The sequence below is a fragment of the Candidatus Dependentiae bacterium genome, assembly GCA_040878395.1.
Lineage (GTDB): Bacteria > Babelota > Babeliae > Babelales > Vermiphilaceae > JAKBEL01.
In genome coordinates, this window is record JBBDMI010000003.1 from 1 (window position 1) to 56,816 (window position 56,816).

Here is a 56,816-nt window from a genome sequence, read left to right on the forward strand (position 1 = left end):
TTAAAATAATTATTTAAAGCATTACAAAAGATGTGGGTAATGCATAGGCATTCGCGAGATACAATATTCAGCAGGGTGATAAGAGCAACTGTATGTTTCATTATTTTTTCCACCATCTATAAAGTGTAATTCCGGCTGCAATAGACGTTGCCGATACAGCCAATGATTTCCATTTGTTACGTTTGATTTTTTTCCACCAGCGTTGATACCATGGTTTTACTTTTTTTAATATTGGGTAATTTGGGCCATTTGTGATTAAACTGTTTTGAGCCTCTTTGAGTACCAATGAGTCATTGTGTGCAATGTTTGATATATCTACAATGTGTACATTGTTTTTACTTGTAGACATGGCAATTTTAGAACTGTTTTTATTTACTGCAACGTGGATAAACCATTCGTCCGGAACATGTTGACCATTTTGGGGTATCCTTGAAAATGAAGTTGTTCCATCGAGTCCACATATAGAAATTTTTTGTGGAGAAATAATTATCACCTGTTTTTGATCAGGAGTAAAAAAAGCATCTTTAATTTTACTGCCGTGCGTGATGAATGTTGTAATATTATTCATTTTGTTACGAATATATAATGTGTTTGCAAATACTGTCAATACGTAGGCATTAGTTTCTATACAACCTTCATCGGTTTCTTCATGATTAAAGGTAGAACTTGTTTCTGTGTTTTGTCTCTCAACATCGTACGTATATACTATTGAATCAGTTTTAACTGATAATGTGCTATTATCTTGAAAATATATACTTTTAATTTGTTGGTTGCATTTCAAAGTACGGGGGGAATCAGCTGGTTGGTCTGTGATCATCATGCTGTTAGATATAAATGGTATACATCCTATGGCAATGATGAAAGTTTTTAAAGTTCGATAAAACATAGTCTAACCTCTGTATGTCTAAAAAATAAATACATCAAAATTGAGTATGATTTTTGGCGTGAAATAATCTCTTATATGGTTGCGCCATTTATATAAGCATCCTGCAATTGCACATGTTGTTGCTCCAAATAGTTTCCATTTATTATTTGTTATTCTTTGCCACAACGAAGGAGATTTTTGTGATTTTAGTGTCTCTTTTTTAGGTTGTACAGATTTATCTAAAGGTTCGTTGTTGTAAGTTTTGTTTTGATCTAATATACTTTCTCTTGCTAAAGGTGTGTTATATAAATAAATGTGATTATCTGAGCTACTGATGGCTAAAAATTTATTGTCAGGACTTATTGCAATATCTTTTCCTTTATAGTTGATAGGCTTTGCAATGACCACTTTTTTTGTGTTTATGCAGTGGATTGAGAGTGCTTTTTTTGATAAAATGAGTGCATATTTTTGATCAGATGTAATACACAATTTTAAGATGTCCTGTCTTTGCTTAAGGGTGTTATATTCATTTTCGTTTATACCGAAACAGTGTTTATTTCTTTTTTGCAAATTCTGGAGGGTTGAGTTTGTAGATACTTTTTTTGATTTCATATCTATAGTATAGTCAACCTCTTCTTCATTTTTGTGTGTTGCTTTTACCATCAGAGTTTTATTGTCTATAAACCTGATATCTGCTATGGGATTTACTGATTGGTATTCTTTTTCTAAAGTTAACTTCTGTTCAGCTGCGTATGACAGTTGAGGAGCACTCACTGTAAAAACAGCTAAAATAGCTAAAAATTTATGAAACATTATAACCTCCTAAACGTATTCATTTTTTCTATTATACATTATATAATATATTATTGTACTGTTTTGTCAAGCTATTAAGTAAAATAATATTTCTATATGAAAAGCTGTCTTTTTATTATTTACTGAAATAATGCACCGAGTTGATCTTGTAATGACCGGTGATTTTGAGGATTTAATCGGTGTGTGCATGCGTTTTTAATATCACTTACACTGCCTTGTTTACATGCATCTATTAATTGTTGTCGATGTTTTTTTATTTGTTCTTTTTGTTCAGAGGTTAAATGTTTTAAATCTTCGCCATATAAAAAATCAGATAAGCGTTCAAGTTGCCATTCTAATTTATTGAATTCTGAAACATCTTTTAGTTTCTTAATTTTATGAGCTCTTATTTTTTCATTAAGTTCAGTTGGGATCCAGCCATCTTCAACAAATGCTGCATGTTCTTGAATTTCTTTAAACATGGTATGTAATTGATCAATTGTTTGTGTAAAGCATGTATTTGCTGTTTCATAATGATTGTATGAAACCTTGCCTAAGCTATTTACTTTTAATGTGCCATTTAAAAATGCTTCGATAAAGGAGATTTTTTGCGCATCGGATATTGGTTGATTACAAGCGATGTTATTTGTAATTATAAAAATGGTCAGTAGGAATATCGGTTTTATTTTATACATATTTTCTTTTGAGTAGTTAAAAGTGTTATCGTTGTAATAAGTATACAATTAAAAAAGCTTTTAAAAAATAGGGATATGAAATGAAGAGTTTTTTGTTTTTACTTTTATCTTTTTTTTGTTGTCCATTACGTGCAATGTTTCTAAATTGTGCAGCGCCGAGCCGTTTTTTTTCGGTTTTATGCAAATCAAGACGTTCATTGCCTCCATGTTCTTCCGATATGATTCAACGTTCATTTTCATTTGACTCTGTCATGCCTGAAAAACAAATAGCGATTGCAAAACATATGCGTGAGTTAGATCAAGCCAAACATGATCGTGCAAGCAATGGGGCAGCAGCTGTGATGGTTGGTGTTATTGATAGTGGAGGATATGTTTTTGATATGCCAATAGAGGTTGTGGGTCTTGTTGGGACAATAGCGATGCTTTTTAGTATGCAATCTTTGAAGCATCACATACAAGTGTGTGCAAAAAAAGATATTTTAGATATGTTGCACAAGACAAATTAAAAAAGTTCCTGAGAAAATTCTTCAATTTGTTCAGGTGTAATTGTGTCGCCCATTGCACGATAAAAAGCTTCATCATATTCACGTGTTTGAATAACCACCGGCATTGCTAAAGCATGTCCCATTAATAGTGCTTGTTTTTTGCTATCAAGTGATGCCAAAATAGTGCGTAAGTTTTGTGCACCATTGACGCCGGTCAAGACACCTTGAATATCTTTTTCATCATTTAATTGCGCAACAATTTTTGTGCCGATTTGAGATAACACTTCTTGATCAATGCCGGAAGGGCGTTGATCAACCACCAAAAGTGAAACATAATATTTGCGCATTTCACGTGCAATAGTACCAAAAATAGTCTGTTTTGCCGCTTGTGGATTGAGGAATTTATGCGCTTCCTCAATGGTGATCATCAGTTTTTTTGGTTCGTCCTCTTTTTTTTGTGATCCTAAAAATTTTTCTGTTTTTTCAATAAATGCATCATGAATGCGACGAGAAATTATATTGGCAACTAAAAGATAACAAAACATTGAGGTGTAATTACCAAATTCAAGAATAACATTTATGCCACGATCAATATATTCCATCATTTGATCAATAACATTATCTTCTTTATAAGCACCGGCACTTTGCGGTTGAAAAAAGGGCAACCGTTCAATTTTTTTCAGTTTTCTATACAGTGCTGCAACCGATTCAGGATGTGCACCAATTGATTCGGCAAATTCCTTGAGGTTGTCACCTTGTGAAAGCAAAACAGCTAACCAGTTTTGTTTATGTTTTGCTGCAATAAGGTATGCGGCTTCTGTTGCAGTGTTATGTAAATTTAATTCTTGCTGCAGTGATAACAGATCTTCAACGCGAATTGCATGATAGGGAATAATAACTTCAACATCCGGATTGCCACCACGTCTGCGTGTTGATTGTGGGTCTAATGAAAATATGACAACTTTGTCAGGAAATAATGTTTTGAGTCCTTTAACAAATGAATGACCTTTACCTTCTTTGCGTGCTTGCAGGCCATATTCACTGTGCATATCAAAAATAACATTTACTGCTTTATCGTTTTTAATTAAACCTGCCAACACTAAACGGGTTAAAAAAGTTTTACCGGTTCCGGTTTTACCAAAAATACCATTACTGCGTTCAGTTAAACGGTCAAGGTCAAGGCATACCGGGGTTGTCATATCAAGTGGTGAGCCAATATTAAAGTATCGTTTGCTTGGATCATTTTCATCACCAAAGATTAATGCAACATCATCTTTGTTTGCTTCATAAACAGTTGCAAAATGTGGTGGAATAGTTTTTACCGGTTTAGGGCGTTGCTCACTGTCCAACATAAGCATAGGTTTTAGTTGTGCAGTGGCATACATGCCTTTTTGTTTCAATACTTCATTGAGTAATGTTTCTGTTTCCGTGGGCGGATAGAGTAGGATGTCCGGATTGGTAACTTGTAAGCTCAAATCGGTAATGAGTGAAAAAAATCTATTTGCTTTGCCGACAATGGAAACAAATTTTCCTGTTTTTATTTCCTCAAGTTGCGCATCTGGATGTATGCGCATAACAAATCCATCAGTGAGGGACCCGCTGGTGATATGGCCGATTTTTTGTTTTACCGTTTTCATTGTAATCTTCGGGCTTTATTTTTGAGTTCATCTTTATATTCTAACAGTTGCGCTGTTTCTTAGTATATCTTTCCTTATTTTTATTTAAAGCGGTTGTAGGTGAGTTGTGAGTTTGGGAGTAACTTCAAAAAAATATTATTTTTTACTCACCTTACGCAAATTTATTTATTTTTTCACTTAGATTATTATCACATACTATTTGAAAACTGTGTGATAATAATTTTAAAAAAAGTTTCTTCGAAAATAAGTTATTAAATCTGTGAGTGCGTAAGTTGAATAAAATATTTTACTGTCCAAATGCATTTTCAATATACATGAGTTCCATCTGTTCGTTTTGATCTATCTGTACAAGTGCTGCATCAAAGCGGCAAACTTTATCAATAATTCTATTTTTTGCTATATATTCACGAGCAACAAGGATTATTTTTTTTTGTTTAGTGCGTGAAATACTTGCTTGAATGGGGACGGGGCTTGAACGGCGCAATTTCACTTCCACAAATGCAAAGATATCATCTTTTTGTGCAATGATATCAATTTCTCCATATAACTTTTGATAATTGCGTTCAACAATAGCAAAGCCTTGATATTTTAGATGCTGAGCGACAAATGCTTCTGCTTTGTTGCCAAAGGTTCGTTTATTCATTATGTTTTGTTTGTGATTTGAATGTAAAGTAATATTAAAAATGTAGCAAATTGAAATAGATTTGTCTAAAATTGTTGAACAGAAGGCGATATTGTTTTTTATACAAAGGGAAAACATATGAGATTTTATGGATTAGTTTTTTTGTCGTTGATGAGAGTCTTTCAACTTTCAGCATTAATTGTTGAAAGCGATCAACTTGCAGATGTGCGCAAGTATCTTACCCCGGGTTGTTTATTGATGTTTGACATTGACAATACCTTAGCTCATCCGATCGGTTTAATTGGTAGTGATGAATGGTTTGTGCATATGATTGAGCAACAAAAAGGGCAGGGGAAAGATTTTATACAGGCATTGAATAATGTTTTGCCCATTTATTATGAGGTGCAACTAAAAGTGCCATTGCAATTGATTGAACAGTCAACACCACAATTATTAATTGAATTGCAAAAAGAGGGTGTAGATGTTATTGCATTAACTGCACGTTCCTTGCCTCTTGTTAACCGCACTATCGAACAATTGTCAGCAATAGATATTGATTTTTCTCATAATCATATTGGTCCTGTTTTTGTATTGCGGAATGCTCCACATCTTTATATGTATAAACGAGGGATTCTTTTCTCCGGAGATAATAATAAAGGTGAGGCATTGATGGATTTCTTAGCTTATTGTGATATGAAGCCGGAAAAAATTATTTTTGTCGATGATAAGTTGCATAACCTGCACAAGGTCGAGGCTGTTGTTGAGCAACAGGATATTCCTTTTGTAGGAATTCGTTATTGTAGGTTGGACGAGCATGTGCAAAATTTTGATGAACAATTGGCTGATAATGAGCTGCATGCATTTCATCATATATAAAAAGATATGATGAAAATGCCCTTGATGTAAAATCGGGAATCTGATTCCTGATTTTACATCAATACTTGTAATTGGCGATTGAATCAATGTGTTGTTATAAATGTGTAAATATAGGATTCCAATTCCTTATTGTGGAAAAAAATGATTTATAGGGATATAACAATTGCATTACAAAAAGCAGCAAAGCATTTTAGGGCGGTTGCCGTTTTAGGGCCAAGGCAGTCTGGTAAAAAAACTTTAGTGCAACAGGTATTTGCGCATCATAGGTATATTTCATTTGAAGATTTGGATATACGGGAGCGAGCGATTCGTGACCCACGTCTTTTTTTAAAGGAGTATCCGAGTGGGCATGGTATTATTTTAGATGAGATTCAGCATGTGCCGGACTTATTGTCCTATATTCAAACTATTGCAGATCGTGAAAAAAAGAATGGTTTTTTTATAATCACCGGTTCTCAAAATTTTTTAGTAAATGAAGCAGTTTCACAAACATTGGCCGGTAGGCTTGCATTATTAACTCTATATCCTTTGTCTATTGAAGAGCTTGAGGGTGCAAAATTATTGCCAAAGACGATTGAAGAGGCTGTTTTTAATGGTTGTTATCCGGCAGTGTATGCAGAAGATGCGCCTCCGGTAAATACGTATGCTAACTATATTCGCACCTATGTCGAGCGAGATGTAAGACAAATACAAAATGTAACAAATTTAAATCTGTTTCAGCGGTTCCTTCAGTTATGCGCTGGTCGGATTGGGCAGCTGTTAAATCTTAATTCTCTTGCAAATGATTGCGGTATTGATGCAAAAACTGCCCGTGCTTGGCTGTCGATATTAGAGGCAAGTTATGTTGTTTTTTTATTGTATCCATACTATAAAAATTTTGGTAAACGCCTTATCAAGTCTCCTAAGCTTTATTTTGTAGATACGGGAATTGCATGTTCATTGTTGAATATTAGAGATCATAAGCAGATGTATGAGCATTATATGCGTGGAAGCCTTATTGAGTCATATGTTATATCTGATTTATATAAGCAGTATTATAATTTAGACCTTAAGCCTTCTATTTATTTTTGGCGTGATTATCAGGGAAATGAGATTGATTGTCTGTTAGAAGAGGCGCTTTATTTGTCTCCAATCGAAATTAAAGCAGGAAGAACTGTGTCTCAAGGTTATTTTAAACAGTTTGTTTATTGGAAGGAGTTGAAGACTTCAGTGCCTTCTCAAAATTTTGTTATTTATAGTGGAGATGAGGATCAGACTTGGCCGGAAGCACGTGTGTTAAGTTGGAAAACGTCAGGTTCTTTAGTTAAAAAATTAACCATGCCTATAGAAGATTGAGTTTAAAAAATATGCATGTGTCAAAAAGCGCTGTTCTCTTGATTGCCAGCTAGAGTCATATTGGATGCCTTAATACATCACAAATTCAGATCATACTCTTGGCAATGAGGTTTGAACTAATGTTCCTAACACATGCAGTTTGCCTAATATTATTTAAATAATAACATTAAGCGCCAAACTTTTTCGATAATTTGAATGTAACTGCAAAAAAAAGAAAAGTAATTTTTTGGTTGCGGGGGCTGGATTCGAACCAGCGACCTTTGGGTTATGAGCCCAACGAGCTACCAGGCTGCTCTACCCCGCGATACTTTCAATAAGAAAAAGAGCGAAATAAGATATTTCATTATCCATATTAAAGGTTTTTTCCTCTTTGTCAACTATATTGTCATACTTGCCTGTATATACCTGGATGCAATCTCTTACAGGTATAATTTACCATCAGGAGCTATCGTGATATTTGCCTGTAAAAGATCTTTAAAGCTATCAGCAGGGGCGGTCAGAATTGGCCTCCAGGAGATGTTTTTGTTTATTGGATCATCAACTTTGCGATATAAACGAACGACCGTGTCATTAGCTTTAATTTTTTTGTCTTCGCTTAGTAATTGATGCATCTGTTTGCCCAATGGCTCTGCGCGTACGAGTAATTCTACCATTTTTTTATCTGTTTCTTTTGTTTTCTCTTCTGTAGCTGTAGCTATATATTTGAGGTGCTGCATGCCATTAGAATAAATGTGAGCTTGTACAGGAAGCTTTTTAGGTTCATTTCTAACGGTAATTACCTGTTGTGGGGTATAGGATGCGTTGATGTACTGTGGCTTGTAATTTTTAAGTTTCATAAATGTGCTGTTTTCTGATTTGATCAGTTCGTCATGAGTAAAAAAAATAGGTGAACATTGTGCTAATGCGCTTATACATAAGGCAAATAGTGTGTAATTTGTTTTCATTATATTCTCCCCCTTTTTAAGAAAATATTTTTTGTATCGGGGTTATATGGAAAATAGCCCCGATACAAATTAATAGTTATTTTGCTTTTGATTGAGCAACTACTTTATGGCAATTGAATTTGCATAAAGGAGTAGATTTCCCGTTGTTTTGCATGCCAACTTTAACCAGTCCGTTTTTGTTAACATTAATGCTTAAAGAACCGTTTTGAGCTTCAGAATTTAAGATGGCTTTTTGAGCAGCTAGGTGCATTTTTCCTCGTTCAGCTGTTGCATCATTTTGTCCTGTAAAAACTTCAACAACTGTTTGCCCTTTGCCTGCTTGCCAGTCTAAGCCATTTTGGCCCGCTTTTTTTTGCGTTAATTTTTGTGTGCTGATTAATACTTGATTGGTTTCGCCATTGGGACTGCTGAACTGCACATATTGTGCGTTTTTACGCCCAGGCTTAGGAATAGCAACATCATTGAGAGCTTTTTCGCTTGAAACCGGCCCTAAATCTTCGACTAAATTTTCCTGTGAAAGGGCGATGTTATAAGAAGTTATGCCGGCTCTTTGAGGAGCGCCGACATCAGGTTTAACTCTTGCTTCCGTTTGCATAATTAATGTTGCGCAACCGAGTGCAACAGCAACTATTGTTATTTTTTTCATAAGACATCCTTTTTTATTAAATGAAAAAATTAAAACTATCATATTTAAAATTACAGTTTTATAATTCAGCTTGTCAATTCTTTTTATGAAATCCACAAAAATGAAGGAGTAAGATAGCTTGTGTATATTTATTATGCGCCTTTATTTAAAAAATTTTTTAATGTGTATTTATTGATTTATTATTTTCTAATAGGCTATAATGGTTTTTATAGGAAAGATGAGATATTATTTTAGGAGAGAATAGATGAATTATAGATTTTTTGTTTTGAATGTGCTGTTTTTGGGGATACCGTTAGGCGTGCAAGGTTCTGCTTGGGAGCAAAAATCTTCAACAGTTAAAATTACTGGTTTTCCTGCTATTGGCATGGGAAGCATTGCTGAAGATATTTCAAGAGGCGCACCTGCAAGAGTTCAGACAACAGTATCAGATAAATTTGGAAATGTGCATAGCTTAGTTCTTCAATCAGATTTGATTGAAGTTGCTAGAGAGTCTAAAACATATAGTAGTGGATCATTTAATGAGATTAATGTTGAAGCCATAAGTGGCAATGTTGTTATTTCACCATCTGAAGATGAAGCAGTATCTATTGATGCAATTACACGTGCTCATTCTAAGGATCAAGCGAAAGATCTACAGGCAGATTTTTTAGTACAGGATAACAAGTTAATTATTCAAACAAAGCTGCTCAAAGATGTAGTGCAGGCTGTTATTGATTATCATATAAAAATGCCTGTGATGCCATTAAAAGTGTCAACAGTGAACGGCTCTATAATTATTGAAAATGCTCAGAATAGTGTAGATGTTTCTACAAAAACTGGAAACATCGATGTTAAATTTGGCCCTATAGCGCCAGATGCAGCAATTTCTTTAAACAGTAAAACAGGAAATATAGTTATAACGCTAAGTGAAGATAGTAATGTGGAAATTGATGCCAGAACAAAGATGGGTAAAATGGCTACTGAGATGAGTCAATTGCCTGTTCAAAGTTCAATTATAGGGGCAAAACTACAGGGCACATTAGGTAAATCGGATAAGGGCGCAACTATTTCAGTTGAAAGTGATACAGGGAACATTGATATCAAAAATAGATGAATATGATGTTTTTTAGTTCGGATTGTTTACTTTCATTTGGCAGAATGGTTATAATTTATAATAGAAATAAAAATATGAATTCTTAAAAAGAAGAGTAAGAAATATGAAAAGATTAGTGTTGGCTCTTGTAGCTATAAACTTATATATAAGTGCAGGAAATAAAAATTCATTTAGCCGTGAATATGGCTGTGAAGGTGAAGGGGTGGAGTGTATTTTCTTGTTTGGGCGAACTTCAGATGATGATAAGTTTACGCCTCGAGAGTTACCTCAAGTTTTTCCTATAGTTACTACTGCTATATCAAAAGCTCTTGATTTTCCCTCAATTGGGCAGGAGGAGGTTATAGGATTTACTCCATCGCAAGGGCAGTTAAAAGGACAAAAAATCGGGATTGCATTCAGATCAAGAAAAGCAACCTCTGAAGAAGAAAATAAAGTAAATATGAAAGATTTGAATGTCGTAGACATTTTTTATCAAATTCCTGAAATTGGTGTAGGAACGCAAACTTGGCCAAGAAAAGGTGGAAGCAAACTTGTCTATGGAGATCTTCCAGAAAATATAAAAGGGACGTATACAATTACCTCTGATGGGATGTTTGAGATTCATTATGACGAGATCGAAGTAGATAGAACGCCAAAATATTATTTTGGCAGGATTGGATAAAGGATTTATTAATTAATAGTCCAATAATAGTCCAAGAGAAGGAATGTTGTTATGAAATATAATTTTACGTCGGTTTTGATGTCAGTGGCAGTACTGTTATGTGGTTGTGGTGCTCATGTTTTAAAATCAAAGTCTGACCATTCAGATTTTTACGCAGCAATGGGTAAGTATGTGCGCGATAAGAAAATGGTATATAACGTAAAAAACAATACGGGAATGAAGTTGGTTGTTTGGGGGATTCCTTCTAATGATCCTCCTTATACTTTGGCTGTTATTAATCCTGGAGCGACTGCAACGATAACTGCTCCTAGTACTTTGTCAAAACTATATGTAGTTGAAGATTCAGTTATGATGCAAGGCGGTGGTGAGAGTGCAAAAAAAAGTTTAAAAGCTTTTGAAAGTTTTATTAAAAAATTCCCAAAAAAACAATGGGCTATATTACCATATGAGCTTGGTTTTAGGGGCTTTGGTCCATCTCAAACAGTTACAGACAACTTTACATTGATAGTTGAAAGTAATGAATTAAAAATTACCGAAGGAGGAGGATTTAAAATGGTTAGCCCTCTGGCTATTATGAAGTTTTAATGATTTTAACGTTGATAAATAAAAGGACAATATATGAAGAAGATGTTAATGATTTTTTCATTTGCTTTATTAGCCCCGACAGTGAGTGCTAAGGGCATTGATGTTAAGAAGGTGTATGATCAAGCTTTTAAGGAATGTTTGCCAAAACTTCGTAAATTAGAAGATAAGCTTAAAAGCAATGGTGAAACGTTAAAAGATTACGGTTGGACAAAAAAAGAGTTTATGGGTGAAGGTTGCATGATTCAGCGTGTATCCAAGGATATTTGTAAACAAAAAGGATTGCAGGAAGATACAAATGAATTTTTTGAATGTACTTCAGGTGAGGAAAAGAGACATTTGCCGGCAATTAATAAATTTTTAGACACAAAGAACTATTAAAAAAGGAGCAATAATAATGAATTGTAACTATAAGGGATTATCGATTTTTGCTTTAACGTTGTTAGTATCAGCATGCAGTGATATGCAAGCGGGACTTATTAACGTTACAAAAGTTAAGCAAGAAACAACTATAAATTGTCATACGGGCGATACGTTCGTTTTGCAGCGTGGAGAAGGTCACGTAGGACAAGCAATCCGAGGTGATTGTGTTTTTATTGCCGGTAGAACTGGCGACATGCATTCTTTTGATCTTTCAACTGCGATTGATTTGGGTAGAATTACAGATCTTATGGGCAAGATATATACTTTTAGTGGCAAAGAGATGGTGTTTAGAATTGTTCCATCTCAAGGCCCGCTAGAAGGGAAAGAGATCTTTGTTGGTCTAACGAATCAACCGATAGATGAAGTTGGATCAGAAATAAAAGATCGTTATCAAAAGGATGACATTGAAGCAGCGTTTCAATTGTGGCGATATGTTAACTATTCTAACAACCAACAGTTAAATGAAAAAGTTGAAAAAAACTTTGATTGGATGTTAGCGCTTCCCGCAGATGCATCAGCGCAAGCACAATTTTATTTAGCTGTACAGCCAAATGGAAACATTTCAATACAAAATGTTGAAAATGGCCAGGTAGATAATCGGATGAGTGTTGAGGCAAAAACAGGAAACCCTGTAATGTTTTAACAGAATTTAAATAATTTCAGATATATAATTAATCTATTGATTTATTATATATAAATGAATTATAGTGTTTATAGGATAGTATTTTTTATAAAAACCTTTTTAAAAGGAGCGTTTAACATGAAAATGATTAAACAAGTATTAGTTTTGAGTTGCCTGTTTTTGATGAGTAATGCAGAAGCGGGGCAACTTGCAGGTCGTGGAGCAAGACAAGCGGGTTCCACAGGTGGTCTTGATATTCCAAGTGCAGACTCAATAAAACGTGAGCTTCTTGGTGGTGATACTTCTGCCGGTGATGTAGGTGCCGGTGGTGGTGTTGGCGCAAGTTCAGGTGCTGGCGGTATTTCAGTTGCTGTTCGTTTGGATATTAAAACCAATATAAATAACTGTCATGGTGGTGATAGTACTGCTTTGACTAACGGTGATGGCAACACGGTTCAGCAGACTCGTGGTGACTGTACTTCAACTCAAGGTAGAACGGGTGAGAGTCGCAATTATACATTTGATGGTGATTATGTTTCTGTACCTTCAAATGGTCAATTTCAAACAGTTTCAGCGGCATCATGGGCATCAGGAAATCCTGTAGGCTTAGCATTTGATTTTAACGGTCGCCAAGCGCATGTTTTAGTTTTTGCTGAAGACTTAACGGAAGAATTAGCTGCTCAAGAAGGTAAGGATTATCAAGCGGATAAATCATTATTCCGTATTTATTCTCATTTAGGTTGGGCTGGTCAACGTCCAAATGTTTGGACGGAGCGATTTAGTGGTGTATTGAGCGGTGCTGCATCTGATATGGATGATGCTTCTTTCACTGTTCGTGCAAATGCTGATGGAACCGTGAGTGTCTTTACTGGTATTGATGCTCAAGGATCAAATGTGCCTTCAGAGGCTGAAGCTTATAAATTTGAAATGAATTTGTTGGATGCGACAGCAGTATAAGCTTATTGAAATAAGTAATTTTACTGAGTAGTTGTGTGCATGCATGCAACTACTCAGTTTTGCATTAAAAGGAAAAGTATGTTTAACAATAAAAAAAGAATATTTCTTGTTGCAGCATTAATACCATCATCTGTTTTTGCAGGAATTAATGTAAGTGTGATGGTTACTAAAAATGTTAATAAATGTCATACGGGCGACAGTGTTGCGCTGATCAAAGGTGATAGTAATGTTGCCCAAATACAGCGTGGAAATTGTTCTAACCAACAAGGAAGAACAGGTGATCAAAGGGATTTCATGCTTTGGCAGTTACCGGATTTTCAATCGTTTAGTCTTTCAAGTGGTGATCAAAGTGTGAAGGTTCCGACACTAAATAAAACAACCGGCTTTACTGTAGCAGGAGATGCTGGTACGACTTATATTTTATTAAGTTTAGACGAAGTTGATGAGCAAAATGCACATTTAAATGTTTATACAAAAATGCCATGGGCGGGTCAACAAAAATGGACTGAACGTTTTAGTGTGCCGGTACAGTACAATGAACAGGACCTTAGCCAAAACATTCCTGTTGGTATTGCATCGAATGGTAAAGTTCAATTGGTTTTTGGTCCGGAATTTGGGCAAATTGGCGAAGGTGAAAATAACAAAATGTTATTAAGTTTAGATGCATTTGATCCAACTGCTCAATAGAAAACAAGAAAGGATAAAAAATGAAAAAATATATAGTAGGTTTATTATTTTTTGCTTCTGCAGCTATGATGCAAGCGGGTTCTTTTGGGCCGGATGATCTGTTCATCAGAAATAATAGTAATAAACAATTAGGTATTTTTTGGTTGTTAGGTAATCAACACAATGAAAAAGGTATCGGTAATCCAGCTGGGCCTGCAGTTCTTGCAGCAAAAGGGCAGTCAGTGCCTGGTGCACATCGTTATTTTGCAAATACTGATACTAAAGAACTTAAAAAAGATAGCTTGAAGCTTACCATGAGTACGCCAAAGTCAGTGACAGGTTTTTTAGTTTATGATCAAGCTGATCCTGATAATAATCAAATAATTGTTAATTTAGCTCAGTTTAAAACCGGAACAGTTAAGCGTGAGGGAATTAATCACGATGTGCAAAAAATCACTATTACAGCTCCGGGTGGAAAATTAAGAGCATCTAAAGGCTTTTAATTTTGACTGTTAAGGTAAATCAAGGTCATATACATTGATCAATTGGCGTTCATTGGCAACTGTTTCAACTTGAACGCCAATTGCACCATCTTGAGCCGCTTTTTGAAAATCCACGGTTTGGTTTGGATCGATTGGGTATTGAGATTGTTCAAAACGTTCAATTGTCCTTGCTCCGAGGGTTGAATCATCAGTGTAATCAAGGTGCGCCTTTGATTGATTGATAACCGCATTGGCCTCTTTTGATGCTTGTACAAAATATGGCTTTGTTTCTAAAAAGTCGCATACGCTGTCTAAGTTTGATGTTTGTAGATTAAAATTTTCTGTTAGATCTTTATTCTTCAGTTCTGTGGATGATAGTATTTGTCGTTTGAATGTATTTGTATAAAAGGTGGTTGAGCCTACCGGTTGACTAATAAATGTGTCTACTGCATTAGGATTAAAATTTATAAAATTACGAATGCCACCGGCAATTGCAAATGGTGTATCAGGAATATTATTGGCTTCGTTAAATTCAGTAGGGTGCATAAAGCGCACCGCACGAGAAAAATTAGGAGGTGCATTTCCGGAATTGCTTTGTTGCAAGCAGATAAAGTTTCCGCCTCCTAAAATAGTTCCTGTTATTGGATTGACAAGGAATTCATATTGATCGCTTTGCCCATAGGCGAAAACTGATGCATTGCTTTCATCACCTGATGCAATTTGTATATGTTTAAAAGTGCCTTGTTCAATAATGACAGAACTTGTTTTTACATTAGAGAGAGATGAAACTCCCCAAAAATTAGCAATTTCAGGACTTAATGGAATATCTGTTACTGTTTTTCCTAATACACCAATGCCGATACCGAAATACCCTTGATTACCAATTTCAAAGACAGTATTCGGGCCATCAAGAATAATTGCATTGTGTACTTCATGAAAAGCAAGAGGTGAGGGAGGCCCATCATTAGATTCTTCCAGCAATGCCTTGCCAAAAGGGTCACCAATTTGAAAAGCTCCGCCCGGAGTTGTGTCATTTCCAATTTCAACTTTAGCATTATCTTCTAATTTTAAAGTAACATTTGTATGGGTGACGGGTAACACTCTTGATGTCTGCACTTGTAAGGTAGTTCCGGAAGGAATAGAAAGTTCAGCATCATTTTGTAGTACTATATGTAAGTTTCCCATTAGTTTTACAGAAACATCAGTTGGGCAATAACCGGCTTCGGCAAATTTTGCAGAAAATGTTTTTGCGATAGTTGTTAGTCTCGCACATGGAGGTGCGGTCAAACAGGTTTCATGGTTTCCTTGATACAGGATATATTCATGATCAATTTTGCTTTCAATAAGAGCATCAGACATTAAACGTGAACCATAATTGTTTAATGGTTCAGTTATACCGCCATCATAATAGATTGCTTGTTTTTCGAGTGTGTCTAGATATGAAGGAAAGAAGAAAAAATAATCTTTTTCTCGCCAAATATCCAATACTGATTCATCAAGGACAAGTGATTTATCAACAACTGTTTGTTGCCCATTAAGAAAATCAACAATACTAAAAGTGCCATCAATAAGCGAAGCTTTACCAAAATCATCAACAACAATAGGCATGCTCACCGATTGTTTTTGTATAAATGGCGTACTACCGGTTAAATTTGGTGTCAATGCTCCTGCCATAGACATGACAAAGAATGTATTAAATCCTGTGGGGTCGACAAAGCCGCCGTTATCGAGTGTTTCGATAAGCATATCACTATTAATTACAAATTCAGGGCATCCGGGTCTCGCAAGATCGGTACTGATCAAAAAAATAGGTGTCGGACTTTCGCAAGCGAATCCGGCAAATGTTTCAGGATGTTTGATTCCTAAGAATGATGCTCCATATCCTCCCATAGAATGGCCAAAGACTCCTCTAAAGTTTCGATCGGCAATTGTTCTATAGTTATTATCAATAAATGGAACCAGTTCATCTATTATGTAAGATTCAAAATCACCATTAAGCTCAGAATTGACATACCAACTGTTTCCATAAAAGAATGGGCTTCCAACCGGTTTATCAATTTCAGTGTTGCTGTCTATTAAGCTTGCGTCCGGTGCAACGAGTATCATGGGAATAATTTGCCCCAGCTCAATCAGTTGATCAAGAATGAATTGATTAGCAGTGCTTCGTGTTTCATTAAAGCCGCCAAACCCTGGCAACCAATAAACAACCGGATAGTTTTTGTTTACATTTGCCGGATCGTTGTAGCCATCTGGAAGATATATAGTGAATAATCTTCTGCCTAAAGGTTCGACGGTGCGATTTGCGCGTTCAGGTGATGGGGGAACTAAATTACTTACAAATCCGGTAGTAATCAGTTCACTTTGTGCAGTCAGATTAGATTGGCTCAGTATGCAAAAAAATATAATAGTGAAAAAATGTAACATCGTTTTCCTTTTTTTCGATCTTTTTATTTAGAACATTAATGAGAGGCCAATGTGGAAGCCACGATCTTTGGGAACATTTGTCCCGCCGACCACTAAACTGTAACCGCCAAAGAGACCAAGTTCTACTGTTTCAAATCTGTCTAAGCTGTCGATTACTAATTCAGTTCTAATTTTGTGCATAACAACATGGGTAAGATTTTCGAGCAATCGAGCATTGAGTGACTCACGATTACCTAAACAATCAACAGCAGTTTGTTTGCAAAGTTTTATGGTATCGGTTCCTTTTGCATAAACAACATAGCCGACATCAAGGCCTATAAATGGTTTTTCACAAAATGAAAACAGTGCATCATAATGACTCAAAAAATAGTTCCAGCGCACTTTTGCAGGTACACATAAGCCTAAATTCTTAACCGTAGCATCTGCAAATGGTGTTGCGACCAGTTCAGTTTTATTAAGAACCAGATTAAAATAATAGTCAGTATTTATAATAAGTCGTTCCCATGGTTTGAATGAGACTCTGCCACCCCATTTGAGTTCATAATGTCCATTGTTTCCCAGTGGCTGTAGAAATGGTGTTTGAGCGTTGTCGACTTTTTTGCCTGTAGGGAAGCGAACACCAAAACATCCTTGCATGTATACACGATCCGATGGTTGATATTGTATAATTAGATTTGTATCAAGATCGCCGATACCATTCAATTTTTGTGGCGCCAAGCAAATATCACACTCTTCGAAAAACTGTTCAGTACATCCGGGGATGCAAGGCAAAAGTGCATTAATGTTATCTTGTATAACTTGTGCAGGCGATACCAGTTGTGCGTCATCCACTGTTGGCACAACCCATAAGGTTTCTTGCGTGCTCTGGTCGATTCCTAAAGGTGTGTAATCAGTACCTTGTACAAATCGTGATCGTTCATTGTTGCTTTGTCCATTTGCGGGTAATGCAGGCAAACTTTGTGCGATAGCTATAGGTAATGCGAGTTGGCCTATTGGCTGACTTCCATTAGTTTTGATTGTAGTGACAGGATTACGGCTGCCAGCTTCTAAGTTTTGATTATCAGTTACATCCTGATTAGACATAGTGATGGGAAAGGTGTTATTAAATGATGCATCGCGATAGTTAACTACAGGGAATTGATTGGCCGGCGTTAATGTGCAATAACGAGGAAGCATAGATAAAAAATCTAATCGATAAGCAAAGCTATTTATAGAATTTCCATCAATATTTTCAGTCTTTTCGATCAGTACTGTATTGAGATTATCGCCACCTAGGCAACTTTTATTAGGGTCACATGGTGGTGTTATGTCAACTGCAAAGCTGCGAATCGGCAATGTAATACGCGTACCGATGCGCAAACATTCATTTATGTGATGCCATGCATACATGCCAAGCATAGCGCCTTGATCTTTAAATTCTATATTGGGACACAATGAAGAGTTATCAAGAAAAAGATTAGTTTTTAGTCTTCTATTGGTTCCGTCACCATTAAAAACAGGATCGCTTTGTTCGTTTTGTTCAATTGATGCCGGACTGAAAGCTTCTGAACCTAAAAAAGGTGTTTTACCAAAAATTAATTTACTTAAAGGGCAATTTTTTGAAGAGCAATCGCTTGGATTGCAAGATTTTTTACAATAAGCTTCATTTGCTTTTCGTCTGAATGCAGTTGCCCATAGTTGAATTTTGCGATGTTCAGCTTCACTTTTTCGATAAGGAAAGAGTTTATAAAATGGCCCATAGCGTGTTGGCAATGGAGTGCGAATTTCACGGGTTAAACTTGTACAAAAAGATGATATTAATATAATACAATATATTTTTACTCTATGCTTCATTACAGAATCTTTAAGTTATAGGTTGAAGAAGAACTTTTGATGTGCCGTTAAATACCATGGTAACGGTACCGGCCAAAAAAGTTGCTCCCGGATTTAATAAAATTTGTATGTTTTCAAAGATTATTTGTTGATCAAATGAACTAAATGATCGCAAATCCCAAATGCCCGGATCAATAACTTGAGCAGGTGCGGTTGTAGTTGGTGGAATCACGGTGCTTTTGAGTTCTATAATATTCGATTGAGTGGGCATGAAAGTAACGGTGTCAGTTGGTCCAAATCCCACACCTGCTTTTATTAACTCACATAATCCAGGGCCGGTAATTTCCAGTGGGACATCAAGTTCAATAATGGCCGATTCATTGATTTCTGTTGGAGTTGAACAATTCAGACTAGACGCTTGTATAGTAACGATTGCATTGCAAGAAATCGTATAGCAAGCAATGAGTATATATAGTAATGGATGCATTTATAATTCCTTTTTTTTTAATTATTTTTAAGTTATGCAGATATATATAATAAGTCAATAAATCGTTTATAACCACCTACTTTTTATTTTCAGATTGAATAATCTATATTTTTTTAAATGTTCTATGTTATACTTTTCAATAGAGTAGAATATTTGTTTTTATTATTAATTTGGAGAGAATATGAAGAAGCAATTTTTTATTATATGTGCATTGAGTTCAAGTCTGTCTCTTTTTGCGATTAGATATAAATTTGATAATCGCACTCATCGTAGTTTGGAGCCAGATAAGTTCGCCTTTTGGGCTATTCCTAAGAGTGCGCCTCCATATCTACTTGTTGTCGTTGATCCGAGTGAGCATGCTTCAGGTCAATTGCCTGGAGATAAAGTTCGTGTGGTGTATGTTATCAGAGATTCTTTTATGCAAAAAGTTGGTAATTATGCAAAACAGGGTGCTCAAGCTTTTGAGAAAGCTATTGCAAAACTTGGGCGCAAAGGGAGAGATTGGGAGAAGCTTGGGACAGATAAGATATTAGGGAGTTTTGAAGATCTAAATGTATATATTTATGGTCCTCAGCGTAACAATGAAAAGGGGACATTTACATTGGGTCATAAACGAAACATTATTATGACCAAACCCTAAACTTGCCTCGAACACATCACAATATGATCAGCAACTTGTTAAACATGTATTAGAGCTTAAAATTCCAAGCAACTGAGGTTTCCAATATTACCATTGCAGTTGCGATTTTAATAGTGTGTGCAAGCGAAAGATGTACATTAGGGGCTTTGATGTTTTCAGGAAGCAACGCCGGCTAATTAATGTTTTATTTAGAGGTTTTATTTTTGATTGCGATGTTTCTCCCGGTTAATTGTCTTGAAGTAAATCTTGATCTATTAGATAGTTGACGTTATTCCAAGGAACAACAAAGCCCTTTGAACGCTTTTGTAACTGGTTGCCTCCATAAATGACTATTGGTTTTTGATGAGATTTTATTTTTTCATTAAACCAAATAGTTGTATCAAAAAAACGATTATCCATGGTTTGAGATGCTTTAATTTCTACAGGAGTGATCTTGCCATAATGTTCAACAATGAGATCGACTTCTTTTTGATTGCTATCTCTAAAATAGGATACAACAGGATGGACATTAGTTGCATTATAGTTTTTTATCAGATCAACAATGACCATGTTTTCAAAAAGTGCGCCATATACATCGCGTTTTTTTATGATGATGTCTTGGTTTAAGCCCATTAATGTTGCTGCAAGGCCAACATCATAGAAATATAGCTTTGGTGACTTCGTTACTCTTTTGCCTAAATTGCTATGATAACTTGGTAATCTAAAAATAATAAAACTTGTCTCTAAGAGTGCCAACCAACTTTTTGCTGTGGCAGAGCCGATACCGCAATGCATAGCTAGATCGGTTATATTAAGGGGAGCGCCTACGCGTACAGCACATAATTGTATAAATTTTTTGAAGATAAGAATGTCGTCAATGTTACGTATGCTGCGAATGTCTCGTTCAATATAGGTGACCATGTAGTTTTGATAATATTCATGAGCGTTAATTTGTGGTTGATAAACGCGTGGATAAAAACCTTTCATTATTTGATGATCGACATTTTCTAAGAGCAGATCAGCACTTTTTAGCTCTTTGATTGAAAAAGGCAATAATGTATAGAAGTATACTCTACCCGCTAATGATTCGCTTATTTTTTCATATGATAAAAAATTTTGAGATCCGGACAAAACATAATAGCCGGATTGGGGATTTTTATCTGCTTCGACTTTTATCTGAGCAAATAGTTTTGGCGCATATTGTGCTTCATCTATAATGATGCCATGTTCATTTTTATATGTTTCAAGAAAACCCTTTGGATCGTTGTTGGCAAAAGTAAATATTTCATTGTCTTGCATGTCAATATATGTGTGCTTTTTGAAAATATGTTTTGCCAGGGTGCTTTTACCCGATTGACGAGGACCAACGATGGCAACAACAGGTACTTGTTTTGCTCCTGCCAAAATTGCATTGCTGATGTCTCTTTTTATATACATAACATCCCTTTTATGTTTATGAAAAGTATAGCATTTGCATTATGAATTTCATAGGGTTTGTATATGTATTTTCATAGATTTAGCTGTTTTTTGCTTTTTTATTGGTTCTGAGAGGCTTCCAATAAAACCATCGCTGTTGCGATTTCAATAGTGTGTGTAAGCGAGAGATGTACATTAGGGGCTTTGATGTTTTCAGGAAGCAATGCAGGCCAATTGATCATGAGCATTGGCACGCCATTCTTGTTTCGTTGTACTGTTGTATGTTTTTGTACCATTAATAATGTTTTTTTATTTTCAATGTTCAGCTGGGCGCACATTGCATGATATGCTTTAAAAAATGCCTCACGAGCTGCAAAGCGAGCAGCAAAGCGTTCAGCGGAGGTCTGTTTGTTTTCATGTAAGCAGTATGTGATTTCATCTAAACTAAATATTTTTTGCAGTTGTTCAGAGCTTTTTTTATGCCAATCGGTAAAACGATGTACGTTAGTGGTATCTATGCCGATGCCTAAAATCATTGTCTTTGCCTTTCAAGCGCTTGATCTAATGAGCGATACATAATTGCTTCACGCATATGTTTTGCATCAATCATATCAGCGTTTGCCAAATCGGCAATAGTACGCGCAACTTTTATGATTTTATGATAGCCACGCATGCTTAAATGCATTTTTTCAAATGCGAGTTTGATCAATTTTTCTGCTTCATCTGTCAATACACAATGTGTATCAACTTCATCTGAGCTCATCATGTTGTTGAATTTGTTATGTGTGCCAAAACGATGTTGTTGTTTTTCAATGGCTGTTTGGACCCCTTCGTATATTTTGGCAGAACTTGCTGATGCTGTTTGCGTATCTTTTATCATATCATATTCGATTGATTGCACATGCACTTGCAAATCAATACGATCGAGTAATGGCCCGGATAGTTTATTAAGGTACCGTTGAATTTGTTGTGGAGCACAAACACATGTTCTTTTTTTATCACCCCAATAGCCACATGGGCATGGATTGAGTGCGGCAACTAATAAAAAAGATGCGGGATATTCAATTGAATGTTTTACCCGTGAAATAGAAACTTTTTTATGTTCTAATGGTTGGCGCAGCACTTCTAACGTGTCACGTTTAAATTCAGTCAGTTCATCTAAAAAGAGAATACCGTTATGCGCTAAACTGATTTCTCCCGGTTGTGGGCATGAGCCGCCACCGACTAAACCGGCTTGTGAAATAGTATGATGTGGGCTGCGAAAAGGGCGTTCAATAACCAAAGGTTTGTCATGGAGTTTTCCACTGATAGAATATACTTTACTTGTTTGTACCACTTCATCAAAATGCATATCGGGCATAATGGTTGCCAAACGTTTTGCGAGCATTGTTTTGCCGGCGCCGGGCGAGCCAATAAACAGAATGTTATGTCTGCCGGCCGCTGCAATTTGCAATGCACGTTTTGCCATGCGTTGACCTTTTACTTGGTCAAAGTCGATAGAGTAGTTACGGTTTTTTTTTATGTAATTGGCAAATTGGGTTTTTGTTGGTGCAATTGTTATTTCATTGCGAATATAGCCGACAACTTCAGTTAAGTGATCAACGCCAATAATCTCTATGCCATCAATCAATGCAGCCTCTTTGGCATTTGCTTTGGGCAGTACAATGCGCTTCATGCCCATTTTTTTTGCATCAAATGCTATGGGCAATGCGCCTTTAATTGGTCTGACGCTGCCATCGAGCGAAAGTTCACCGAGCCACAATGTTTCTTGTAAGAATTTTTTTTCGATATGAATTGCTTCGTCTGCTTTTAAGATGCCGATTGCAGCCGGAAGATCAAAGAGTGTGCCAACTTTTTTTAGATCTGCAGGAGCTAGGTTAACCACTATGCGTTTTGGAGGAAAACGAAAACCACTATTTTTGATTGCGCTGCTAATCCGATGTTCACTTTCTCTAATTGCTGTATCGGGTAATCCGACAATGATAAATTTGATCAAACCGTATGAAAGATCTACTTCTACTTCAACTTTGTGTGCATTAACCCCGATAGTCGTGGCAGAAAAAACTTTTGCATGCATGAAATTTTATGTCCCTAAAAATGAATTTCTATTTTACATAAGCGTAGCATGTGTAAACAATTTTGAAAAGAGGCATATATAGAAAATATTTGCGGTGGTACTTTTTGTAAATGGTAGTACAATTAATGCATGCAACTGATAAAAAAAAAGACAAAGGAATGAGTATGAATAACTGGTATAAGCAGTTATATATTATTTTATTAAGTATAGTAACTTCATCTATACATTCAGCGCGCATTGTTCCCGGAAATGCTGGTGGAAATGAAAGTTTTACTTTTTCATTAGGTATGGATGCGCACAATGCAACAGGAAGTACCTTATTTGTTGGCGCGCGTAAAAAAGGTACCGGAGGTGATTATGCACTATCGGGACTTTTTTCTAACATCAAGGGATTCATTCCCCATTCTCCTGCAATTACAACATTAAATGGACAAGCAGATCAAGCCAACCCTCTTTATGATGCTGCAATAATACAGTTAGGTCTGTTCGGTGTGCGCAGTTTAGTTGGACATCAGATTATGAATCCAATTGCTGTAACACAAGAATATCCGGCAAATATATATTATGTTGATAGTTGTGTACAAACAAGTCGTCAGGAAAAATCCGGATGTGATGGCGATGAAACATTGGTTAATGTTGTTGGGGTATGTACCAACACCATTTCAGTGGAAAATGTAAAAGATGCAACAGGAGTTGAGGTTACAACCGAAATTATAGGCCTGCAACGGTTTGAACAAGAAGCAATTTTTGCTGCAGTCAAACCACATGATATTATGGATGACGATTTTGGTCAGCCGGGTAGCGGTATCGCTGTTATAAAACTGGTGCATACCAAAGTTGACGAATGTGTGCAATCTCAGTTGATTCAAATTAATGCACAACCGGGTGACAGTTCAGATCTGCCTCGCGCTTCAGCATTGGATGTAACTTCTGATGCAATAAAAATCGGAAACGATGTCGTCAGTATCGAAAATATTATAGATATGCATTATAGCGATCGCTTGAAACGCCTTTATATTGCTTTGCAAGTTCAAGGCGGTGCGGATGCAACTGATGGTGCTTGTGGTGTGGTTGTTGGGCGTTTAGTTAATGGAAAACTTATTTTTGCGCCAATTGCACCGGATAATGTATTTACCAATCAAGATAAAATTGTTGGTGGTACCGGAGCTGATACGCAAGTTTCGATTCATAAAGTGCGTACTATGAGCACAACAACCGGACTTGATTATGCAATTGTTGTTGGGCAAACCGGAGCACCGGATGACACTCGGCAATCAGTATTTGCAATGCCATTGGTTAACACTATATTGACCGGAACTTTGGAACAAGAGACTCAAGGGACTTTGGCAAATGTGTTGATTGATCCTGAAGAATTTTTCTCAAAAAATGAAGACAAAAAATGTAATACTTTAGCACAAGCATTTCTCGGCCGTTCATTTGTGCAAGCTGCAACTGAACCGGATCAAGTCTTTACTGACATGAGTGTGCAAGCGGTTGTTGGGATTGATGATTTACCCAATGGTGATATTACTGACATTAATGTTTCTAATGATGTAGTATTTGTTTCTGTTGCCAATACTGTTGATAATGAAAAGCCGGGTATTTTTTGTTCACGAGCATTGTTTGATGACGCCGGTGTTATTGGTGCATGGACACCTTGGGAGCGTGTTGCAGGAACGACAGATAAAGTTTTTGGATTCTCTTATCAAGCTATACCCGGAGGATTTATTTGGTTAACCGGGCAAACAGACCAATCAATAAAAACAGTAAAACAGACCGAATGGGGCAAAGGTGCGCAAGATGGTCTTGCAGATTTAGGTTTAGTAATTGAAGAGCAGTTACCGCAAGGTTGTGGTGGCGTTCAAGGCTTTTTTGATTTACCACAAAACAGTCCGGGATTATTTGATATCTCTTTGTTTATCGCTACAGGATTAAATAAACTATTGTTGATTGAGAGTGCTCAGCAAGATGCAAATGGCGTGTTGTGTCCCAATTCCGGCAACTTTCATGATGATTTAAGAACATTCACTGCCGGTGAAATTACAACTAATTTTCCAAATGGTGATACAAAAGTTATTTCAATTTCAGGCGGCGTTCTTGATGACATAGGTCCTATTATTGCTGCGACAATAGGTGTCGATGACATTACCGATCAAGGATATTTGTTTGTTGGCGGTGCATATGGACTTGCAGTGCTGGCACAAGAAGATGGTAATGGGTGGTCAACAATGAATGCATTAGGTAAAAATTTTTCCGGTTTAGTTGCAGGCATGCGTTTTATTTCATTAGATGATTATTGTTTTGTACGTAAATTGATTTTTGATGGTGGTTTTTTATATGTATTAACTGATACGCAATTGGATCGTATTGATATTGCCGCAAGTGATTTTGCAACAGGTGTTTTGTCGGTAGTTACCGTTGCTACATTAAGTGATATTTTGCGCGGTATTGACGGCACAATGTTGGATGTGGCTGTTTCAGATAGATTTGCACTTCTTGCAGGAAGCACCGGTATATTTCGTGTTGGTGATGATGCAAACATTCAAACAGCAACGGATAGTTCTGAAGTTGACTGGACATCGGTTATAATTCCTGAAGGTTTACCGGTTGTTCGTCAATTGCAAACGATTGCGAGTAACGGTTTGCCAAATGGTTTTGCAAAAACTGATAATGGCAATGTATACGCTTTAGATGCTTATCGTGGTTTTGATTTTGCTCAAGAAAATCGTTATACCGTTCAATCAGTCGTTAATCAGCCTATTGATAATGATACCGTGGTGCCATTGCCGGATATGAATATAAAAGATATTTTGACTTCATTTGCACGATTTGGTGTCTTTAAAAATTTGATTAATGTTGATGGTACTGATAATTTTTCCGCACGAAATCGCGTGCAGACACTTTCTCCTCTTGTGCGTAATCGTCTTTTTGTACTGCCTTTAGGTATTGAGGATGCATCTACGGTCTCGGCAATTGTGCGAAGTTCTGCGTCAGGTGCATGGTTAATTACCGGTGATTTTGGCCTTCGAGTAAATGAATAAAAAAAGAGCATAAGGAACAAATGCATGTTTAGAATAAAGCGACTGGTTTTGCTCCTGTGTTGCATAGTGTCTGCAACCAGTCTATATAGTATGAATTTAATTCGTCCCTATCAAATTGTGTTACGTCCGCCAAAAGAACCGAATAGTTGGTTGCAACTGTATTCAATCGGCCAATTTGGTTTTGGTGATAAAGCATTTGATTTTGATGGCGAGCAAGTTAATCCTTTGCAAATATATCAATGTCAGCAAAATGCGTTGGCAATGTTAAATGGTTTTGATCCAAGCACAAAGATTGGACAAAAACGTATTCGTGTCGATGCGGATGATGATTGCTTTCGTGGACAATTTGTTCCTTGTGGATCGTTTGATGTTGATGCAGCATTGCGTTTTGGGATGCGTTTTTTTATGCATCATAATTTATCATTAGCTTTCTATTTACCATTTTATAAAATGAGTTTGACTGATGTTGTTTGGCAGGATTTAACATCGGATGTTTCTATCGAGGATGCCCGCGTGCATGCCTATCTCACCGATTGTTTTGTTGATAATGTGTGTGAGTTAGGTGATCTTGATATCACCGGTTGGCGTAGATCGGGTGTTGGTGATACCACTGTTTCGCTTGAATGGATAAATGATTTTCCGCAACAAAAAGAACTGTTGCATAATGTAACGATAAACGGTCGTTTGGGCATGACATTGCCTTCAGGTTTAAAAACTGATGAAGATAAAATACTAGCTTTTTCATTTGGCAATGACGATGCTATTGGTGTAGTGTTCGCACTTGGGTTGGATCTTTATTTGGGTCAATACCTCAAAGCAGGATTTGATGTACAGTTAATGCATTTGTTTGGTAATACACGTTGTAGAAGAATAAAAACAGATGTACGTCAAACCGATTTGTTGTTGTTGCAAAAAACATCGGCATTTAAAGATTATGGCTTAACGCAGCAATTTAGTCTGTACTGGCAGTTCTATAAAGTGCTTTATGGTGCGTCATTTGAAGTTGCATATCAATTTTATAAACGTGGTGAGGACATCTTATCACTTACCTCAAATGAGTTCTCAACTGAAATTGCAAACTCTGCAATCAGTTTACAAGGATTCACGACACATGATGCGTTCTTTATTTTGAGTTATGATTTTCAAGAACACATGGCCGATTGTTATGGTTGGTCACCATATGTTGCAGGCTTTGTGAATATTCCATTTAATGGTAAGCGTTCTATTGTTGCGCAAACTGCAGGCTTTGTGTTCGGATTGAATTTTTAAGATGGTATAGCTAAAGATATATATGCATTTTTATTCCGGTCTTTCGGCAACATTATATGATTCTTTTTTTTCTGAGATTGATCAAGAAGAAATTTCTTTTTTTGAACATTATATTAAGCAATCACAAGAGCCGGCATTAGAAATTGCATGTGGTACGGGGCGGATATTAATTCCTTTATTAAAACGTGGATATGATATTGAAGGGTTTGATAGTTCATCACATATGTTGCAACTGTGCAAAGATAAAGCTAAAAAAAATAATGTAAATCCGATTTTGTATCAACAAAAAATGCAATCACTACAGTTGTCAAAAACATATGGTTGTATGTTCAGTCCTCTTGGATCATATCAACAAATTGTCGATAGAGAAGATGCGCAACAAGCATTGCACAAGTTTTATGAACATTTAATGCTTGATGGCACGTTAATTATCTATCTTTATTTGCCATGGTATAATGCGCCTACATTTGGTCAATGGCATCGACATGAGCCAATAAAAAAGGATAATCAAGAAATTATTGTGCATGAAAAATTGATTCATGATCCGATAGAGCAGTTAGTTTTTGCTCAGTATCGTTATGAGATTTGGCAAGATGATATCTGTATTGCCAAAGAAGAAAAAGAGATGACTATCCGTTGGTATAGTCGTTTTGAATTTCAAATGATGCTTGAACATGTTGGATTTAAACATATTCAAGTGAAATCCGGGTATCAAGATAATGGTCCATTTGATCAAATGTTATTTGTTGCACAAAAGTAATATTATTCAATACGTTTAACGCTTTTGCAGTTTCTAAAGATTATATCATGAAAAAAGATGATGATTTCAGTTTCTTGTTTTGGTTCAATTTCATAGATGCGTATCGTCTTGTATTATAAATCAGGATGTTCAGCGCATTTTCTGCAGGCATCGATGCAGTCGTTAAAAGTATTTAAACAGCTAGCGATCATGCCGTTACAACGCTTGCTGATCGTATCACATGATGAAATGATATCATTACAATTTTTAATGCATATATTGCATTTCTCAATCATGTCATTGACCAATCGAATGCTATCGGTTTCTTTTGTATGTGTAAGATAAAAGGATGCCGTCTGTAAAAGTTGGTTAATTACGTCTATGCACTCTCTGCATTGTTTGACGCATGTATTGTTTGCATCAATACCTAAAGCATCTTCTTTTTGTGCGGCTGAGCATGTCTGGATTGTTTCTTCACATTTTTTAATAGTTCGATAAAGATGATCGATTAAGTTTTGTGTATAATTTGTGTTCATGATTTTTCCTTTTTTTTTAAATAACTATGTTGTTTAAAAAAGGTTATAGTTTTATTCGTTTTTAAACATCGTTAATTGTGTTATTAGCTATTGGAGTATCGCTAATGATCTTCTTCTGTAACTTTTTATCGTTAATCTGTTTTTAACCATATCAAAACTGTACTGATTAAATCAACCTATTTTGAAGTTAAAAAAGAGCTGTTTTCTCCTATTTTGCCTCTAAAAAAATGCAATTTGACATAATTATCATATATGTTAGCATTATAGTATAAAAATGGAGGAAAAAAATGGAAAGAAAAAGTTTTATTTTACCTATATTCTTAGGTGTTTTATCTGTATTTTTACAAGCAGACTTTGTTGAAGTTTCTGTTTGGCATAAGTTGACTTCATCTGGGCAAGTTCAACGATTGATTTTGTGTGGAGATCAGCATGATATCAAAGAAAAGGGCTTTATTCAGGCTCAAGAGGTTGTACAGCTAGTATCTAATGATAAAAACAGCCATATAATTGTAGAAGATTTTAATGATTTAAATGGTGTTGTTGAAGATATTAAGGTGTTTTTTGAAGAATCAAAACAGCAAGATGTAGTTCAATTGCAGCAACAAGTGCAAGATCGTTACTCCAAGCATGAAGCTCATAGAGTGGATCGAGCAAAAAATGAGGATAACTCATTGCTCTTTTTGATTCCTTATTTTGCAAATAAGCATTCTGTTGAATGTACTAATGTTGATTTTCGAAATAGTTTTTCATCTGATATGCAGCCTTATGATATAAAGGACTGTGCTTCAATAAAGCCGGTAATGTCTTGGATGCTTCAGCGCAAGGTTGAAAGGATGAGGCTTTTTAATGATAATGAAAAATTAAATGAATTTTATCAAAAAAAGGTGCAGCAATTTTTGCCTTTTATGAACTATATCTGTTCTATAATGGAACGGGAAAAATTAACTTATCAGGAGTTGAGCCTGTATTTATATAACTTGTTTTTAAATAATCCTGATGCTTATAATGCAGATTTGTTTTTGCCGGCAACGAAAGAAGATAGTTTTGCTATACGCGATAATTTAACAGACATTATTAATGAGATTAAGTCTATAGGGGCATCTGCTAAGTTGAAAGATGAGCTAAAGGAAATGATTGATTATTTGCTTGATCTTTGTACCGTAGATTTAATTGATGTTCAAATAATGCATGAGATATTTAAAAAACAACTTGTAATTGATGCGCAAAACACTGTTGTTGTGTGTTGTGGTTTGGCTCATATGCAGGCTATAGAAAATATGTTAATGCCTTTAGGGTATACAAAAATTGAAAATAAAAAAGATCGATCTGGGATTCAACTTAAACAACTTTGTGAACCATACGTATTAAGTCATAGTCAAGAGCATGATATGGTAAAATCTTTATGGCTCCGCATATCTTTGTTTTTTTCTTATTGTTTTAATTTGTTCAATCAAAAATAAGAGGTTTATCATGAAAAAATTATTTATAATAATGTTAGTCTTTTGCGCGTCTATAATCAAGGCAGACTTTACGCATGTAAATCTGTGGCAAAAAAAGTTGGCAACCGGAGAAAAACAACATGTTTTATGTTGTGGAGATAGGCATCGCATTATGCAAAAAGGCCTGAAACAGGTTGAGCGTCTTATGGAGTTTATTACAAAAGTCCCCGGTAAAAATGAAATTATTATAGAAGATGCACTTAATTATCAAATTTCAATGCAAAAGTTGAAAGAAAATGATGATGGCTCAGTAGAGCATAAGCGTTTAATGGAAGATTTTCAGGATTTTCAAAATGAAATGAATGCCTATCGCCGTCAAGATGTCATTGATGGTGTTATTAGTGGCATTGTTCTTGTTCCTGAGCTTGCAAAAGAGCATGATATTGCTTGTACAAATATTGAATTTCGTCAGGTTGTTACCGGCCAATTACCGGACTTAATTGAACTTATAGATGAGCATGGTTTTAGTCATTGTAAAATAATCAATGGCATAGTTGAAACAGTGTTAAATACAGTTGAGTCATTTGATGATTCATTACAGTTAAATGCATTATGCAGTTAAGTTGAACATTTTCAATTCGGCAGCTATTGATGATTTTCAAGTTTGGTTTAATAACTTAAAAAAAGTTTTATATCATATTAAGCATGATAAAAATAGTCAAAAGCATCGAGCAGATTTGAGGATGATATTGACACATATATTTGATTTAGCATCAGTACAGTTGGTTGATGCAGTTATTCTGCATGAAGTTTATAAGAATCAAGTTACATGCAATACTGATAGTGCTATTTTTATATGCGTAGGACGAGCGCATATGCTTGAGGTAGAAAAACTGTTACCCGCATTGGATTATAAAAAAATAGATGCATGTTTTAATATCAAAGGTGTAGATGTTGAACGATTTTGTGCACTATATATTAAGCCAACTTCTGCAACAGATGAACATACAAAAAGAGTTCAGGATATACCGTTTTGGCTACGGATTGTTTCTGTGATAAAATACTGCATTGGGTTTTTTGGAAATTAAAATGGTTTTGCAAAAACCTATCCATTTGGTCACATTTTTTATAGATTTTGATATGATATAATTAAGTTGAATATCAATAAGTGCAGGAGAACAATAAATGACTACGGTAACTGATTGTATTACAATCGAAGAACTAAAAAAAATGTCTGAAAATATGTTTGATGATCTTGTCAAAGCAGTTGTTGATATTGAGAAAGAAATAATGGTTGTTGATGCTGAAATGCATGCTGATCAAGAATATTATTTATTGGAAAATGAATCAAAGCAAAAAGATTTATGGGGGATCAATCTGTTTCCATATAGTTTTGGTACAGAGGATTTTATCATTTTTGATTCTATGATTAATTTGCGTCCTTCTTCAGGGAATCGTAGTAGAATAGTTGAAAATCCTGTGGTTCAAGAAAAAATAAAAAATATTGTGCATAAGCTGGTGAAGTCATGAAGATCCATAAAGGATTATCATTAGAGCGCTGGTTTACGTTTTCTTTATTTGAACAATTAGCCAATGTTGGCACTGACATTGAGCGTGTAATCAATTGGAAAAAAAAAGAAAACATTGATTATAGTGAAAAAGCCTTTGCAAGGGCTTTAGAGTTATTAGACCTTACTATTTTAGATGATAAAAATAAGGGTGGAAAGCTAAGAGAGTTGTTGCGAATGAGAGAAATTCTTATTGATTATTTTGTATATGATAATCAGTACAATTCTAATGACAAAATGTGGCAAGATTACTTTTATCAATTTAATTATGCTGCCGCTATTCAGAACGGAAAATAATCATACCGAAGCCTCTTTAAAAGTCTTGAGAGCTTGAAGCATAGTGCTGTATTTTTTTTTTAATTTTTCCATATGATTTTTTCACTATCTATAGAGTCTTTCATTTCTTTATTTATATGATGATAATCTACAACAACTTTATACATGATGTTGCTTCCTTCAAGAACGCTTTTAATTTCACCAAGTTCTATAATTGGTAATTTTTCTCCTGTATCTATTGCAAGATCAATATCAGAAAAATCGGCATTTATGCCTCGAGCACGTGAACCATATAAATAAATACGTGCATTTGGTTGTAAAGCATGTATGAGTGAGATTATTTTATCTTTAGTTTAGTTGATCAAGGGTTTTTATATAGCTTCCTTATGAAACAAAAATGCCTGAATGATATGCGCGTGTTTTTGCTTCTGTCATTGTGATTGCACGTTCTAATCTTTGCGATTTTGATTCAATAAACTGCTCTTGTTCAAGTTCAAGAAATAAAAGATTTTTTGCCTCAATATCATTGCGAATATTTTGATAGAATTCAATTGGAATTTCAGCATATGATAAATCTAAAAAGAGGCAGAAACGTTCAAGTAATGTAATAAACAGATCATTAAGATCATCTTGATCATTAAGAATGTCTTTTTCATATAAACGTGCAAGTTGATCGGCTATAATTTTCACATTGCGCCAAGCTTGTTCATATTCTTGTGGATTCCATATAAGTTTATTCACTGTCATTTCAAAAAATACCATAAATGATTTTCGTAGCTCTTCGATTGATGCATCGGCAGAAAGTTCATTGCTGGTTTGAATCAAAGAGATTATATCTTGTGATAAGTCGGTAAAATAAGCATCAGGATCAATTTTGAGGTAATCAAATTTGTTGAGCATTGTTTCGTACATAGAAGATGAAATTTGCTTTTGTAATGTCTTGTATGCCGGTGTGAGTTCATGAGAACATGCTTGTTGCAAGAGCGGAGTCACTTCATCTAACATTTGGCAGTATGCATATGGATTTATATACATACTTTGTTTGAGTTTATTGCCAAACATACGCAATATTGATTGATAATAACTACGCGTTTGTGGTGTATTGCGTTTTAAAAATTGAGTAAAATGGAAAAAGTTATTGGGTAAAAATTCAGTTCCATAATCAGGATGATTGTATGCATGACGAATAAAGCAGCGCAGCCCATGATTGGAAAATTTTATTGGTTGTAAAAAATGACTGTGATCAAATGTAATAGAATTACTCATTTCGGCAACACTATTGACAGGGAGTTGAAAATCTTTGCTGTTTACATTATGACTAGATAGTAGACATGTGAATAAAAGGATGGATAAAATAAGCATTATACGTACCTCTAAAATAAAAGGATTTTTTTGTAATTAGTTGTTATCCTATCATGGAATATGGCATGTAATCAAGATAAGGCTGATTTAAGAGCGTAATAAAAATGTTGATAAAGCCTTGTTTTTAAAGGGAGCGGCCTCTCCCCTGTCATTCCTGCGAAGGCAGGAATCCATATTGTTTACGATAGGGTTTTAGAATTATTATTGGATCCCTGCCTGCGCAGGGATGACAAAGAAGGCAGGGATGACAGAGAGCGTTAATTTTTATATCAGTGTTATTCGTTTTTTGTAAGCTTAATTTGTTAAATTGTAAAAAAAGTAATCAGTATGGCATTATATTATTATCAAGCGTTTTCAAAAGATGGAAAAAAAATAACCGGCTATGTGGACGCCGGATCGGAAGTTTCTGTTAAAGAACAGTTACAACGTAAAGGTATTTTTCCAACCAAAGTAGAGCGTTCCTTGGGGGGAAAGAAAAAGAGTTGGTATGCCCGTTTTTTTGAAAAAGGGGTATCAGTTAAAGAGGTGATTTTATTCACCAAACAACTTGCCGTATTATTAAAATCGGGGGTTCCGTTATTACAAGCATTCGAGCTTTTATCAGAGCAATTTAGCGGACGATTGCAAACGGTTATTGTTGCAATTAAAGATGACCTCAAAGAAGGGCGTGCGCTTGCCGATGCAATGTCAGATTATCCAAAAATTTTTAGCAACATCTATGTTCAGCTTGTGCGTGCAGGTGAAGCAAGCGGTAAATTGGAAATGATTTTGGAGCGATTGGATGGTTTTTTAGAGCGGCGTGAGCAGATTAGAAAACAGGTAAAGTCTGCAATGATGATGCCTATTATTCAGATGGTTGTTGCAGTTATTGTTGTTGGTGTCATGATGATTTTTGTTGTGCCACAGATGGCTCAAAATTTTGCAACACAAAATAAAGAGTTACCATTGCCTACAAGAGTTATTATTAACCTTTCAGAGATTTTACAAAGTTATTGGATTTTTCTTATTCTATTGGGCGCTCTTTTGGTTATGGGATATATGTATTGGGCAGCAACCAAAGAAGGCCGTCGCTTTATTGATAGGGCAAAGCTTAAGATGCCATTGATTAAATATTTTGCTAAAACGAATGCAGTGGTACAGTTTAGTTCAACTCTTGGTATGCTTATCGAAAGTGGCGTGAACCTAGCTGAATCATTAGACATTGTAGTGAGTATTATCAATAATAGTGTGTTAGCTAATGCTTTAGATGATGCTCGAGATAATATTATAAAACAGGGTAAAATTGCGCAGTACCTTAAGAAAACAGATATTTTTCCTCCTATTGCAATTTATCTCATTAAGACGGGAGAAGAAAGCGGAAATTTAGATATGATGTTATTAACGGTTGCACGAAATTATGAAGAAGATTTAGCCGAATTGACTGATAGTATGACGGCGACATTAGGGCCAATACTTTTGGTTGTTATGGCTTTAGTTGTAGGGTTCATTGTAATTGCAATTGCAGTTCCAATGATGGATTTTGGTGAAATTTCAGGCATATAAAGGAGATCTGATATGACAATAACACAGGCACGATCAGCTCGTGAAGGATTTACATTAATGGAGATTTTGATTGCAATTGCTATTGTTGCGATTGTAACGATAACTGTTGGTCCGGCTTTATTGAGGCAGGCATTTAGAGGAAAACGTGATGCAACAAAAGTAAGATTGCAAGGTGTAAAATCTTCAGTTCAACAGTATCATATGGATAATAATTCATACCCTGAAAAATTACGCGATTTAGTCAAAAAACCTGCGGATGCAAAAAGATGGGACGGCCCATACCTCGAGCAGGAGCCACGCGATGCATGGGATAGAAGGTTTAACTATAAACGCACGCCAAGTGGTAAAAAGCCGTATGAACTTTATTCATGGGGTGAAAACGGGCGTGGAGCACCAAAAGAGGAATGGTTGAGTGTTTGGGACTCCTAAATTTGGATTTACATTATTAGAAATTTTGATTGCCATAGCCATTGTTGCGGTTATGGCAATCGTCGTTGTTCCTAATGTTGGCAGAAAAAAGCCGGGCGCTGAGCGTAAGGCCTTTGTTGCTAAATTAAATGCATTAACGCAACTTGCTTGGCAAAATGCATTGGCGCAAAATAGATTGTATAGAGTTTTATTTGATTTTAAAAATAAAATAGTTTCAGTTGAGCAAGAAACTAATCAAAAGGATGCGCAAGGGCAGCCAAAATTTGAGCAGACTCGCATCACGTATTTAGATACTCAAATTGAATGGCCTGAACATTTGCAGATTAAAAATTTCTTTATTGAAGGTTTTGATGAATCCAAACGTTTTGTTGGTCGTGATACGGGCGAAACGTGGTTTTTTGTGGTTCCGGATGGCATGACACAACGCGTTACTATTAATATTGCCGATACAGTAGATCGGTTGACCAATGGTCGACCAAGAAAAATTGGTCTTGTTTTGAATCCTTTTAATGCGCAGTTTAAAACATATGATACATTCAAAAAGTAATGGTTTTACACTTATTGAAGTTCTGCTTGCAATGACGCTTGTAGGCGTGGTTCTTACTCCTATTTATTCATTGCAAAATACTGTATTTACTAGAGTATTAAAGATGGTCAATGCTGTAGAGCGTATGTTTGTAGCTTATGATTTTTTTCTTGATGAAGAAAATGTTCTTCGACAAAATAGGAAAAAGAAAAAAGAACAAAAAAAAATAACCAAAAAAATTGATGATCCATCAACTGAGCTTATCTATGAAGTTCAAGATGTACCTAAAGATTCAGCATTACAAAAAAATTTTAACAATCTTTACATTGAAAAAACAACATGGGATTGGCAAGAGGGAAACAAAAAGAGGTCAGATCAATTTATTAATATTTTGTTCGAACCTCCTATGCCAAAAAAACAAGAAAAAAAAGATGAAGCAAAAGATAAACCTCCTTCGGACAAGCAGGGTGATCAGGATGATAAAGAACAACAAAAAGGAACACCGCAGTCTCGTGGAGATACAGCTCGTGGAGGTAAAAAATGAAATCAGGATTTACCTTACTTGAAATTTTAATCGCCACCGCAATCTCTTCTCTATTGATGACGATTTTATTTTTTTCATATAATCAAATGAACAATGTTGTGCGATATGTGACAGACTATACTGATATTTTTGATAGTGCAATTTTAGTTGAACAGCAAATTACAAAAGACATTGCAGGTGCATTTATTCCTGTGCAGGCAATTGAACCAAAGGCCAAAGGTCAAAAAGAGGCATCAACTGATGAACAACAACAACAATTAGAACCGGAAAAAAAAGAACAAAAACGGGCGGTTTTAAAGGATCCCTTTGTGAGCAAAAATGTGGGTAAAAATATGAGTATGCTCAGTTTTATTACAGCAAATCCAATGCGTGTTTATTGGGGCAAAAAAACTGGAGAGCCAAAGCCGAGCATCGCTCGTGTGGTATATACATTACAAGAGGATAAGAATTCACCTAAAAATCAGCCTCGCTTTTCATTATATCGTCAAGAGGGCAAAGGGTTAGAGTTGGCTCCTTATACAAAAAAAGAGAGTTCAATTGAGAGATATTTAATTGCTGAGAATATTGAATCCTGTACTTTATCTTTTTTCGTAACGGTTGAAAAAGAGTCGGAGCAAGAAGTATCTGGAAAATCTCAAAATAATAAAGATACGTCTGAAGTTAAAAAGCAAAAAAAAGAGAAAGAGGTTGAGATTAAAACTTTTGATGATTGGCATATTAATGAAGATAAAAAAGATGCGCGTTCAAAATCAAAGTTGCCGGATATAGTTTCCATGGAAATTACTTTGGCCGATGAAGTTGGGCGTCGTAATCGTACATTTAAGTTTGCTGTAGGCGTTGCAGCTAAGTTTACCGAAATTCCTGAACCCAAAGATCAAAATGAAAAAGAAGAAAAAAAACCTGGTCCGCAACCAAGTAAGCAACAAGCGAAAAAAGAAGTTTTAGTGACTGGAGCAAATTCAGTGGTTCAAAATATACGTGCAATGTTCAGGACTTAAATATATGAATAAAAATAAAAAAGGCTTTGTGCTCATTTTTAGTTTAATGCTCATTTTTTTATGTATGTTTTTAGTTATGTACATTACCAATCGTGGGACAACATTTGTTCCCTATGCAACAATTGCTATTGAAAGAAAGCAAGCTTATATTCTTGCTCAAAGTGGTGTGCAGCTAGCAATCAGTCAAATTATTGCACCAAAGGTACAACAAAAAAAAGAAACAAAAGAGGATGAAAAAAAGAAGGAGCCATCTGAAGAGGAACAAGTAAAAGATATGCTTACGGTTATTTTGCCCACTTTAAATCGGTGGCAAGAGATAAAACTCACTGAAAATATTGAGGGTATTGATGCTACGATTAAATTTTGTATCATGTGTGAAAATGGTAAGTTTAATCTAAACTCTTTTTATGACTTTAAAAGTAAAAAATTTATCAATTTGATAAAAGATGCTGATAGTAAAAAAGCGGCGCAAGATATTTTCAAAACAGTTAAAACTGTTATGGGAGGTAAAGAGTTATTTGGCTCTTTTGAACAGCAACTGAAGAATCGTGATATATTCTTCAATGATGCAACTGAGCTGCTCACATCTGCATTTGAACCATTTAAAAATGCATTGTTCTATGAGCCACCGTCAGGTGACAAAGAGGGGGGTAAAATAAAGCAACCTGTTTATCTTATGGATCTGTTTACTGTCTGGACCTCAAACCCCCAAATTAATCCATGGTTGATGTCAGATTCAGTATCAGCTGTGTTTAATTTCAAGCGTGCGCAACCTGGAGACACACAAGAAAGAAAAAAGGTAGTTGCACAATGGCTGAAACCATTTAAACTTAAAGCTCAGTGGCAAAAAGATTGGAATAGCCAATTATCGTCACTTTATGGAAAAGAATATAATAGTATACCCAAAAGTTTACAGCCGTTTTTGAGCAGTACGTTTGAAGCAAACGTTTTTTCTATTTTAACTTATGCAACCGTAGGTCGTGTTACACAGCGCTTACTTACTATTGTTGAACGTTTACCATCAAAGGATGATGATCCTGAAGATGTTGTAATAAAAAAAGTTTACTGGCTGTGATCTTTGTTAAGGAACAACTTTGCGATATACCCGAGAAACGAAGGTCGGCATTTTTGTTTTGGCTGCAATTGCAGTATTTGGCTATATGAGTTTTTATCTTGGTATGTTTCGTTTTGATCATGATCAATATGTTCGTCATACCTTGTATTTTCAAGATATCTCAGGATTGCTCAAAAAAGCTGAAGTAAAAATAGCCGGTGTCAATATTGGTTGGATTCATGATATTTCATTAGTTGATAAAGATGGCATGTGTGCACGTGCTGATGTTATGATTGATAAAGCTTATCATTTGTATCAAGATGCATATGGCGTTGTGCGTCAAGAGGGCATTATAGGGCCGGTTTATCTTGAAATTGTGCCGGGTGATCCATCGTTGCCGCAACTTATGCCGGGAAGCTCATTGGTCCGTCCGCAGACAGAGCCTGCTTCGGTCGATGAATTGATGCGGAGTTTTAAAGATATTGCAACAGAGATACATGAAATTGCAAAGTCAGTAAAAGATGCATTAGGCACAGATCAGCAGGTTAATGAAATAACACATGTTGTCTCAGGGGTAAACCATGTAGTTGATCAGCTTAACACACAAGTGTTGCCCGCATTTACTGAAAGTGTACAAAATATTGCTCAAGTTATTGATCGTGATTTTGGTCGGTTCGCACAACGAGCAGAAGAAACTGCTGATTGTCTCGATGCGGCATCGGATCATATGGTACAAGGATTCGAAGAGGTCAATGCAATTGCGCGAGACATTAATGCCGGCAATGGCTTTATGGGTAAAATGATGCAGGATGAACAGATCTATAACAATGTTCGTTTTTGCACAGATCAAGTTGCACATGCTTTTGACAAATTTTCTGATCTTTATTTTACGTATGATGGTCATGTTGAGAATATGTTCGAACAGGCTTCATTTTCATGCTTTAAAAATGCTAAAGGGATTTTTAATGTGCGTATTTATCCGCGGCCTGATTATTTTTATTTAGTTGGTGTAACGACTTCTCAGCAGGGTTACATTCGTAGAACAACAACATTGAGAGATTTCACGGATGACTGTTTTAATGAAGTATGCTCGGATGAGCAGCTTCCTGAATGGGCAAAATATCAATATATTTTCAATGAAAACAGGCAACGCATAAAGCGCAATGCATTTAAAGTTGATTTACAGTTTGGTAAAGTGTTCAATTATGTTGCATTGCGTGCCGGTTTGATTGAAGGAACCGGCGGATTTGCGGCCGATCTTTTTGTGCCATACTCTGATCGCATTGGATTGATTTCTACCTTTAAAATGTATGATTTCAGAGGGCAAAATCGCATTGACGATGAACGACCGCACCTCAAATGGATCAATCGTATTTTCTTATTCGATACGGTTTATATCGCATTTGGTTTTGATGATTTTGTCAGTAAATGTGACAAATCAGTTTTCCTTGGTGCCGGTTTTAGATTTGGCGATGAAGATATCAAATACTTATTGCCAAATTTTGTAGGGACTTAAAAAAATAGAGCTCTATAAAATGTAGAGCTCTATTGATTGATTTAGCCTTGAGTCTCTTGGTAGTCTCCTCGCACTATTTGATTAGGATGACCTCCTCGCACTAATGGACGATTCATTCTTTCATCTCGTGGACTCACGTACCCGCCTCTTGTTATAACTAAATTGCCTAAACTTCCATACTTAGCCCCAGTTAGTTCTTTTTTATTACCTTGAGGTAGAGATTGTTTAAGCTGGGTGCCCAATTTTGATGCAAATACGCCAGATGTTATGCACAGCAATGACAACATTAATAGTTTCTTCATATTCGTTTCCTTTTTTATGAAGGTTTGTATATTTACGTATCTAACCTTATGTTATCAATTGGGGGGGGGGTGAATGCAATGATTTGATTGAAAAGTCATGATTTACAGGGAAAAATGATCAAAATAGGTGTCTCTTTTTACTGACAATTCATGCTGATTTAAAGTGCAATTTTACATCAGTATGAATTCCTTATTGTTTAATCATATCTATTTTGAGCTCGTTGACACAAAGTGTGCAAAAGTGATACACTTATTTGTATGATAAGTAAAGGTTGTTTCATGCATTGAGGAGTGAATATGCCAACTAATAAACCACGGTTTAATATCACCATGGAGCCGGAAATGGCAGATCATTTGAATAAATTAGCAAAAAAGAGATCAATTTCAGCTTCAAAGTTGGTGCAAGAGTTGGTTGCTGATGCTTTAGATCGTTATGAAGATATGGCGCTTTCAGAATTGGCAGATGAGCGCGAAACAGTGACTCAAAAAGTTGTTGCGCATGATGATGTTTGGAAATAAAACAAAGTTATTTGCGATAGTATACTTGGCAGATGTGCAGAAAAAGGATATTCCATCGCTGCCTGCATCGGCAAAAAAAATGATCCAAAAAGCGATTGAACAACGATTAATGATTGATCCGATCGGATACGGCAAGCCATTGCGTTATAGTTTGAAAGGGTATCGCAGATTGCGTGTTGCTGATTACCGCGTGGTATATAAAATTGATCAAGAAAAAGCTCAAGTTATTGTTATTGCAATTAAACATCGTAAACAAGTGTATGATTAAAAATGTTTTGTTACGGAGTAAAGAGCCAAATTTTATAGAGACATAAAAAGGGAATGCAATGATTTATGCATTCCCTTTTTTATTTAGCCTTGCTGCTTTTTTTTCTCTGCATATTGTCTATCAAAAGCTGCAATAGCTGCATTAGGGTCATACTTAGTAGCAGATCCGCTTTTTCCGTATTTAGCGTCTCTTGCAGCTATTGCCCGTCTATACTGCTCATCACCAGTGATGGACTCGTGCATCGCATTAAGATTTCTACCTACTACTTCAACCCGCACTGTTCCTGCTGTTCCTCCTGCAAATGCACCAACTGTTACACACAGCAACGACAATATTAATAGTTTCTTCATATTCGTTTCCTTTTGTATGAAGGTTTATATATTTACGTATCTAACTTTATGTTATCAATTGGGGGGGGGGGGTGAAAGCAATGATTTGATTGAAAAGTCTTCATTTACAGGGAAAAATGATCAAAATAGGGTGTCTCTTTTTACTGATAATTCGTGCTGATTTAAAGTGCAATTTTAAATCAGCACGAATTATTTGCTGTTTAATCATATAAAGTTCCAATGAGCGTTGCGCTTTAGTTTGATGATTTTATTGGCAAGTGTGACAAATCAGTTTTCCTTGGTGTCGGTTTTAGATTTGGTGATGAAGATATCAAATACTTATTGCCAAATTTTGTAGGAACTTAAAAAAGGGAGCTCTATGTTTTTTAGAACTCCCTTTTTTTAATGAATTAACCTTGACTGTAGTTTTGACGAGTTATTGATATTGAGTTACTTGGGGCTGGTTCCATTCCCGCTGGAATATCTGACCTAGTGCCATATTCAGTCTTACCAGTTTTTGGGTTTCTCCAACTATATATTTGGACACCATGTATTTCTTTTGCGCGTTGATCGCCAGGAGCTTTGTTAGGAAGTAGGGATGCAAATGCACCAACTGTTACACACAGCAATGACAACATTAATAGTTTCTTCATATTCGTTTCCTTTTTTATGAAGGTTTGTATGTTTACGTATCTAACCTTATGTTATCAATTGGGGGGGGGTGAATGCAATGATTTGTGTGAGAATCCATGATTTACAGGGAAAAGTGGGCTATCTTTTTATAGTAATTGTAAAAAATAACAGCAGCTGATATAATTTACAAAAAATGATTAAGATAAGAAAATCTTTGAATGCAAAAATATAATATGGATATTTTTACTTAGTCTTATATCTATTGGCGATTTACAGGGAGGTTATATGTTTAAACGAAACATTAAGCCGGTTTTAGAAAAAGCCCTTAAACGGAGCCCTATTGTTTTGCTTAACGGAGCACGTCAGGTAGGGAAATCAACTTTAGCAAAAGAATTGTTAAAAGAAGGGGGGTTTAATTATCTTACATTTGATGATGAAACGGTTTATTTGGCAGCAAAATCAGACCCAACAAGTTTTATTGAAAACATTCAAAAGCCGGTTATTATTGATGAAGTGCAGCGTGTGCCGGAGCTATTTTTACCGATAAAAAAAGATATTGATAATAATAGGGTTCCTGGGCGATATCTTTTGACCGGTTCGGCCAATCCATTATTAATTCCACGCTTAGGTGATTCTTTGGCTGGGCGTATGGAAATTATTGATTTAATGCCATTGTCTCAAGGTGAAATTTTAGGTATTACTGAAACATTTATCGATACAGCTTTTAGTGATAAGCCATTTAAATGTCCAAAAAAGACGTTATCAAAGAAGGAGCTTTATCATAAAGTTTTAGTTGGGGGTTATCCTTCAGTTCAGGGCGGGGATGAAGAGGCTGTTGAGGCATGGATGCGTTCATATATTAATCTGTTGTTGCAGCGTGATATTAAAGATTTGGCACAGATTGAAAAATTAACCGAATTGCCCAATTTATTAAGAGTATTGGCTTTTCGAACATCAAACTTGCTTAATGTTGCAGAGGTTTCGCGTGAAATGAAAATGGTTGCCCCTACGGTACATCGTTATATTGCACTTTTAGAAACAATTTTTATTATTTCATTGCAATTATCATGGCATACAAATTTGGGTTTACGTTTTATCAAATCTCCAAAAGTTTTTTTTATTGATTCCGGTTTGCTTGCTTATCTATTGGGTATCAATATGGAGCGAGCTTTAATTGATAGTATGCAGATGGGCAAAGTGCTAGAAAATTTTATTGTTGGAGAGTTAAAAAAACAGGCGACATGGAGCAAGATAAAACCTGAAATACATCACTTGCGTACTTTTGAAGGTAAAGAGGTCGATATCATTTTAGAGGATCGCACAGGCAAAATCGTTGGCATCGAGATCAAGAGTGGTGCAAGCGTGAATGCAAGTGCATTTAAAGGGTTAAAATACTTGCAAGAAAAAGTTCCCGATAAATTGGTTAAAGGCATTGTTTTATATGGTGGTTCTGAGTGCGTACCGTTTGGTAAAAACATGTTTGCATTACCAATTAATGTTCTTTGGGAGTAAAGAAGATAATGGATTGATTTTTCCTTGGCGCCGGTTTTAGATTTGGCGATGAAGATATCAAATACTTATTGCCAAATTTTGTAGGAACTTAAAAGGGAGCTCTATAAAATGTAGAGCTCTCTTTATTCAATCACTTTAGCCGGCAGAAGAATATTGATATACTCCTGGACCCGTAGGAAAGGGTTTTTTTTCTTTTATTTTTTTTCTTTTATTTTACCAGGATATTTTTTCTTTAATGATTCAACGCAAGACTTTTCCCATATATATCGACTAGGTGGCGATCCCATCCCTTGCCAAGGCCCTGAGAACCGTTCCTTGCGGCATGATTGCAGTTCTTGATGAACTATAGGATCATCTGAGTGATAACGGGTAGTAGTATATCCTTCGGGTGCATCGGGTGCAGGAGCTTTGTGACGAGTTATTGTTAAAGGGCTTGATCTTAATGAACTCAATGTCATGCACAGCAATGACAACATTAATAGTTTCTTCATATTAGTTTCCTTTTTTATGAAGGTTTATATGATTACATATCTAACATTATGTTATCAAATTGGGGGGGGGGTGAAAGCAATGATTTGATTGAAAAGTCTTCATTTACAGGGAAAAATGATCAAAATAGGGTGTCTCTTTTTTTACTATAGTTGAGTGTCTATACTTTTCGATTATTTATTGACAATAATATGTAATATTTGATAATGTTTATTTAATAAGTTAAAGAAAATGTTACTGGGGGTGATTCTATGAAAAAAGTAAACGTAACCTTCTCAATTCCACCTGAAACTCATCAAGAACTACAAAAGTTAGTGGGGCGAAAAAAGATGAGTGCTTTTGTAGCAGCTTTGATTGATAAAGCACTCGAGGATAAAAAAAAACAGCTCAAGCGAGCATATCAAGAAGCTGCGAATGATCCTGATATACAAAAAACGTTTGAGCAGTGGAGTGCTACTGATGCTGATCTGGGAGATTGGGAATGGTAAAACAGTTTCCCAAACGAGGAGATATTTTTTGGGTTAAATTAGACCCCACGCTCGGTAGCGAAATAAATAAAACACGCCCTGCAGTTATTGTTTCCAATGATTTACAAAACGAGTATTCAAACATCGTGATTATTGCTCCGCTTACCAGTAATATTAAACGTAAGTTACCATTTCACGTGTCTATCGAAGTAGAAGGAAAGGAAGGGCGTATTCTGATTGATCAAGTTCGTGCTATTGATAAAAGAAGATTGGCAAAGCAGATGGCAATCTGTGAACTGCAAACCATGATTGCAATTGATAAGGCATTAAAGTTGGTGTTTAATTTGATTTAGCATTGAGTAAATTTTGTAGGAGTTTTTTCGTTTAAAAAATCCTTACAGGCTTGCTATTTTAAATGCGTTTGCCCTGGGGGGTGAATGCAATGATTTGATTGATTAAAAACAGATCGTAATCTCTAAGTAGATTTTTTGGCGATATCTTTAGATTTTACATTGTTTTTTAGAGGTAAACCTGTTTCAGTTACACCTTTAAGTCCGGAAAGTGGACCAGATTGCGGGCCAAATTTATTTTTAAATATCTCGCTTGCATTTTTCGCATCACTCTTAATACGGACATATATATCTTTGTTAGGTGCAAATTCAAAGTATGGCAGTACTACAAAACCTTCTGAGATGGCTTTTTTATCAGTTGAGCTAGTTTCATAATTTATTATATATGGGTCATTTCTTTTATCTGTAATAAAAAGAGCCACGGTGTCATTGGTGTTTATTTTATTAGTGGTTATGCGATCGTTAGGGCTAATTGCTTTAAGTTGGTTTGCAAAATTTTGATCAGTAACTTTTTGTTGTGTGATCAGGCTTATTTGGTTTTGATTCATTGGTAAAGCATAAAAGGTTTTTCTACTTTTATTCCAAAGTTCAACATCAGGTTTAGTGTTTAGCGCACATGTACAAAAAAGTACCATAATTGCGACTGTTTTTTTCATTTTAGATTCCTTTTTTATAGTCTTGACACAAAATAAAACATTACATATCTAGTGTTATGTTATCAATTAAGAAGGGTGAAATGCAATAGTTTGATTAACAAGTGATAACTTACAGGGGCGACCAGGTGTGTTTTCATTATAATAGAATTTAAATGTGGACATAATTTAATTTGCATTATGTCCACATTTTTTTGGTATGGATAAAAACAGATGGATATAAAGGGCTTAAATAGGATTTTTTGGTATATATTGTAACAACTTACAGGTTGAAGTTACAATCTGATAAGATGCAGTTCGACTAGGCAGGTGAAGGGTGAAAAATGTATAAAATAGTATTATTTTTGGTTTTTTTAGCATTGAGTATAAAAGCAGCAGATATAAAAAAACCACAATATATGAATGAAGAAGATTATGCAGATTTTTGTACAGCGCAAAAGATAGCAGGTTTTTTTTTCAAAACTCAGGATTTAGTAAATGATGCATTGGCTCATGCAATTTCATCTATTCAATTAATAGTGCCAGACGAGCGGTCCATTGCTCCTAAGATAGATTATTTAGACAGATGTGTCCCTAAGATTGATAGAGGGTTGTTGCTAAAAGAAGAGAATGGCATGTTTGGATGTCTTGTGACCAAATGGGGTGCATGGCATTTTGCAAAGGATAGGTGTACTAGGGGGTATGCACCGGAAATAATTGATGATCTTATTTTAAATGTAGTTCATATTACGATTTGGCCGGTTTTTATTGATGTGATGGTGCACGATGTTGCTGAGCTGAAAAAAAATATGAAAGGATAGATTATATGCTTAGGTCAGATCAGGCCGGCGATATGTATAACATGCAAATTTTTAAAGTTTTGAGGGATATTATTTTTAAATTACATGAAAAATGTAAAGATGAAAAACAAAAACTGAAATTGAATATTTGTGGATTTACTCCTGATCATAAACCTATCTATATAGTTAAATCGTTTGATAATAAAGAGTTAAGAAATCCTTTAGGTAAGGTACATTTCAGAAATCAACAAAGTAAAGCAAAGAAAGCCCGAAGTAAAACATTAAGGCTAAGCGAGCATAGATTATATAACAAAAAGAAAGAGTGGCATGATGCAAAGAAATTTTATATCAAACAGCAAAAATAGTTTGTTGATTATTTTAATATGTTATTCATGTAATTTAGTTGCTGCTGCGCATCAGTATACAGAGCAACACCTTCAAGAAGTACAGGCGGCTCATCAGATTCGTTCTATAGTATTTGAAGTCATTGAACAGATTAGGCACAAGACAGAAACCTCTTTTTATTATACTGACGATCAACAAGAAAGTTTTGTGCCTCTTGAGCAATGTGGCATTTACATTAATAAAGGGTTGCTTTTTTGCATCGATAAAAATAAAGTCCCCGGGTTTATTATTACTCGTTGGGGAGGATTTTATTTTAGTCAAAATAGAGTTTCTATTGTTGATGATACCCCGGATCAATTGGGTTTATGGGATGCGGTTTGTGTAAATATATGTGCCCATGAACAATTGGAATTAAAGTTTCTTGGAGAAACGGTTTTAGGAGGCAAGTCTGTATTTTCGGTACAAAAAGTTGCAGGAGTAATGTTAGCTGATCCATTTGGATCTGTTGAAAAAAAACCAAAATTATCGATCAGCTCAGAATCTATAATAAGAAGGTTATCACGGACTGTTTCAGCTCCGGTTATCAATGCCTATTCTCATTTTTCGAGTTCTTCGGCAGGAACAGTAAGAAAAAAGCCAAGAGCTGCTTCTCAATTGCGTCCATATGTATTGCCGCGTTCTTCTGTTTATCGATCCCTTCCTTCCATGACTTACTTTAAAACAGAAGAGGAAATTAGTTGGCTTGATTTGTGTCATATATATCATGAAAAATGTAGGCATGAAAAGGATCTTGTTGGAGAACAAAAGGCAGGGCGTCGGTGCAGAAAAAATAATGGAAATGATGAAAGTTAATTTTTATAGATTTGCATTTCAATCTTGAGTAGACTGTTACAAGTCCGCTATGTGCTATGTTCAAAAAGGAGTTTGTTGTGCGTAAAAAAATAGTTTTTTTCGTTCTTTCAGTTATTATTATAACCTTTGTGTTTTTATATACGCCGCAAACAAATAGAGCAAATGAGCCATGTTTGGCAAATCCTATTGCTCATGGCACTATTATTATCTTAAATGGTGTTCCATCTGTGGGTAAAACATCGATTCAAAAAGAATTACAAGAAATTATGGATGAGCCTTATTTGTCTTTGGGTGTTGATAATATGCTCATTGGGACTTTGCCAGAAAAATGTATGACCGGAGAGTTTCTAAAGAAAGATCGTCCAAAAAATGGTATTCAGGGTATGCATGGTTATTACGATACTAATGAACAGGGAAAAATTTTTAAACTTGAATTTGGACCGGCATGTCGTAAATTGATTCGTGGTATGCATCGTGCATTTGCAACAATGGCTGATGAAAAAAACAGTCTAATTGTTGATTACATTCTTTATGATCAGAAATGGTTGCCGGATTTGGTTGATGCATTGTATGGATATCGAGTATATTTCGTTGGAGTAAAGGCTCCTATAGATATTGTGCAAAAACGTGAAAAAAAACGTGGGACTTCACCTGAAGGGCATGCGCGTGCTTATTATGATACGGTGCATAAGCATGGTGAATATGATCTGATGGTTGATACATTACAGTTATCACCAAAAGAAGCAGCAGAAAAAATTAAGGAATTCATACAACAACATCCTCGGCCAAAAGCATTTAAGCGCTTATATAAAAAATTAATACAATAAAAAATAGGAAAATGAGTAATGATTTCAGTTATACTCTTTATGAATATAGTTGTTTTAGCTCTGTATTGTTTAGCTAATGCAGCTATAATGACAGGTTTATTTTCAATTGTGCAGCCATCGATTTCATATCTGCGCACATTTCAAGTGTTGCTGATCAAGATAATCATTTCAGTTATTATTGTTTTTGGTTTTTATGCTTTATTGGCGCGTATGTTTTGTTGGACGGCAACCATTGCACAATGCTTAGAATGTATTTGTCCAACATTTACATCTTCATCATTGATAGAGCATATGAATTTACCCGCAACCATACTGTTTTTTGTGAGTGTCAGCTTAGTGCAAACAACCATTATTGCAATTCCTCGAGGATTATCGTCGACAACTTTTGTTGCATTGGTTGCAGCAAGTAATAGCATTTCCAGTTTGTTGAAATTGGGAATTATTTCATTTCTTGCTTCATATCTGTAGGATGTAGATAAAAAGGTTTAGGAATTATGAAGTTAGTTAATTCTTTTGGGCAATTCTTAATTACGCAGTGGGTTTGGGCCGTTACCTTTGCGCGAGCACAGCCCTTGATAAATATGTTGGTTATGTTGCTCATATTGTTGGTTGTGTCAAGAGTACGCGTTATTCCGGCAGTACTCTATGCTTTTTTTTCTCAATTTTTTGCTCTTATTCTTTTTACTTTGTTTGTGCATGGTGTGCTTGATAAAATGCTTGGCATAACTTTTGTAGAAAATGAACAGCCGTTTTTAATTCACCCATTGGCCACCACTTTTTTGCTTGCAATGATATATACTGCTTTGCAGGCGTTGTTTTTTTGTATACTTTCATCTTTTTATTCGTTACCTGTACAAAAATATGTGAGCATCGCTTTTGTGAGCAATGTAATCTCGATGTTTATCGTATACAGGTTTATGTCGCCATATTAAACTTGCACAATTATGGGCGTGGGTTAAGCTCATAGGATTACCTAATCTCATTACTATGTGAACCAAAAATGAATGAGCAAACAAAAAAAGAACTTGTTGACTATTTGGGTGAGTATGTAACTCCTGAAAAAAAAGAAAAAATAGATATTATTCTTGCATTGAGGACACAACATCTAACAGTTGCTCTGGAGGATGTTTTTCAGCCTCATAATGCAAGCGCTATTGTTCGATCAACTGAGTGCTTTGGGGTTCAGGATATTTATTGCGTACAGGATAAATATCGATTCAAAGTAAATCAGGGTGTAGCGCGAGGTTCAGCCTATTGGATGAACATTCACAGCAATCCGTCAATCGAAGATTCGTTTGTCCAGCTTAAAAAAAATGGTTATCGTATTGTGGCAACAACGCCACATGCAAAGGCATTGTATATTAGCGAACTTCCGATCGATCAAAAAACCGCTCTTGTTTTTGGGACAGAATTGACCGGTATTAGCCAGTTTACTACGGATAACGCAGATGCATTTGTGAAGATTCCAATGTTTGGTTTTACCGAAAGTTATAATGTTTCGGTGAGTGTTGCATTATGTTTGTATGAGTTGACAAAGCGGTTGCGTGCATCGGATATTGATTGGCAACTTACGCAAGCAGAAAGGATTGATACAAGACTTCAGTGGTATCGACGTATTGTGCGGGCATCAGATGCTTTAGAAAAAAAGTTCATACAAGAAAGAAAATAAAAAACTGCATTAACTTTTGTTTTGACTGTATCGTCTATCTGTTGTTTTATCTTTATTTAGTAGTTTGTTTTATGCTATTCTATTGAAATAAAAGTTATCGAACTGTATCGACTTTCCGGAGGTTATTTGTATGAAAAAAAGTATCTTCATATGTTTATTGATATTTCAATGCATATTTTCTGCCGATCACGGTGATCATGAGAAGCCAATGATTGTGCGTGGTAAGGTTGTGAGTCATCTTAATTTAGATCGTGAAGAGCCAATTTTGGATATTGTGTTTAAAAAACATATAAAAGAAAATGATCAAAAAGGATTAGCTTCTATTGTTGCGCGTGTGAAATCAGATAATCAGCATGTAATATATTATGATGCATATCAACTGAATAATTTAGTCTTTGGTCAAGATTCGGTTGGTCCGCTTACAAAAAGAGTGGAAGATCCACAGAGTAAGAAATTAATAGATGAAATTCGTTATTTTATTTTGCATTCAGAGCATGATCCGTCGTTTGTGACGATAGGATCAACGAGTGGGATGCAGCAGCCAAACCGAAGGTTATTTGTTCAAACGGTATTGTATGCAAATAATCCTAATGTATTGCCAAAAGATCGAGCATTAGCTCATGTTGAAGTCGGGAGAAAATATGCATTAGGGCATGGTGTCAACAAGGCTGATGCGCAAAATGCATTATATTGGTATCAAAAGGCTATAGATCAAGAAGTAAATAAAAGGGCGCAAGCGCGAGCAAACTATGGTATCGCAAAAGTGTATCATCAGGGGCTTGCAGGAGTACAAAAAGATTATGCGAAAGCTGCGGAATATTATCGTAAAGTAATTGATCAATTCGATAGTATTGGTTCACGTGAATGGGGAAAATTTAATTTGGCTCGTATATTAGAGTTGGGCGGACATGGTCTTAAAGCAAATTGGAGTGAAGCGTTGCCATTATATCTTGATCTTGCTCAGTATGCTACAATTCCTGAAGTAAAAAAACAGGCCTCAAATGTTACAGCTATTTATTATTTAAGAACCGAAGAATTAAAGAAAAAGGCTTTAAAAGAGTATTCTGATGAAAATCGGCATTTGCCGATCAAGTATGATTCTGATGCTGAATTATCAGGCGAAGGAACTGTAGCGCGGCCGGAAGATGATGTTGCTCCAGGAGTAGATGAGCTTCTTCCAAATGATGATACAGGAGAACATAATAGTCCTAGATTAAAAGAAAGTTTAGGGTCTTAACATTTTGCTTTTCTGAAAGTTTTCAGCAGGTTTTTGTTGAGTATGTTCTTTTATGCCGAGCGTAACAATTGTATCGATGAAATCCATAGGCTGTATTCCTAATTCAGCGGCTTGATGAAATAGTACAGTAGCAGGTGTCATGCCAGGTAATGTGTTTGCTTCAATAAAGACAATACGTTGTTTTTTTGTAGGGCTTTCTATTTCATTTTGGTAAAAACAGTCGATGCGCGCATAGCCCTTACAATTTAAAGTTGCATATATTGATTCAATTTCATGTTGTATGAACTGTAGTGTTTTTTTTGGTAATGGAGCGGGTGTTTGATTTTCTCCTGCACCGGGCAAGAATTTTTCTTCGATTGATAAAATATCAGCAGAGCTCAAGGCCTGGCTTGGTGGTAATGCTTGTGCTTTTTCATTGCCAATGCAACCAACGGTCAATTCCATGCCTGTTATGCATTCTTCTATCAGTGCATATCTTTTTTTATGGAAAAATAAATTTTGTAATGCATGAACAATTTCATCTTTGTTTTTTGCTTTTTGCACCATCATGCTGCATCCGTCATCGTGCGGTTTGATAATAACCGGCAGCGGAACTGTATTGGTAATATTTTTTATAATTTCCTCTCGTTGATTTAAAAAGTCGTTTTTTTCAACCAACAGATTTTTTGGAACATTGAATCCTTGTGCATGGAGGAGGTTACATGTTTTATATTTATCCATACACAGTGCGCTGGTCAAAACAGCAGAGCCATTATAAGGAATACCAAGCATTTCTAAAGCGCCTTGCACTGAGCCATTTTCTCCTTCGCCTCCATGTAGTCCAATAAATACAAAATCTGCAATAGCAGGCAAATCTGCCCATTTAATTTTTGTATCATGATTTAATAGATTTTCTATCTCTTTTGTTGAATTACGAATGAGGAGTTTTGGGCCGATAGGAAACAGTTCAAGTTTGCTGGAAACAAAAATAGTTGTCACTTCATACTTTGTAGGCGAAAGTTTATAGGCGATGTTACGTCCGGATTCGAGTGAAATTTCACGTTCATTAGATCGTCCGCCCAAAAGAACAGCTATCCGTGTTTTTTGTAGAGGCATTTTGTCTTCTTCTTTTTTTTCTTGTTTGAGTAATGGTTCAAGCATTCCATATGATTGCAGTTCGGTTTCAATCAAATGATTTATGACATCTGTATGGCTTAAGTGGGATTCGGCTGCTTCACGAAAAAGAAAGCTTGCAGGTCCCATCCCCGATAGACTGTTTGGGTCAACGATAATAACTTGATTGTCTTTTGTTAGAAATCCATCAATGCGTGCAATGTTGGTGATTTCTAAAATCTGTGCAGTTTTGACGCAGATTTGCTGTATTAGGTTGATTTGTTCATCATTGCAACGTGCGGGGGTAAACTTTGATGCACGGCCCGGCATATATTTTTGGTCATAGCAAAAGAAATGAGAATTGGCTTCAGGAACAATTTCTGTTGGCATTAATGGCATGATGGTATTGGTTTTATAATCGGTCAAACTAATGCATGAGAATTCCATGCCCTCTATTTTTTCTTCAATGAGCACCGGTTGTGGTTTGTGAGCGATATAGCAAGCATTAATAAGGGCATTTTGTAATGTATTGCTATCAAATACAATATGCACTCCTAGGCTAGATCCTTCATAGCACGGTTTTATAATTAATGGGAAATTGAGGTTGTTTTCTTCTAGCTTTGTCATTATTGCATTCATGTTGTTTTTAGTTTTAATTGCTGCAATCTCTAATGGATAGATGTTGATGCCGCGGGGGACGGTTATGCCGTTTTGGTGAAGTATTTTTTTTTGAATTATTTTATCCATACATAGTGCACTTGCAAAAACATTAGATCCTAGATAGGGAATGTCTAGAATTTCTAAAAAACCTTGTAGTCGGCCATCTTCTGCAAACTGTCCATGCATTGCAATAAATATAAAATCGACACATTTTTTTAGGTCATCCCAAACGATTGATTGAGCTTCGTTTTTTAGGCGATGTACAAAATCTGTTATTTTTCCACGATGTAAAAAGTGCCAAGGAAGCAAAAAAAGTTGGCCTGAAGTTGTTTGAAATAAAGGGATTATATCATAGCGGTGTGCATCTAAATGATCGCATACAGTGCGTCCTGAGTTAAAAGAGACCTCATTTTCGATTGATTTACCACCCATTAAAACACCAACACGTAGCTTATGCATACCATCCTTTTTTTGAAAACAGTCGCTTTATTGCATCTAGAACATGATCGTACTCAAAACTCTATACAACTGCAAGAAAAAAAGCTAAAACTGTGTTATATTAGTATATTCAGAGAAAAACATTGTTTTTTTGTGAATATTCGTTTTTTTAATAAGTCGTCAAGGACACAAGGAGTATATTGCATGACATTACTGATTATTTTTATATGTAGTTTTGTTCATATGGTGATAAGTGCTTCAGATTCATTAACATTGTCCAAATCTCCTTCTGTTCCTATAGAAATGAGTAATAAAAATTTGGGAATATCCCTTAGGCACGGTAGTGAAAGCGATCAAGAAAATTCTTCTCCTGAGTTGTTTAGCAACTCTATAGGGAGTTATAAAGGTGAATGGTCTCTTGAGGCTATGCGTAGTAGTTTAGAATTGATAAGAAAGAAAAAAACTGAAAAAGAAAAGCTTAAAGAAGAGACAGAATCGGATCAAGATGAAAGTCAAAGTGACGATGAGTCTATGTTTGAATTGGAACTATAAATGAAAAAAGCAGTAAAGGTAAATCGGTTCATTTGGATTGATTGCGAAATGACCGGTCTTGAAATACAAAAGGATGTATTACTTGAAATAGCAACGATTATTACTGATGTTGACCTTAATATCATCGCTGAAGGTCCTGAATTGGTGATTCATCAATCAGATAAACATTTGAATGCGATGATTCCACTTGTGCGAGACATGCACAAAAAATCCGGATTAACAGAAGATGTCCGTTCTTCTGTGGTTTCATTGGATGAGGCTGAAAAACAAACATTTGAGTTTATTCAAGAATATTGCAAAAAAGAAGCGGGTGTTCTTGCGGGTAATACCGTTTGGCAGGATGCTCTTTTTTTAAGAAAATATATGCCGCGCATTACCAATTTCTTGAATTATCGTATTGTTGATGTCAGTTCGGTGAAAGTATTGGTTAATCAATGGTATCCAAAAGATCCTTATACTAAATTTGAAAAAGCAAAAACACATAGAGCTCTTTCTGATATTCGTGAATCTATTGCAGAGTTGCGTCACTATAGGAAGTACTTTTTTAGAGTCGATTCTGTAATGATGAAAGAATCATAAGCTAAAGTTTTGCTATGCATCAATACTACGTTTACATTTTGTGTTCTAAAAAATATGGGACTTTATATATCGGCGTTACAAATGACATAGCGCGTAGAATTTATGAACACAAGCACAAACTTGTTCCTGGATTTACATCTAAATATGGTATTAATGAGTTAGTCTATGCTAAAGAATACCGTTATATCAGTGAAGCGCTTTTGCATGAAAAAATGTTAAAACGTTGGAAGCGTGCTTGGAAGATTCGCTTGATTGAGGAGTCAAATCCTGACTGGATAGACCTTTATTACCATTTAAATTAATTGTCTCATGAGCGAATTCTATATCCTTGCTCTTTTATATTCTTTTCTTAGTGGAAGATTGCCTTTCTTTGTCATTCCTGCGGAGGCAGGAATCCATAAAAGATTGTTTATTATATTTTGTCACCTCTGTGCAGGCCTGTGTATTCACCCACATTTTATTCTTAAAAAATATACCTTTTTGTTTTAGACTTTTTCATATTCCTAACTCGCGCTTTCCTAACTCGCGCTAAATTCTCCGTCCTGTCATTCCTGCGTAGGCAGGAATCTATAGTAAATGAAATAAATTCTTTAAAAAATATTCTTTTTTGTTACTTGTAATTGTCCTTATATAGTTTGTAATTTCTATGCTATTTAATCGTAAAAGTTTTTTATGGATTCCTGCCTTCGCAGGAATGACAGGGGGAGAGAGGCTTTGTTATTTTGTATGATAATTATTTTGAAAGTAATTTCTTCTAAAACAAGCTTTAAAATTAAATTCGTCTCAAATTATTATTTAAAATATTGTAAAAAATGTGGGAAATGCATAGGCACAGACAAGGATCCATAAAAAAGTCTGCAGAATCAAATGACATAGATGTTGTAAATTATATAAAAGTTTTTTCTAATGAATTTATTTCATTTACTATAGATTCCTGCCTGCGCAGGAATGACAGAGAGGAGAGTCGATTCTGTAATGATGAAAGAATCATAATGGATTTGGTGTAAAGTATATCGAACTTTTATATTGTTTTTTATTGAGTGCATTGAACAATCTATATGCGTGATGCATGTTGTCAGTTTTCAAGTATATTACGCGCGAAAAGCAGTTTTTGATCTTGTGAACCGGTGGTTTTGCCGGACCTAAAATAGTTGCATCCAGTTGGTCGTTTTCATTTGTTATAAACAGTTGGTCAATGATTTTATCCGCATCTTTTATTACAGCAAGTTCACTTTGTGCACGTACTTCTATTTCAATCAATCGTGTGCATGGTGGATAGTTAACTTCTTTGCGTGTTTCAATCTCTTCGTTGTAAAACTGTAAGTAATCAATTTCTTTCATATAGCTAAATGCATGATGCTCTGCCATCGCTTGCAAAATGACGAGGCTTTCATCTGTTTGTCGACCCGCTCGTCCGGCAACTTGAATGAGTTGTTGTAATGTTGTTTCAGTCGCATTATAGCGAGGGAAATGTAAATTCAAGTCTGCCCAAATAATTCCAACCAAAGTCACCTTAGGAAAATGGTATCCCTTGGTGATTGTTTGTGTGCCAATTAAAATATCAATATCGCCATTACTAAAGTCATTCATAGTTACTTTCCATTCTTTCTTCTTGGTGCTTGTGTCCATGTCTGCTCGTGCAATGCGTGCGTAAGGAAACAACTTTTGGACTATAGTAACCAGTTTTTGTGTACCAACACCTTTTTTAATAAAATCTTTTTCCGGCGCTTGGCAAGTAGGGCATTCAGCAGGCAATGCACGAGAGTATGCACAATAATGACAATGTAAATTATTGTTTTCATGTAATGTTAAGCTGACCGAACAGTTTTTGCATTCAAAAATAAAGCTGCACGATTTACATTGTACAAAAAAGCTGTGTCCGCGACGATTTAAAAACAGAATTGTTTGCTCTTTTTTGTGTAGTCTATCTTTAATGCTATTCTGCAGATCTTGGCTGATCCAAAAGTTGCGTCGTTGTTTTTTATCATTTAAGGTAACGATTTTAATTTTGGGAAAATGACCGGCAAATCGTTTTTTGAGCTGAAAAAAATGCCATCCGCGTTGTTTAATGTTGTATAATGTGCTGACCGATGGCGTTGCTGAGCCTAGTACAATAGGGATGTTATGTAGTTTAGCGCGCATAATTGCAGCTTCTTTGGTGTTTGTTTTTGGATGTTTTTTTTCTTGATAACCAACTTCATGCTCTT

The 56,816-nt window shown here is 35.6% G+C and carries 65 protein-coding genes and 1 tRNA gene (1 of these 66 running past the window's edge); 43 read left to right on the forward strand and 23 right to left on the reverse strand.

Annotation, left to right across the window (positions count from 1 at the left end):
• Positions 1-100 precede the first annotated feature (100 nt).
• From WD055_00310 to WD055_00320, 3 genes are all read right to left on the reverse strand, one after another.
• Positions 101-886, reverse strand: a complete 786-nt coding sequence (locus WD055_00310; GenBank protein ID MEX0848653.1) for a hypothetical protein — start codon at positions 884-886, stop codon at positions 101-103.
• 18 nt (positions 887-904) lie between these two features.
• Positions 905-1,678 (reverse strand): hypothetical protein, encoded by a 774-nt coding sequence (locus WD055_00315; GenBank protein ID MEX0848654.1) that lies wholly within the window; start codon positions 1,676-1,678, stop codon positions 905-907.
• Between the two features lie 119 nt (positions 1,679-1,797).
• On the reverse strand, positions 1,798-2,352 hold the full coding sequence (locus WD055_00320; GenBank protein ID MEX0848655.1) for a hypothetical protein: 555 nt from the start codon (positions 2,350-2,352) through the stop codon (positions 1,798-1,800).
• An 80-nt stretch (positions 2,353-2,432) separates the two neighbouring features.
• Here WD055_00320 and WD055_00325 point away from each other — a divergent pair, with 80 nt between their 5' ends.
• A complete protein-coding gene (locus tag WD055_00325; GenBank protein ID MEX0848656.1) occupies positions 2,433-2,858 on the forward strand; it encodes a hypothetical protein in 426 nt (141 codons plus the stop codon).
• On the opposite strand, the gene WD055_00330 is transcribed toward WD055_00325, so the two are convergent.
• Positions 2,855-4,474: a DUF87 domain-containing protein gene (locus tag WD055_00330; GenBank protein ID MEX0848657.1), complete on the reverse strand. Its 1,620-nt coding sequence runs from the start codon at positions 4,472-4,474 to the stop codon at positions 2,855-2,857. The genes WD055_00325 and WD055_00330 overlap by 4 nt on opposite strands.
• A gap of 286 nt (positions 4,475-4,760) precedes the next feature.
• Positions 4,761-5,117, reverse strand: a complete 357-nt coding sequence (locus tag WD055_00335; GenBank protein ID MEX0848658.1) for a YraN family protein — start codon at positions 5,115-5,117, stop codon at positions 4,761-4,763.
• A 117-nt stretch (positions 5,118-5,234) separates the two neighbouring features.
• Here WD055_00335 and WD055_00340 point away from each other — a divergent pair, with 117 nt between their 5' ends.
• Complete coding sequence (locus WD055_00340) at positions 5,235-5,972, forward strand: DUF2608 domain-containing protein (protein ID MEX0848659.1); 738 nt, start codon at positions 5,235-5,237, stop codon at positions 5,970-5,972.
• Between the two features lie 141 nt (positions 5,973-6,113).
• A complete protein-coding gene (locus WD055_00345; protein ID MEX0848660.1) occupies positions 6,114-7,307 on the forward strand; it encodes an ATP-binding protein in 1,194 nt (397 codons plus the stop codon).
• 227 nt (positions 7,308-7,534) lie between these two features.
• On the opposite strand, the gene WD055_00350 is transcribed toward WD055_00345, so the two are convergent.
• The 3 genes from WD055_00350 to WD055_00360 form a co-directional block, all read right to left on the reverse strand.
• A tRNA-Met gene (locus WD055_00350) sits at positions 7,535-7,611 on the reverse strand.
• Between the two features lie 115 nt (positions 7,612-7,726).
• Positions 7,727-8,251: a hypothetical protein gene (locus tag WD055_00355; GenBank protein MEX0848661.1), complete on the reverse strand. Its 525-nt coding sequence runs from the start codon at positions 8,249-8,251 to the stop codon at positions 7,727-7,729.
• A 76-nt stretch (positions 8,252-8,327) separates the two neighbouring features.
• Positions 8,328-8,897 carry a hypothetical protein gene (locus WD055_00360; protein MEX0848662.1) on the reverse strand — a complete coding sequence of 190 codons (570 nt, stop codon included), beginning with the start codon at positions 8,895-8,897 and terminating at the stop codon, positions 8,328-8,330.
• Positions 8,898-9,141: 244 nt separating this feature from the next.
• Here WD055_00360 and WD055_00365 point away from each other — a divergent pair, with 244 nt between their 5' ends.
• From WD055_00365 to WD055_00400, 8 genes are all read left to right on the forward strand, one after another.
• Positions 9,142-9,990: a DUF4097 family beta strand repeat-containing protein gene (locus WD055_00365; GenBank protein ID MEX0848663.1), complete on the forward strand. Its 849-nt coding sequence runs from the start codon at positions 9,142-9,144 to the stop codon at positions 9,988-9,990.
• 103 nt (positions 9,991-10,093) lie between these two features.
• Entirely contained in the window at positions 10,094-10,651 is a 558-nt protein-coding gene (locus tag WD055_00370; protein ID MEX0848664.1) for a hypothetical protein, read from the forward strand.
• Positions 10,652-10,702: 51 nt separating this feature from the next.
• Positions 10,703-11,236, forward strand: a complete 534-nt coding sequence (locus WD055_00375) for a hypothetical protein (GenBank protein MEX0848665.1) — start codon at positions 10,703-10,705, stop codon at positions 11,234-11,236.
• Between the two features lie 33 nt (positions 11,237-11,269).
• Positions 11,270-11,614: a hypothetical protein gene (locus WD055_00380; GenBank protein ID MEX0848666.1), complete on the forward strand. Its 345-nt coding sequence runs from the start codon at positions 11,270-11,272 to the stop codon at positions 11,612-11,614.
• A gap of 16 nt (positions 11,615-11,630) precedes the next feature.
• Entirely contained in the window at positions 11,631-12,299 is a 669-nt protein-coding gene (locus WD055_00385; GenBank protein MEX0848667.1) for a hypothetical protein, read from the forward strand.
• A gap of 117 nt (positions 12,300-12,416) precedes the next feature.
• Positions 12,417-13,235 (forward strand): hypothetical protein, encoded by an 819-nt coding sequence (locus tag WD055_00390; GenBank protein MEX0848668.1) that lies wholly within the window; start codon positions 12,417-12,419, stop codon positions 13,233-13,235.
• A 78-nt stretch (positions 13,236-13,313) separates the two neighbouring features.
• Positions 13,314-13,922, forward strand: a complete 609-nt coding sequence (locus tag WD055_00395; GenBank protein ID MEX0848669.1) for a hypothetical protein — start codon at positions 13,314-13,316, stop codon at positions 13,920-13,922.
• A gap of 20 nt (positions 13,923-13,942) precedes the next feature.
• Positions 13,943-14,404 carry a hypothetical protein gene (locus tag WD055_00400; protein ID MEX0848670.1) on the forward strand — a complete coding sequence of 154 codons (462 nt, stop codon included), beginning with the start codon at positions 13,943-13,945 and terminating at the stop codon, positions 14,402-14,404.
• 9 nt (positions 14,405-14,413) lie between these two features.
• On the opposite strand, the gene WD055_00405 is transcribed toward WD055_00400, so the two are convergent.
• From WD055_00405 to WD055_00415, 3 genes are read right to left on the reverse strand one after another with little or no spacing between them, the layout of a single operon-like run.
• The gene (locus WD055_00405) at positions 14,414-16,807 is read right to left on the reverse strand and encodes an alpha/beta hydrolase-fold protein (protein MEX0848671.1); all 2,394 of its coding nucleotides are present in this window, start codon (positions 16,805-16,807) and stop codon (positions 14,414-14,416) included.
• 27 nt (positions 16,808-16,834) lie between these two features.
• Positions 16,835-18,640 (reverse strand): hypothetical protein, encoded by a 1,806-nt coding sequence (locus tag WD055_00410; protein ID MEX0848672.1) that lies wholly within the window; start codon positions 18,638-18,640, stop codon positions 16,835-16,837.
• 10 nt (positions 18,641-18,650) lie between these two features.
• Entirely contained in the window at positions 18,651-19,106 is a 456-nt protein-coding gene (locus WD055_00415; GenBank protein ID MEX0848673.1) for a hypothetical protein, read from the reverse strand.
• 181 nt (positions 19,107-19,287) lie between these two features.
• Between WD055_00415 and WD055_00420 the strand changes: the two genes are divergently transcribed.
• A complete protein-coding gene (locus WD055_00420) occupies positions 19,288-19,746 on the forward strand; it encodes a hypothetical protein (protein MEX0848674.1) in 459 nt (152 codons plus the stop codon).
• A 225-nt stretch (positions 19,747-19,971) separates the two neighbouring features.
• Here the strand turns inward: WD055_00420 and WD055_00425 are convergent, their stop codons facing one another.
• From WD055_00425 to WD055_00435, 3 genes are all read right to left on the reverse strand, one after another.
• The gene (locus tag WD055_00425; protein ID MEX0848675.1) at positions 19,972-21,162 is read right to left on the reverse strand and encodes an ATP-binding protein; all 1,191 of its coding nucleotides are present in this window, start codon (positions 21,160-21,162) and stop codon (positions 19,972-19,974) included.
• A 98-nt stretch (positions 21,163-21,260) separates the two neighbouring features.
• Positions 21,261-21,677: a 4'-phosphopantetheinyl transferase superfamily protein gene (locus WD055_00430; GenBank protein MEX0848676.1), complete on the reverse strand. Its 417-nt coding sequence runs from the start codon at positions 21,675-21,677 to the stop codon at positions 21,261-21,263.
• Positions 21,674-23,218: a YifB family Mg chelatase-like AAA ATPase gene (locus WD055_00435; GenBank protein MEX0848677.1), complete on the reverse strand. Its 1,545-nt coding sequence runs from the start codon at positions 23,216-23,218 to the stop codon at positions 21,674-21,676. Before WD055_00435 ends, WD055_00430 begins: the two co-directional genes overlap by 4 nt.
• Positions 23,219-23,382: 164 nt before the next feature.
• Here WD055_00435 and WD055_00440 point away from each other — a divergent pair, with 164 nt between their 5' ends.
• The 3 genes from WD055_00440 to WD055_00450 are packed head-to-tail and all read left to right on the forward strand — an operon-like array spanning position 23,383 to position 28,288.
• Positions 23,383-26,259 (forward strand): hypothetical protein, encoded by a 2,877-nt coding sequence (locus WD055_00440; GenBank protein MEX0848678.1) that lies wholly within the window; start codon positions 23,383-23,385, stop codon positions 26,257-26,259.
• 24 nt (positions 26,260-26,283) lie between these two features.
• The gene (locus WD055_00445; protein ID MEX0848679.1) at positions 26,284-27,528 is read left to right on the forward strand and encodes a hypothetical protein; all 1,245 of its coding nucleotides are present in this window, start codon (positions 26,284-26,286) and stop codon (positions 27,526-27,528) included.
• Positions 27,529-27,550: 22 nt separating this feature from the next.
• On the forward strand, positions 27,551-28,288 hold the full coding sequence (locus tag WD055_00450) for a class I SAM-dependent methyltransferase (GenBank protein ID MEX0848680.1): 738 nt from the start codon (positions 27,551-27,553) through the stop codon (positions 28,286-28,288).
• A gap of 113 nt (positions 28,289-28,401) precedes the next feature.
• Here the strand turns inward: WD055_00450 and WD055_00455 are convergent, their stop codons facing one another.
• Positions 28,402-28,803: a hypothetical protein gene (locus tag WD055_00455; GenBank protein ID MEX0848681.1), complete on the reverse strand. Its 402-nt coding sequence runs from the start codon at positions 28,801-28,803 to the stop codon at positions 28,402-28,404.
• A gap of 287 nt (positions 28,804-29,090) precedes the next feature.
• On the opposite strand from WD055_00455, the gene WD055_00460 reads away from it, so the two are divergent.
• The 5 genes from WD055_00460 to WD055_00480 all read left to right on the forward strand — a co-directional run bounded on the left by WD055_00460 (position 29,091) and on the right by WD055_00480 (position 32,107).
• Positions 29,091-30,263, forward strand: coding sequence for a hypothetical protein (locus WD055_00460; GenBank protein MEX0848682.1), 1,173 nt, complete (start codon positions 29,091-29,093; stop codon positions 30,261-30,263).
• 10 nt (positions 30,264-30,273) lie between these two features.
• Positions 30,274-30,864, forward strand: coding sequence for a hypothetical protein (locus WD055_00465; protein ID MEX0848683.1), 591 nt, complete (start codon positions 30,274-30,276; stop codon positions 30,862-30,864).
• Positions 30,848-31,330, forward strand: a complete 483-nt coding sequence (locus WD055_00470; GenBank protein MEX0848684.1) for a hypothetical protein — start codon at positions 30,848-30,850, stop codon at positions 31,328-31,330. Before WD055_00465 ends, WD055_00470 begins: the two co-directional genes overlap by 17 nt.
• Positions 31,331-31,427: 97 nt before the next feature.
• Positions 31,428-31,772 carry a DUF5674 family protein gene (locus WD055_00475; protein MEX0848685.1) on the forward strand — a complete coding sequence of 115 codons (345 nt, stop codon included), beginning with the start codon at positions 31,428-31,430 and terminating at the stop codon, positions 31,770-31,772.
• On the forward strand, positions 31,769-32,107 hold the full coding sequence (locus WD055_00480; GenBank protein MEX0848686.1) for a hypothetical protein: 339 nt from the start codon (positions 31,769-31,771) through the stop codon (positions 32,105-32,107). The genes WD055_00475 and WD055_00480 overlap by 4 nt, the downstream gene beginning before the upstream one ends.
• Positions 32,108-32,470: 363 nt before the next feature.
• Here WD055_00480 and WD055_00485 read toward each other — a convergent pair whose 3' ends face one another.
• Positions 32,471-33,352: a hypothetical protein gene (locus WD055_00485; protein MEX0848687.1), complete on the reverse strand. Its 882-nt coding sequence runs from the start codon at positions 33,350-33,352 to the stop codon at positions 32,471-32,473.
• Between the two features lie 423 nt (positions 33,353-33,775).
• On the opposite strand from WD055_00485, the gene WD055_00490 reads away from it, so the two are divergent.
• The 7 genes from WD055_00490 to WD055_00520 are packed head-to-tail and all read left to right on the forward strand — an operon-like array spanning position 33,776 to position 40,057.
• A complete protein-coding gene (locus WD055_00490) occupies positions 33,776-34,990 on the forward strand; it encodes a type II secretion system F family protein (protein ID MEX0848688.1) in 1,215 nt (404 codons plus the stop codon).
• Between the two features lie 12 nt (positions 34,991-35,002).
• Complete coding sequence (locus WD055_00495; protein ID MEX0848689.1) at positions 35,003-35,419, forward strand: type II secretion system protein GspG; 417 nt, start codon at positions 35,003-35,005, stop codon at positions 35,417-35,419.
• Positions 35,403-35,966 carry a prepilin-type N-terminal cleavage/methylation domain-containing protein gene (locus WD055_00500; GenBank protein ID MEX0848690.1) on the forward strand — a complete coding sequence of 188 codons (564 nt, stop codon included), beginning with the start codon at positions 35,403-35,405 and terminating at the stop codon, positions 35,964-35,966. Before WD055_00495 ends, WD055_00500 begins: the two co-directional genes overlap by 17 nt.
• The gene (locus WD055_00505; GenBank protein MEX0848691.1) at positions 35,947-36,489 is read left to right on the forward strand and encodes a prepilin-type N-terminal cleavage/methylation domain-containing protein; all 543 of its coding nucleotides are present in this window, start codon (positions 35,947-35,949) and stop codon (positions 36,487-36,489) included. The genes WD055_00500 and WD055_00505 overlap by 20 nt, the downstream gene beginning before the upstream one ends.
• Positions 36,486-37,487, forward strand: coding sequence for a prepilin-type N-terminal cleavage/methylation domain-containing protein (locus WD055_00510; GenBank protein MEX0848692.1), 1,002 nt, complete (start codon positions 36,486-36,488; stop codon positions 37,485-37,487). Before WD055_00505 ends, WD055_00510 begins: the two co-directional genes overlap by 4 nt.
• 4 nt (positions 37,488-37,491) lie before the next feature.
• Complete coding sequence (locus WD055_00515) at positions 37,492-38,562, forward strand: hypothetical protein (protein MEX0848693.1); 1,071 nt, start codon at positions 37,492-37,494, stop codon at positions 38,560-38,562.
• Between the two features lie 19 nt (positions 38,563-38,581).
• A complete protein-coding gene (locus WD055_00520) occupies positions 38,582-40,057 on the forward strand; it encodes an MlaD family protein (GenBank protein MEX0848694.1) in 1,476 nt (491 codons plus the stop codon).
• Between the two features lie 41 nt (positions 40,058-40,098).
• Here the strand turns inward: WD055_00520 and WD055_00525 are convergent, their stop codons facing one another.
• Positions 40,099-40,359 (reverse strand): hypothetical protein, encoded by a 261-nt coding sequence (locus WD055_00525; GenBank protein MEX0848695.1) that lies wholly within the window; start codon positions 40,357-40,359, stop codon positions 40,099-40,101.
• A gap of 297 nt (positions 40,360-40,656) precedes the next feature.
• Here WD055_00525 and WD055_00530 point away from each other — a divergent pair, with 297 nt between their 5' ends.
• A complete protein-coding gene (locus WD055_00530; protein MEX0848696.1) occupies positions 40,657-40,878 on the forward strand; it encodes a CopG family transcriptional regulator in 222 nt (73 codons plus the stop codon).
• Positions 40,859-41,146 (forward strand): type II toxin-antitoxin system RelE/ParE family toxin, encoded by a 288-nt coding sequence (locus tag WD055_00535; protein MEX0848697.1) that lies wholly within the window; start codon positions 40,859-40,861, stop codon positions 41,144-41,146. The genes WD055_00530 and WD055_00535 overlap by 20 nt, the downstream gene beginning before the upstream one ends.
• An 83-nt stretch (positions 41,147-41,229) precedes the next feature.
• Here the strand turns inward: WD055_00535 and WD055_00540 are convergent, their stop codons facing one another.
• Together WD055_00540 and WD055_00545 are read right to left on the reverse strand one after the other, a co-directional pair.
• Entirely contained in the window at positions 41,230-41,496 is a 267-nt protein-coding gene (locus tag WD055_00540) for a hypothetical protein (protein MEX0848698.1), read from the reverse strand.
• Between the two features lie 389 nt (positions 41,497-41,885).
• Positions 41,886-42,128 (reverse strand): hypothetical protein, encoded by a 243-nt coding sequence (locus WD055_00545; GenBank protein MEX0848699.1) that lies wholly within the window; start codon positions 42,126-42,128, stop codon positions 41,886-41,888.
• 265 nt (positions 42,129-42,393) lie between these two features.
• Here WD055_00545 and WD055_00550 point away from each other — a divergent pair, with 265 nt between their 5' ends.
• A complete protein-coding gene (locus tag WD055_00550; GenBank protein ID MEX0848700.1) occupies positions 42,394-43,620 on the forward strand; it encodes an ATP-binding protein in 1,227 nt (408 codons plus the stop codon).
• 194 nt (positions 43,621-43,814) lie between these two features.
• On the opposite strand, the gene WD055_00555 is transcribed toward WD055_00550, so the two are convergent.
• The gene (locus WD055_00555) at positions 43,815-44,111 is read right to left on the reverse strand and encodes a hypothetical protein (protein MEX0848701.1); all 297 of its coding nucleotides are present in this window, start codon (positions 44,109-44,111) and stop codon (positions 43,815-43,817) included.
• Between the two features lie 249 nt (positions 44,112-44,360).
• On the opposite strand from WD055_00555, the gene WD055_00560 reads away from it, so the two are divergent.
• Entirely contained in the window at positions 44,361-44,597 is a 237-nt protein-coding gene (locus WD055_00560) for a hypothetical protein (protein ID MEX0848702.1), read from the forward strand.
• Positions 44,591-44,929 carry a type II toxin-antitoxin system PemK/MazF family toxin gene (locus tag WD055_00565; protein MEX0848703.1) on the forward strand — a complete coding sequence of 113 codons (339 nt, stop codon included), beginning with the start codon at positions 44,591-44,593 and terminating at the stop codon, positions 44,927-44,929. The genes WD055_00560 and WD055_00565 overlap by 7 nt, the downstream gene beginning before the upstream one ends.
• A gap of 122 nt (positions 44,930-45,051) precedes the next feature.
• On the opposite strand, the gene WD055_00570 is transcribed toward WD055_00565, so the two are convergent.
• Positions 45,052-45,582, reverse strand: a complete 531-nt coding sequence (locus tag WD055_00570; GenBank protein ID MEX0848704.1) for a hypothetical protein — start codon at positions 45,580-45,582, stop codon at positions 45,052-45,054.
• 320 nt (positions 45,583-45,902) lie between these two features.
• Between WD055_00570 and WD055_00575 the strand changes: the two genes are divergently transcribed.
• From WD055_00575 to WD055_00610, 8 genes are all read left to right on the forward strand, one after another.
• A complete protein-coding gene (locus WD055_00575; protein MEX0848705.1) occupies positions 45,903-46,379 on the forward strand; it encodes a hypothetical protein in 477 nt (158 codons plus the stop codon).
• Positions 46,380-46,384: 5 nt separating this feature from the next.
• The gene (locus tag WD055_00580) at positions 46,385-46,723 is read left to right on the forward strand and encodes a hypothetical protein (protein MEX0848706.1); all 339 of its coding nucleotides are present in this window, start codon (positions 46,385-46,387) and stop codon (positions 46,721-46,723) included.
• Entirely contained in the window at positions 46,686-47,555 is an 870-nt protein-coding gene (locus WD055_00585) for a hypothetical protein (protein MEX0848707.1), read from the forward strand. Before WD055_00580 ends, WD055_00585 begins: the two co-directional genes overlap by 38 nt.
• A gap of 77 nt (positions 47,556-47,632) precedes the next feature.
• The gene (locus WD055_00590; protein ID MEX0848708.1) at positions 47,633-48,382 is read left to right on the forward strand and encodes a hypothetical protein; all 750 of its coding nucleotides are present in this window, start codon (positions 47,633-47,635) and stop codon (positions 48,380-48,382) included.
• Positions 48,383-48,421: 39 nt separating this feature from the next.
• Positions 48,422-48,850: a hypothetical protein gene (locus tag WD055_00595; GenBank protein MEX0848709.1), complete on the forward strand. Its 429-nt coding sequence runs from the start codon at positions 48,422-48,424 to the stop codon at positions 48,848-48,850.
• A 26-nt stretch (positions 48,851-48,876) separates the two neighbouring features.
• Entirely contained in the window at positions 48,877-49,314 is a 438-nt protein-coding gene (locus WD055_00600; GenBank protein ID MEX0848710.1) for a hypothetical protein, read from the forward strand.
• Between the two features lie 68 nt (positions 49,315-49,382).
• Positions 49,383-50,051 carry an RNA methyltransferase gene (locus WD055_00605; protein ID MEX0848711.1) on the forward strand — a complete coding sequence of 223 codons (669 nt, stop codon included), beginning with the start codon at positions 49,383-49,385 and terminating at the stop codon, positions 50,049-50,051.
• A 130-nt stretch (positions 50,052-50,181) separates the two neighbouring features.
• Complete coding sequence (locus WD055_00610; GenBank protein MEX0848712.1) at positions 50,182-51,288, forward strand: DUF5092 domain-containing protein; 1,107 nt, start codon at positions 50,182-50,184, stop codon at positions 51,286-51,288.
• On the opposite strand, the gene WD055_00615 is transcribed toward WD055_00610, so the two are convergent.
• Positions 51,277-53,499, reverse strand: a complete 2,223-nt coding sequence (locus tag WD055_00615) for an ATP-grasp domain-containing protein (protein ID MEX0848713.1) — start codon at positions 53,497-53,499, stop codon at positions 51,277-51,279. The genes WD055_00610 and WD055_00615 overlap by 12 nt on opposite strands.
• Positions 53,500-53,682: 183 nt before the next feature.
• Here WD055_00615 and WD055_00620 point away from each other — a divergent pair, with 183 nt between their 5' ends.
• From WD055_00620 to WD055_00630, 3 genes are read left to right on the forward strand one after another with little or no spacing between them, the layout of a single operon-like run.
• On the forward strand, positions 53,683-54,030 hold the full coding sequence (locus WD055_00620; protein ID MEX0848714.1) for a hypothetical protein: 348 nt from the start codon (positions 53,683-53,685) through the stop codon (positions 54,028-54,030).
• Positions 54,031-54,609, forward strand: coding sequence for an oligoribonuclease (gene orn / locus WD055_00625; protein ID MEX0848715.1), 579 nt, complete (start codon positions 54,031-54,033; stop codon positions 54,607-54,609). It abuts the gene before it with no gap.
• A 14-nt stretch (positions 54,610-54,623) separates the two neighbouring features.
• Complete coding sequence (locus WD055_00630) at positions 54,624-54,911, forward strand: GIY-YIG nuclease family protein (GenBank protein MEX0848716.1); 288 nt, start codon at positions 54,624-54,626, stop codon at positions 54,909-54,911.
• A gap of 685 nt (positions 54,912-55,596) precedes the next feature.
• Here WD055_00630 and priA read toward each other — a convergent pair.
• Positions 55,597-56,816, reverse strand: partial view of a primosomal protein N' gene (gene priA / locus WD055_00635; GenBank protein ID MEX0848717.1) — the 3' portion only. The gene runs 748 nt beyond the window's last position; 1,220 of the gene's 1,968 nt are visible here — the last part of the coding sequence; its start codon lies beyond the right edge, outside the window; it ends in the stop codon at positions 55,597-55,599.

Bases quoted from the DNA above. Each gene is read 5' to 3' on its own strand.
- WD055_00545 (MEX0848699.1), bottom strand. From the start codon at position 42,128: ATGAAGAAACTATTAATGTTGTCATTGCTGTGTGTAACAGTTGGTGCA.
- WD055_00385 (MEX0848667.1), top strand. From the start codon at position 11,631: ATGAATTGTAACTATAAGGGATTATCGATTTTTGCTTTAACGTTGTTA.
- WD055_00515 (MEX0848693.1), top strand. From the start codon at position 37,492: ATGAATAAAAATAAAAAAGGCTTTGTGCTCATTTTTAGTTTAATGCTC.
- WD055_00455 (MEX0848681.1), bottom strand. From the start codon at position 28,803: ATGAACACAAATTATACACAAAACTTAATCGATCATCTTTATCGAACT.
- WD055_00540 (MEX0848698.1), bottom strand. From the start codon at position 41,496: ATGAAGAAACTATTAATATTGTCGTTGCTGTGTGTAACAGTTGGTGCA.
- WD055_00505 (MEX0848691.1), top strand. From the start codon at position 35,947: ATGATACATTCAAAAAGTAATGGTTTTACACTTATTGAAGTTCTGCTT.
- WD055_00370 (MEX0848664.1), top strand. From the start codon at position 10,094: ATGAAAAGATTAGTGTTGGCTCTTGTAGCTATAAACTTATATATAAGT.
- WD055_00465 (MEX0848683.1), top strand. From the start codon at position 30,274: ATGAAAAAATTATTTATAATAATGTTAGTCTTTTGCGCGTCTATAATC.
- WD055_00530 (MEX0848696.1), top strand. From the start codon at position 40,657: ATGCCAACTAATAAACCACGGTTTAATATCACCATGGAGCCGGAAATG.
- WD055_00315 (MEX0848654.1), bottom strand. From the start codon at position 1,678: ATGTTTCATAAATTTTTAGCTATTTTAGCTGTTTTTACAGTGAGTGCT.
- WD055_00405 (MEX0848671.1), bottom strand. From the start codon at position 16,807: ATGTTACATTTTTTCACTATTATATTTTTTTGCATACTGAGCCAATCT.
- WD055_00440 (MEX0848678.1), top strand. From the start codon at position 23,383: ATGAATAACTGGTATAAGCAGTTATATATTATTTTATTAAGTATAGTA.
- WD055_00630 (MEX0848716.1), top strand. From the start codon at position 54,624: ATGCATCAATACTACGTTTACATTTTGTGTTCTAAAAAATATGGGACT.
- WD055_00375 (MEX0848665.1), top strand. From the start codon at position 10,703: ATGAAATATAATTTTACGTCGGTTTTGATGTCAGTGGCAGTACTGTTA.
- WD055_00510 (MEX0848692.1), top strand. From the start codon at position 36,486: ATGAAATCAGGATTTACCTTACTTGAAATTTTAATCGCCACCGCAATC.
- WD055_00610 (MEX0848712.1), top strand. From the start codon at position 50,182: ATGAAAAAAAGTATCTTCATATGTTTATTGATATTTCAATGCATATTT.
- WD055_00550 (MEX0848700.1), top strand. From the start codon at position 42,394: ATGTTTAAACGAAACATTAAGCCGGTTTTAGAAAAAGCCCTTAAACGG.
- WD055_00360 (MEX0848662.1), bottom strand. From the start codon at position 8,897: ATGAAAAAAATAACAATAGTTGCTGTTGCACTCGGTTGCGCAACATTA.
- WD055_00470 (MEX0848684.1), top strand. From the start codon at position 30,848: ATGCATTATGCAGTTAAGTTGAACATTTTCAATTCGGCAGCTATTGAT.
- WD055_00450 (MEX0848680.1), top strand. From the start codon at position 27,551: ATGCATTTTTATTCCGGTCTTTCGGCAACATTATATGATTCTTTTTTT.
- WD055_00330 (MEX0848657.1), bottom strand. From the start codon at position 4,474: ATGAAAACGGTAAAACAAAAAATCGGCCATATCACCAGCGGGTCCCTC.
- WD055_00565 (MEX0848703.1), top strand. From the start codon at position 44,591: ATGGTAAAACAGTTTCCCAAACGAGGAGATATTTTTTGGGTTAAATTA.
- WD055_00580 (MEX0848706.1), top strand. From the start codon at position 46,385: ATGCTTAGGTCAGATCAGGCCGGCGATATGTATAACATGCAAATTTTT.
- orn (MEX0848715.1), top strand. From the start codon at position 54,031: ATGAAAAAAGCAGTAAAGGTAAATCGGTTCATTTGGATTGATTGCGAA.
- WD055_00620 (MEX0848714.1), top strand. From the start codon at position 53,683: ATGACATTACTGATTATTTTTATATGTAGTTTTGTTCATATGGTGATA.
- WD055_00345 (MEX0848660.1), top strand. From the start codon at position 6,114: ATGATTTATAGGGATATAACAATTGCATTACAAAAAGCAGCAAAGCAT.
- WD055_00475 (MEX0848685.1), top strand. From the start codon at position 31,428: ATGACTACGGTAACTGATTGTATTACAATCGAAGAACTAAAAAAAATG.
- WD055_00445 (MEX0848679.1), top strand. From the start codon at position 26,284: ATGTTTAGAATAAAGCGACTGGTTTTGCTCCTGTGTTGCATAGTGTCT.
- WD055_00485 (MEX0848687.1), bottom strand. From the start codon at position 33,352: ATGAGTAATTCTATTACATTTGATCACAGTCATTTTTTACAACCAATA.
- WD055_00395 (MEX0848669.1), top strand. From the start codon at position 13,314: ATGTTTAACAATAAAAAAAGAATATTTCTTGTTGCAGCATTAATACCA.
- WD055_00365 (MEX0848663.1), top strand. From the start codon at position 9,142: ATGAATTATAGATTTTTTGTTTTGAATGTGCTGTTTTTGGGGATACCG.
- WD055_00335 (MEX0848658.1), bottom strand. From the start codon at position 5,117: ATGAATAAACGAACCTTTGGCAACAAAGCAGAAGCATTTGTCGCTCAG.
- WD055_00495 (MEX0848689.1), top strand. From the start codon at position 35,003: ATGACAATAACACAGGCACGATCAGCTCGTGAAGGATTTACATTAATG.
- WD055_00490 (MEX0848688.1), top strand. From the start codon at position 33,776: ATGGCATTATATTATTATCAAGCGTTTTCAAAAGATGGAAAAAAAATA.
- WD055_00415 (MEX0848673.1), bottom strand. From the start codon at position 19,106: ATGCATCCATTACTATATATACTCATTGCTTGCTATACGATTTCTTGC.
- WD055_00430 (MEX0848676.1), bottom strand. From the start codon at position 21,677: ATGATTTTAGGCATCGGCATAGATACCACTAACGTACATCGTTTTACC.
- WD055_00320 (MEX0848655.1), bottom strand. From the start codon at position 2,352: ATGTATAAAATAAAACCGATATTCCTACTGACCATTTTTATAATTACA.
- WD055_00310 (MEX0848653.1), bottom strand. From the start codon at position 886: ATGTTTTATCGAACTTTAAAAACTTTCATCATTGCCATAGGATGTATA.
- WD055_00570 (MEX0848704.1), bottom strand. From the start codon at position 45,582: ATGAAAAAAACAGTCGCAATTATGGTACTTTTTTGTACATGTGCGCTA.
- WD055_00480 (MEX0848686.1), top strand. From the start codon at position 31,769: ATGAAGATCCATAAAGGATTATCATTAGAGCGCTGGTTTACGTTTTCT.
- WD055_00585 (MEX0848707.1), top strand. From the start codon at position 46,686: ATGATGCAAAGAAATTTTATATCAAACAGCAAAAATAGTTTGTTGATT.
- WD055_00460 (MEX0848682.1), top strand. From the start codon at position 29,091: ATGGAAAGAAAAAGTTTTATTTTACCTATATTCTTAGGTGTTTTATCT.
- WD055_00595 (MEX0848709.1), top strand. From the start codon at position 48,422: ATGAATATAGTTGTTTTAGCTCTGTATTGTTTAGCTAATGCAGCTATA.
- WD055_00535 (MEX0848697.1), top strand. From the start codon at position 40,859: ATGATGATGTTTGGAAATAAAACAAAGTTATTTGCGATAGTATACTTG.
- WD055_00425 (MEX0848675.1), bottom strand. From the start codon at position 21,162: ATGTATATAAAAAGAGACATCAGCAATGCAATTTTGGCAGGAGCAAAA.
- WD055_00560 (MEX0848702.1), top strand. From the start codon at position 44,361: ATGAAAAAAGTAAACGTAACCTTCTCAATTCCACCTGAAACTCATCAA.
- WD055_00600 (MEX0848710.1), top strand. From the start codon at position 48,877: ATGAAGTTAGTTAATTCTTTTGGGCAATTCTTAATTACGCAGTGGGTT.
- WD055_00400 (MEX0848670.1), top strand. From the start codon at position 13,943: ATGAAAAAATATATAGTAGGTTTATTATTTTTTGCTTCTGCAGCTATG.
- WD055_00355 (MEX0848661.1), bottom strand. From the start codon at position 8,251: ATGAAAACAAATTACACACTATTTGCCTTATGTATAAGCGCATTAGCA.
- WD055_00410 (MEX0848672.1), bottom strand. From the start codon at position 18,640: ATGAAGCATAGAGTAAAAATATATTGTATTATATTAATATCATCTTTT.
- WD055_00340 (MEX0848659.1), top strand. From the start codon at position 5,235: ATGAGATTTTATGGATTAGTTTTTTTGTCGTTGATGAGAGTCTTTCAA.
- WD055_00420 (MEX0848674.1), top strand. From the start codon at position 19,288: ATGAAGAAGCAATTTTTTATTATATGTGCATTGAGTTCAAGTCTGTCT.
- WD055_00555 (MEX0848701.1), bottom strand. From the start codon at position 44,111: ATGAAGAAACTATTAATGTTGTCATTGCTGTGCATGACATTGAGTTCA.
- WD055_00380 (MEX0848666.1), top strand. From the start codon at position 11,270: ATGAAGAAGATGTTAATGATTTTTTCATTTGCTTTATTAGCCCCGACA.
- WD055_00605 (MEX0848711.1), top strand. From the start codon at position 49,383: ATGAATGAGCAAACAAAAAAAGAACTTGTTGACTATTTGGGTGAGTAT.
- WD055_00325 (MEX0848656.1), top strand. From the start codon at position 2,433: ATGAAGAGTTTTTTGTTTTTACTTTTATCTTTTTTTTGTTGTCCATTA.
- WD055_00390 (MEX0848668.1), top strand. From the start codon at position 12,417: ATGAAAATGATTAAACAAGTATTAGTTTTGAGTTGCCTGTTTTTGATG.
- WD055_00435 (MEX0848677.1), bottom strand. From the start codon at position 23,218: ATGCATGCAAAAGTTTTTTCTGCCACGACTATCGGGGTTAATGCACAC.
- WD055_00525 (MEX0848695.1), bottom strand. From the start codon at position 40,359: ATGAAGAAACTATTAATGTTGTCATTGCTGTGCATAACATCTGGCGTA.
- WD055_00615 (MEX0848713.1), bottom strand. From the start codon at position 53,499: ATGCATAAGCTACGTGTTGGTGTTTTAATGGGTGGTAAATCAATCGAA.
- WD055_00575 (MEX0848705.1), top strand. From the start codon at position 45,903: ATGTATAAAATAGTATTATTTTTGGTTTTTTTAGCATTGAGTATAAAA.